57 protein-coding genes and 1 pseudogene (2 of these 58 cut by a window edge) are annotated in these 55,938 nt (G+C 65.3%); 35 read left to right on the plus strand and 23 right to left on the minus strand.

What is annotated here, in order from left to right:
• Window positions 1-717 carry the 3' portion of an NADP-dependent malic enzyme gene (locus tag AC24R4_RS19455; RefSeq protein ID WP_153947257.1) on the plus strand. 1,608 nt of this gene lie to the left of the window's left edge, so 717 of the gene's 2,325 nt are visible here — the last part of the coding sequence; its start codon lies off the left edge, out of view; it ends in the stop codon at window positions 715-717.
• A gap of 84 nt (window positions 718-801) precedes the next feature.
• Here AC24R4_RS19455 and AC24R4_RS19460 read toward each other — a convergent pair whose 3' ends face one another.
• On the minus strand, window positions 802-1,050 hold the full coding sequence (locus AC24R4_RS19460; protein ID WP_487523498.1) for a hypothetical protein: 249 nt from the start codon (window positions 1,048-1,050) through the stop codon (window positions 802-804).
• Window positions 1,051-1,163: 113 nt separating this feature from the next.
• Between AC24R4_RS19460 and AC24R4_RS19465 the strand changes: the two genes are divergently transcribed.
• Window positions 1,164-1,511, plus strand: a complete 348-nt coding sequence (locus tag AC24R4_RS19465; RefSeq protein ID WP_400391510.1) for a guanyl-specific ribonuclease — start codon at window positions 1,164-1,166, stop codon at window positions 1,509-1,511.
• Window positions 1,508-2,116, plus strand: coding sequence for a barstar family protein (locus AC24R4_RS19470; RefSeq protein WP_400391513.1), 609 nt, complete (start codon window positions 1,508-1,510; stop codon window positions 2,114-2,116). The genes AC24R4_RS19465 and AC24R4_RS19470 overlap by 4 nt, the downstream gene beginning before the upstream one ends.
• 88 nt (window positions 2,117-2,204) lie before the next feature.
• Here AC24R4_RS19470 and AC24R4_RS19475 read toward each other — a convergent pair whose 3' ends face one another.
• From AC24R4_RS19475 to AC24R4_RS19495, 5 genes are all read right to left on the minus strand, one after another.
• On the minus strand, window positions 2,205-2,810 hold the full coding sequence (locus tag AC24R4_RS19475; protein WP_400391515.1) for a YidB family protein: 606 nt from the start codon (window positions 2,808-2,810) through the stop codon (window positions 2,205-2,207).
• A gap of 15 nt (window positions 2,811-2,825) precedes the next feature.
• The gene (locus AC24R4_RS19480; protein WP_400391517.1) at window positions 2,826-3,569 is read right to left on the minus strand and encodes a 16S rRNA (uracil(1498)-N(3))-methyltransferase; all 744 of its coding nucleotides are present in this window, start codon (window positions 3,567-3,569) and stop codon (window positions 2,826-2,828) included.
• Entirely contained in the window at window positions 3,569-4,003 is a 435-nt protein-coding gene (locus tag AC24R4_RS19485) for a VOC family protein (RefSeq protein ID WP_400391520.1), read from the minus strand. Before AC24R4_RS19485 ends, AC24R4_RS19480 begins: the two co-directional genes overlap by 1 nt.
• 62 nt (window positions 4,004-4,065) lie before the next feature.
• Window positions 4,066-4,608, minus strand: coding sequence for a spermine/spermidine synthase domain-containing protein (locus AC24R4_RS19490; protein ID WP_400391522.1), 543 nt, complete (start codon window positions 4,606-4,608; stop codon window positions 4,066-4,068).
• Window positions 4,524-4,976 carry a spermine/spermidine synthase domain-containing protein gene (locus AC24R4_RS19495; protein WP_400391524.1) on the minus strand — a complete coding sequence of 151 codons (453 nt, stop codon included), beginning with the start codon at window positions 4,974-4,976 and terminating at the stop codon, window positions 4,524-4,526. Before AC24R4_RS19495 ends, AC24R4_RS19490 begins: the two co-directional genes overlap by 85 nt.
• Before the next feature lie 10 nt (window positions 4,977-4,986).
• Here AC24R4_RS19495 and tkt point away from each other — a divergent pair, with 10 nt between their 5' ends.
• Together tkt and gap are read left to right on the plus strand one after the other, a co-directional pair.
• Window positions 4,987-7,074 carry a transketolase gene (tkt, locus tag AC24R4_RS19500; protein ID WP_400391526.1) on the plus strand — a complete coding sequence of 696 codons (2,088 nt, stop codon included), beginning with the start codon at window positions 4,987-4,989 and terminating at the stop codon, window positions 7,072-7,074.
• An 85-nt stretch (window positions 7,075-7,159) separates the two neighbouring features.
• Window positions 7,160-8,158, plus strand: coding sequence for a type I glyceraldehyde-3-phosphate dehydrogenase (gap, locus tag AC24R4_RS19505; protein ID WP_400391529.1), 999 nt, complete (start codon window positions 7,160-7,162; stop codon window positions 8,156-8,158).
• 64 nt (window positions 8,159-8,222) lie between these two features.
• On the opposite strand, the gene AC24R4_RS19510 is transcribed toward gap, so the two are convergent.
• Entirely contained in the window at window positions 8,223-8,819 is a 597-nt protein-coding gene (locus tag AC24R4_RS19510; RefSeq protein WP_400391532.1) for a flavin reductase family protein, read from the minus strand.
• A 294-nt stretch (window positions 8,820-9,113) separates the two neighbouring features.
• Here AC24R4_RS19510 and AC24R4_RS19515 point away from each other — a divergent pair, with 294 nt between their 5' ends.
• Window positions 9,114-10,118, plus strand: a complete 1,005-nt coding sequence (locus tag AC24R4_RS19515; RefSeq protein WP_400391535.1) for a LysR family transcriptional regulator — start codon at window positions 9,114-9,116, stop codon at window positions 10,116-10,118.
• A 98-nt stretch (window positions 10,119-10,216) separates the two neighbouring features.
• On the opposite strand, the gene fur is transcribed toward AC24R4_RS19515, so the two are convergent.
• On the minus strand, window positions 10,217-10,648 hold the full coding sequence (gene fur / locus AC24R4_RS19520) for a ferric iron uptake transcriptional regulator (RefSeq protein WP_066732268.1): 432 nt from the start codon (window positions 10,646-10,648) through the stop codon (window positions 10,217-10,219).
• A 200-nt stretch (window positions 10,649-10,848) separates the two neighbouring features.
• Here fur and AC24R4_RS19525 point away from each other — a divergent pair, with 200 nt between their 5' ends.
• The 9 genes from AC24R4_RS19525 (at window position 10,849) to AC24R4_RS19565 (ending at window position 20,619) form a co-directional block, all read left to right on the plus strand.
• A complete protein-coding gene (locus AC24R4_RS19525) occupies window positions 10,849-11,463 on the plus strand; it encodes an outer membrane protein assembly factor BamE (RefSeq protein ID WP_400392016.1) in 615 nt (204 codons plus the stop codon).
• Window positions 11,464-11,567: 104 nt separating this feature from the next.
• Window positions 11,568-12,365, plus strand: coding sequence for a 4-hydroxy-tetrahydrodipicolinate reductase (gene dapB, locus AC24R4_RS19530; RefSeq protein WP_400392019.1), 798 nt, complete (start codon window positions 11,568-11,570; stop codon window positions 12,363-12,365).
• 174 nt (window positions 12,366-12,539) lie between these two features.
• The gene (gene leuS / locus AC24R4_RS19535) at window positions 12,540-15,161 is read left to right on the plus strand and encodes a leucine--tRNA ligase (protein ID WP_400392022.1); all 2,622 of its coding nucleotides are present in this window, start codon (window positions 12,540-12,542) and stop codon (window positions 15,159-15,161) included.
• Window positions 15,162-15,187: 26 nt separating this feature from the next.
• Window positions 15,188-15,703, plus strand: coding sequence for an LPS-assembly lipoprotein LptE (locus AC24R4_RS19540; protein WP_153947272.1), 516 nt, complete (start codon window positions 15,188-15,190; stop codon window positions 15,701-15,703).
• Between the two features lie 43 nt (window positions 15,704-15,746).
• Window positions 15,747-16,817, plus strand: a complete 1,071-nt coding sequence (holA, locus tag AC24R4_RS19545; protein WP_400392025.1) for a DNA polymerase III subunit delta — start codon at window positions 15,747-15,749, stop codon at window positions 16,815-16,817.
• Window positions 16,818-16,922: 105 nt separating this feature from the next.
• Complete coding sequence (locus AC24R4_RS19550) at window positions 16,923-18,203, plus strand: glutamate-5-semialdehyde dehydrogenase (RefSeq protein WP_400392028.1); 1,281 nt, start codon at window positions 16,923-16,925, stop codon at window positions 18,201-18,203.
• 18 nt (window positions 18,204-18,221) lie between these two features.
• Window positions 18,222-18,644 carry a CopD family protein gene (locus tag AC24R4_RS19555; RefSeq protein WP_343655553.1) on the plus strand — a complete coding sequence of 141 codons (423 nt, stop codon included), beginning with the start codon at window positions 18,222-18,224 and terminating at the stop codon, window positions 18,642-18,644.
• A gap of 35 nt (window positions 18,645-18,679) precedes the next feature.
• A complete protein-coding gene (locus AC24R4_RS19560) occupies window positions 18,680-19,285 on the plus strand; it encodes a 2-hydroxychromene-2-carboxylate isomerase (RefSeq protein ID WP_153947276.1) in 606 nt (201 codons plus the stop codon).
• 68 nt (window positions 19,286-19,353) lie between these two features.
• Window positions 19,354-20,619 (plus strand): THUMP domain-containing class I SAM-dependent RNA methyltransferase, encoded by a 1,266-nt coding sequence (locus AC24R4_RS19565; RefSeq protein WP_400392031.1) that lies wholly within the window; start codon window positions 19,354-19,356, stop codon window positions 20,617-20,619.
• A gap of 78 nt (window positions 20,620-20,697) precedes the next feature.
• Here AC24R4_RS19565 and AC24R4_RS19570 read toward each other — a convergent pair whose 3' ends face one another.
• The 4 genes from AC24R4_RS19570 to AC24R4_RS19585 all read right to left on the minus strand — a co-directional run bounded on the left by AC24R4_RS19570 (window position 20,698) and on the right by AC24R4_RS19585 (window position 25,041).
• A complete protein-coding gene (locus AC24R4_RS19570; RefSeq protein ID WP_153947278.1) occupies window positions 20,698-21,747 on the minus strand; it encodes a response regulator in 1,050 nt (349 codons plus the stop codon).
• Window positions 21,748-21,968: 221 nt separating this feature from the next.
• The gene (locus AC24R4_RS19575) at window positions 21,969-23,441 is read right to left on the minus strand and encodes an NAD(P)(+) transhydrogenase (Re/Si-specific) subunit beta (protein WP_400392034.1); all 1,473 of its coding nucleotides are present in this window, start codon (window positions 23,439-23,441) and stop codon (window positions 21,969-21,971) included.
• Entirely contained in the window at window positions 23,441-23,773 is a 333-nt protein-coding gene (locus AC24R4_RS19580) for an NAD(P) transhydrogenase subunit alpha part 2 (RefSeq protein WP_066732243.1), read from the minus strand. The genes AC24R4_RS19575 and AC24R4_RS19580 overlap by 1 nt, the downstream gene beginning before the upstream one ends.
• A gap of 143 nt (window positions 23,774-23,916) precedes the next feature.
• A complete protein-coding gene (locus tag AC24R4_RS19585) occupies window positions 23,917-25,041 on the minus strand; it encodes a Re/Si-specific NAD(P)(+) transhydrogenase subunit alpha (protein ID WP_153947281.1) in 1,125 nt (374 codons plus the stop codon).
• A 342-nt stretch (window positions 25,042-25,383) separates the two neighbouring features.
• On the opposite strand from AC24R4_RS19585, the gene AC24R4_RS19590 reads away from it, so the two are divergent.
• From AC24R4_RS19590 to mnmA, 5 genes are all read left to right on the plus strand, one after another.
• Window positions 25,384-26,178, plus strand: coding sequence for a TorF family putative porin (locus AC24R4_RS19590; protein WP_400392038.1), 795 nt, complete (start codon window positions 25,384-25,386; stop codon window positions 26,176-26,178).
• A gap of 140 nt (window positions 26,179-26,318) precedes the next feature.
• On the plus strand, window positions 26,319-26,639 hold the full coding sequence (locus AC24R4_RS19595) for a hypothetical protein (protein ID WP_487523499.1): 321 nt from the start codon (window positions 26,319-26,321) through the stop codon (window positions 26,637-26,639).
• Window positions 26,626-27,534: a 4-hydroxy-tetrahydrodipicolinate synthase gene (gene dapA, locus AC24R4_RS19600; RefSeq protein WP_400392044.1), complete on the plus strand. Its 909-nt coding sequence runs from the start codon at window positions 26,626-26,628 to the stop codon at window positions 27,532-27,534. Before AC24R4_RS19595 ends, dapA begins: the two co-directional genes overlap by 14 nt.
• A gap of 59 nt (window positions 27,535-27,593) precedes the next feature.
• Window positions 27,594-28,124, plus strand: coding sequence for an NUDIX hydrolase (locus AC24R4_RS19605; RefSeq protein WP_400392047.1), 531 nt, complete (start codon window positions 27,594-27,596; stop codon window positions 28,122-28,124).
• Window positions 28,121-29,200, plus strand: coding sequence for a tRNA 2-thiouridine(34) synthase MnmA (gene mnmA, locus AC24R4_RS19610; RefSeq protein ID WP_487523500.1), 1,080 nt, complete (start codon window positions 28,121-28,123; stop codon window positions 29,198-29,200). Before AC24R4_RS19605 ends, mnmA begins: the two co-directional genes overlap by 4 nt.
• A 35-nt stretch (window positions 29,201-29,235) precedes the next feature.
• Here the strand turns inward: mnmA and AC24R4_RS19615 are convergent, their stop codons facing one another.
• From AC24R4_RS19615 to AC24R4_RS19630, 4 genes and pseudogenes are all read right to left on the minus strand, one after another.
• Complete coding sequence (locus AC24R4_RS19615) at window positions 29,236-29,475, minus strand: hypothetical protein (RefSeq protein WP_487523501.1); 240 nt, start codon at window positions 29,473-29,475, stop codon at window positions 29,236-29,238.
• A gap of 35 nt (window positions 29,476-29,510) precedes the next feature.
• Window positions 29,511-29,990, minus strand: a complete 480-nt coding sequence (locus AC24R4_RS19620) for a hypothetical protein (protein WP_487523502.1) — start codon at window positions 29,988-29,990, stop codon at window positions 29,511-29,513.
• A 301-nt stretch (window positions 29,991-30,291) separates the two neighbouring features.
• A pseudogene (locus AC24R4_RS19625) lies at window positions 30,292-30,978 on the minus strand (POTRA domain-containing protein); the annotation flags it as partial.
• A gap of 375 nt (window positions 30,979-31,353) precedes the next feature.
• Entirely contained in the window at window positions 31,354-31,968 is a 615-nt protein-coding gene (locus tag AC24R4_RS19630) for a glutathione S-transferase C-terminal domain-containing protein (protein ID WP_400391921.1), read from the minus strand.
• Window positions 31,969-32,349: 381 nt separating this feature from the next.
• Here AC24R4_RS19630 and purB point away from each other — a divergent pair, with 381 nt between their 5' ends.
• From purB to AC24R4_RS19670, 8 genes are all read left to right on the plus strand, one after another.
• Window positions 32,350-33,726 (plus strand): adenylosuccinate lyase, encoded by a 1,377-nt coding sequence (gene purB, locus AC24R4_RS19635; RefSeq protein WP_400391924.1) that lies wholly within the window; start codon window positions 32,350-32,352, stop codon window positions 33,724-33,726.
• Window positions 33,727-34,083: 357 nt separating this feature from the next.
• Window positions 34,084-34,647, plus strand: coding sequence for a cytochrome b (locus AC24R4_RS19640; protein ID WP_400391927.1), 564 nt, complete (start codon window positions 34,084-34,086; stop codon window positions 34,645-34,647).
• A 70-nt stretch (window positions 34,648-34,717) separates the two neighbouring features.
• Window positions 34,718-35,293 (plus strand): YceI family protein, encoded by a 576-nt coding sequence (locus AC24R4_RS19645; RefSeq protein WP_400391930.1) that lies wholly within the window; start codon window positions 34,718-34,720, stop codon window positions 35,291-35,293.
• Window positions 35,294-35,371: 78 nt separating this feature from the next.
• Window positions 35,372-35,962: a YceI family protein gene (locus AC24R4_RS19650; protein ID WP_153947290.1), complete on the plus strand. Its 591-nt coding sequence runs from the start codon at window positions 35,372-35,374 to the stop codon at window positions 35,960-35,962.
• A 390-nt stretch (window positions 35,963-36,352) separates the two neighbouring features.
• Window positions 36,353-37,744: a class I SAM-dependent methyltransferase gene (locus AC24R4_RS19655; RefSeq protein WP_400391932.1), complete on the plus strand. Its 1,392-nt coding sequence runs from the start codon at window positions 36,353-36,355 to the stop codon at window positions 37,742-37,744.
• A 40-nt stretch (window positions 37,745-37,784) separates the two neighbouring features.
• A complete protein-coding gene (locus tag AC24R4_RS19660; protein WP_400391935.1) occupies window positions 37,785-39,116 on the plus strand; it encodes a sensor histidine kinase in 1,332 nt (443 codons plus the stop codon).
• 7 nt (window positions 39,117-39,123) lie between these two features.
• The gene (locus AC24R4_RS19665; protein WP_400391938.1) at window positions 39,124-40,257 is read left to right on the plus strand and encodes an ATP-binding protein; all 1,134 of its coding nucleotides are present in this window, start codon (window positions 39,124-39,126) and stop codon (window positions 40,255-40,257) included.
• The gene (locus AC24R4_RS19670) at window positions 40,254-41,246 is read left to right on the plus strand and encodes a response regulator (protein ID WP_400391941.1); all 993 of its coding nucleotides are present in this window, start codon (window positions 40,254-40,256) and stop codon (window positions 41,244-41,246) included. The genes AC24R4_RS19665 and AC24R4_RS19670 overlap by 4 nt, the downstream gene beginning before the upstream one ends.
• A 105-nt stretch (window positions 41,247-41,351) precedes the next feature.
• Here AC24R4_RS19670 and secF read toward each other — a convergent pair whose 3' ends face one another.
• From secF to queA, 5 genes are all read right to left on the minus strand, one after another.
• A complete protein-coding gene (gene secF, locus AC24R4_RS19675; RefSeq protein ID WP_153947294.1) occupies window positions 41,352-42,326 on the minus strand; it encodes a protein translocase subunit SecF in 975 nt (324 codons plus the stop codon).
• Between the two features lie 24 nt (window positions 42,327-42,350).
• Complete coding sequence (gene secD / locus AC24R4_RS19680) at window positions 42,351-44,213, minus strand: protein translocase subunit SecD (RefSeq protein ID WP_400391944.1); 1,863 nt, start codon at window positions 44,211-44,213, stop codon at window positions 42,351-42,353.
• Window positions 44,214-44,426: 213 nt separating this feature from the next.
• The gene (yajC, locus tag AC24R4_RS19685) at window positions 44,427-44,753 is read right to left on the minus strand and encodes a preprotein translocase subunit YajC (RefSeq protein WP_061955498.1); all 327 of its coding nucleotides are present in this window, start codon (window positions 44,751-44,753) and stop codon (window positions 44,427-44,429) included.
• Between the two features lie 221 nt (window positions 44,754-44,974).
• A complete protein-coding gene (gene tgt / locus AC24R4_RS19690; protein WP_400391948.1) occupies window positions 44,975-46,105 on the minus strand; it encodes a tRNA guanosine(34) transglycosylase Tgt in 1,131 nt (376 codons plus the stop codon).
• A gap of 33 nt (window positions 46,106-46,138) precedes the next feature.
• Window positions 46,139-47,191, minus strand: coding sequence for a tRNA preQ1(34) S-adenosylmethionine ribosyltransferase-isomerase QueA (queA, locus tag AC24R4_RS19695; RefSeq protein WP_400391951.1), 1,053 nt, complete (start codon window positions 47,189-47,191; stop codon window positions 46,139-46,141).
• 182 nt (window positions 47,192-47,373) lie between these two features.
• On the opposite strand from queA, the gene recG reads away from it, so the two are divergent.
• The 5 genes from recG to ubiA all read left to right on the plus strand — a co-directional run bounded on the left by recG (window position 47,374) and on the right by ubiA (window position 52,681).
• On the plus strand, window positions 47,374-49,602 hold the full coding sequence (gene recG, locus AC24R4_RS19700) for an ATP-dependent DNA helicase RecG (protein ID WP_400391954.1): 2,229 nt from the start codon (window positions 47,374-47,376) through the stop codon (window positions 49,600-49,602).
• A gap of 123 nt (window positions 49,603-49,725) precedes the next feature.
• Window positions 49,726-50,682, plus strand: coding sequence for a LysR substrate-binding domain-containing protein (locus tag AC24R4_RS19705; protein WP_400391956.1), 957 nt, complete (start codon window positions 49,726-49,728; stop codon window positions 50,680-50,682).
• A gap of 241 nt (window positions 50,683-50,923) precedes the next feature.
• The gene (locus tag AC24R4_RS19710; protein ID WP_153947299.1) at window positions 50,924-51,109 is read left to right on the plus strand and encodes a hypothetical protein; all 186 of its coding nucleotides are present in this window, start codon (window positions 50,924-50,926) and stop codon (window positions 51,107-51,109) included.
• 83 nt (window positions 51,110-51,192) lie between these two features.
• Window positions 51,193-51,678 carry a Dps family protein gene (locus AC24R4_RS19715; RefSeq protein WP_153947300.1) on the plus strand — a complete coding sequence of 162 codons (486 nt, stop codon included), beginning with the start codon at window positions 51,193-51,195 and terminating at the stop codon, window positions 51,676-51,678.
• A 118-nt stretch (window positions 51,679-51,796) separates the two neighbouring features.
• A complete protein-coding gene (gene ubiA / locus AC24R4_RS19720) occupies window positions 51,797-52,681 on the plus strand; it encodes a 4-hydroxybenzoate octaprenyltransferase (RefSeq protein ID WP_400391364.1) in 885 nt (294 codons plus the stop codon).
• Between the two features lie 51 nt (window positions 52,682-52,732).
• Here the strand turns inward: ubiA and proC are convergent, their stop codons facing one another.
• Both proC and AC24R4_RS19730 read right to left on the minus strand, forming a co-directional pair.
• Window positions 52,733-53,551, minus strand: coding sequence for a pyrroline-5-carboxylate reductase (proC, locus tag AC24R4_RS19725; RefSeq protein WP_400391367.1), 819 nt, complete (start codon window positions 53,549-53,551; stop codon window positions 52,733-52,735).
• A 94-nt stretch (window positions 53,552-53,645) separates the two neighbouring features.
• Window positions 53,646-54,335 (minus strand): YggS family pyridoxal phosphate-dependent enzyme, encoded by a 690-nt coding sequence (locus AC24R4_RS19730; RefSeq protein WP_400391370.1) that lies wholly within the window; start codon window positions 54,333-54,335, stop codon window positions 53,646-53,648.
• A 112-nt stretch (window positions 54,336-54,447) separates the two neighbouring features.
• On the opposite strand from AC24R4_RS19730, the gene AC24R4_RS19735 reads away from it, so the two are divergent.
• Together AC24R4_RS19735 and AC24R4_RS19740 are read left to right on the plus strand one after the other, a co-directional pair.
• Entirely contained in the window at window positions 54,448-55,491 is a 1,044-nt protein-coding gene (locus AC24R4_RS19735) for a type IV pilus twitching motility protein PilT (RefSeq protein ID WP_153947304.1), read from the plus strand.
• 9 nt (window positions 55,492-55,500) lie between these two features.
• On the plus strand, window positions 55,501-55,938 hold the beginning of the coding sequence (locus AC24R4_RS19740; protein WP_153947305.1) for a PilT/PilU family type 4a pilus ATPase. Its footprint extends 702 nt past the window's final position; only the first 438 of its 1,140 coding nucleotides appear in the window; the start codon lies at window positions 55,501-55,503; its stop codon lies off the right edge, out of view.

Genomic DNA, 55,938 nt, shown 5'->3' on the forward strand with positions numbered 1-55,938 from the left:
GCCCGTGAAGGCATCACGCAGCAGTACGCCAAGCTGGAAATGCGCCGCCGCACCACGCTGATCGGCGCGATGCTGGTCAAGCGGGGCGAGGCCGACGGCATGATCTGCGGCACGGTCAGCACGACTGCGGCGCACCTGCGCTACATCGACCAGGTGCTGGGCGGCACCAACTGCGTCTACGCCGCGATGAACGGCCTGGTGCTGCCGGGCCGCCAGATCTTCCTGGTGGACACGCACGTCAATATCGATCCGACCGCCGCCGAGCTGGCCGAGATCACGCTGATGGCCGCCGAGGAACTGAAACGCTTCGGCATCGAGCCCAAGGTTGGCCTGCTGTCCCACTCGAACTTCGGTACGTCGGAAGCCCCGTCGGCCCGCAAGATGCGCGAAACGCTGGCCATCCTGCGCGAGCGCGCCCCGGAACTGGAAGTCGACGGCGAAATGCACGGCGACAGCGCGCTGGATCAAAAGCTGCGCGATTCGCTGGTGCCGGACGGCTCGCTCAAGGGCGAAGCCAACCTGCTGGTCTGCCCGAACATCGACGCGGCCAACATTTCGTACAACCTGCTCAAGGTGGCGGCCGGCAACAACGTGGCCATCGGTCCGATCCTGCTGGGCGTGAAGGCGCCGGTTCACATCCTGACGCCGTCGGCCACCGTGCGCCGTATCGTCAACATGACGGCGCTGGTGGTGGTGGACGCCGCCGCCAAGGTCTGATCGGCCGTTTTATCGGCGGCCAGGTCCGGCCGCCGGAGCCATGTGGTGCAAGAGCCGGGTTCGCCCGGCTTTTTCATGCCCGCGTCAAATTGCCGGCTGCGCGGTTAGTATGCGCACACATATCAATAACATGTTGAAACAATTGAGGAAATTCGGGCCGCCGGGGCGCAGGGATTGATTAATGATGGACTTGCGCGTAACCTTACGCCTTTGAATGCGGACGCTCGCCTGGGCGTGCCGGTAGCGGCTTTGGGTCCGAAAAGAGACCGAGGCGATGCCGGAATGACAGGCGATGCCGGAACGACCCGCCATCAACTTTCGCCAACGATTCATTCACTATCGTGGGTTCCCGGATTTCTCAAAGCCAGTCGCAGCGGCAGTCACATTGGCAGTCCCTGAGTCTGGCGCGAAGCCTGGGCCACGTGTTGGCTGGCGCGGCGCTATCGATGGCGCTGACCCTGTCGCCGCAAGGCGCGATGGCAAGGCAGTCGCCCGACGTGTCCGGGGTGGGAACCATCCCGGCACAGCAGTTGCCCAACGAGGCGCGGCAAACGCTGGACCTGATAGAGGCCGGCGGCCCGTTTCCGTATGACAAGGATGGTTCGCGGTTCGGCAACTACGAACGCATCCTGCCGCAGCAGCCTCGCGGGTATTACCGCGAATACACCGTCAAGAACAGCAAAAGCCGGAATCGGGGAGCCAAGCGGATAGTTTGCGGTGGTGATCAACGCGCCGCCAACGACTGCTACTACACGGAAGACCACTACAACAGTTTCAAACGGATAACCAAATGATGACTGACATTTTCGGATTGGGCGACGCCCTTGCCGCCCGCGAGGAGCGCGGCGCCGGAGATGGCTGGCAACGGGCTCACCATCAGGCCCAGAACCTTTACGACAACGTGCTGATGATGCCGCGCCAGGATCTGACGCCCCGACTTCCGCCCGCCTGTGCCCCTGTCATGGCCACATGGGCTGACGACGGCACCAACGAGGGAGCCATGAATCTGTTCAAGACGGTGCGCCCTAACATCGTCCAGTCGATCCGCGCATTCCGCGTGCCCGAGCTGGCCCAGGCAGCCGCCGCGCTGAATCAGCATTTCCTGTACGCGAACTGTGCCGACTGCGCGAGCAAGGCCGAGATTCTTGAGCGCATCGCCACCGAGTTCACGTTTCCGAAGCATTTCGGCAAGAATTTCGATGCCTTGTCCGACTGCCTGACCGACATGATCTGCAAGGCGGGGCCGCAGCCGGGCTTCGTGATCGTGCTCGAAGGCCTGCCGATCGCCCAGAAGTTCGACAAGGAAGCCCGCGAAGTGCTGCTGGACGTGTTCCGCGACGCCGCCGAGTTCTGGAGCGAGCGCAAGGTGCAGTTCCGGGTGTTCTACTCGTTCGCCTGACGGTCCGAACGAATCGCCCACGAAAAAGCCCGCTGGTGTCAGCGGGCTTTTTGTTTGTGCGCCGGCGCGTCCCCGGCCGGGCGACGCGTCAGGCTGCGGGCGGCACCTGGCCGGTCGGCGTCAGGCGGTCGATCAGTTCGGGCAGGCCTTCGCTGAGACTGGCGGCCACATCGTCCGACGACATGCCGGTGGTTTCCGCCAGCGACTGCAGCGCGCCGGTGTGGCCCAGCGCCGCCGACAGGTCATTGGCGCTGACGGCCTGATTGGTGCCGGTGCCGATCCACGAGTCCACCTGCTGGCCCAGTCCAGCCTGCGCCAGGATGTCGCGCAGCGCGCCGATGCCGCCGCTGGCCGCGCCAATCGCCTGGGCCGATGCGCCGGCTTCGCCTTGTCCGCCGAGCAGCCCACCGAGCAGCGAACCCAGATCGAGCCCGCCCGGGGCCCGTGCGCTGCCACCGCCCAGCATGCCGCCGAGCATGCCGCCCAGCCCGCCGAGGCCACCCAGCGGATTGTCGCCGGCATCGGCCGGTGCCACGCTGCCGTCGGCACCCTGGCTCTTGTGCCGCATGGCCAGCATCGCCAGCAGGCCCAGGGCCATCATCAGCTTCGGATTCATGCCGCCGGACTGGCCTTCCTGATGCTGGCCGCCAAGCTGGCCGAGCACGCCCCCGAGTACGCTATCGAGTAGTCCCATCTCAGACTCCTTATCTCAAAATCCGCCAAGGATGGCGTTCAGCGTTGCCAGGCAAGCCAGCCCGGCGGTTTCCGTGCGCAGGATGCGCGGCCCGAGTGACACGCCGATAAAACCGGCACGCCGCGCGGCGTCTTCTTCGTCCGGGGAAAGGCCCCCCTCGGGGCCGATCAGCAGTGTCACCCCTTCGGCACGCCAGGCGTCGCGATGCGCCTGGGCAAGCTCGGGCAGCGACCCCGTGGCACGCGGCGACAGCAGCAGCCGGGCGCCCGTGGCGGGCGCTGCCGCCAGCCACGCTTCAAAAGTAGTGACCGGCGCCAGATGCGGCAAGCGATTGCGGCCACATTGTTCGCATGCGGCCTGCACCAGCGCCTGCCAGTGGGCCTGGCGCTTGAGCGCGCGATCGCCGGACAGGCGCACGACCGAGCGGGCGGCCTGCAGCGGCTGGATGGCGGCCACGCCCAGCTCCACGGCCTTTTCGATCAGCCAGTCCATCTTGTCGCCGCCGGCCAGGCCTTGCGCCAGCGTGACCGCAAACGGCGCTTCGGCATCGGCGGCGTCATGCGCGCCAATCTGCGCGGTGGCGTGACGCTTGCCGATCTCGGCGAGGGTGGCGGCATGGCTGCCGCCCTGGCCGTTGAACAGCGTGACGGCGTCGCCCGGGGCCAGGCGCAGCACCTGCACATGGCGCACCACGGCGTCGGGCAAATCCAATACGGCATCGGCGGCCAGCGCCGCATCGACAAAGAATCTGGGAGGCATCAGGGGGTGGGTTTGGCGTCCGGAGCCTTGGCCAGCGGCGTGGCAAAGCCCCATCGGTATCCATCGGGATCTTCGACCATGCAGTATCTGTCGCCCCAGAACTGGTCGGCGGGCGGCATGACGCTGGTCGCCCCGGCGCCAGTGGCCTGTGCGTACAGCGCGTCGACATCCTCGCAATACAGGTAGAACGTCTGCGGCGCTTCCACGCCCATGGAGCGCGGCGTGCGGGCCGTGCTGCCCCAGGCGCCCTCGGGCGCGAACATGATGACGATCTGGCCCTGGTAGTGCATTTCGGCGTGGGTCGGCACGCCGTTCTCATCGACGACATGCCCGGCTTTGAAGCCGAAGGCCCTTTGATAGAAATCAAGGGCGGCGCGTCCGCTGGCGACCGTGAGATAGGGCGTCAGCCAGGGCGTGTTGGGCGGTCTGGACATGCGGGTCTCCCGGATGGCACGAAAGCTCCGCGCGCAAGGCAGCGGCGGGGCGTTTGTGCATGTTACGCGGGACGGCCTGCGCTGTCGAAGATCGCCTGCAAATGGCGTGGATGGTGGAACAGCGCCGGGTGCAGCCCGGCGTGGTAGGCGCGCAGCGCGCCATCGAGCCCCCACTGTTGCAGGCGCGCCGCAATGCGCGCGGGCGGGTAGGCCGCGATGTCCAGCGTATCGCTGGCCAGCGCGATTCCCCACAGCGCCCCGTACGCCGGCACGAAGGTGGCCAGCGGCGCCACGTTCCGGAATACCTGGCGCAGGCGCGCCAGCAGCAGCCGCGTGGCCTCCGGCCGGTGCCAGGGCGGACCCAGGTGCAGCGACATCGCGCCGCCGGCGCTCAGGCAGCGCCGTGCCGTCTGCAGCCCGTGCGGCGCGAACAGGGCGGCTGCCGGGCTGCCGTCGTCGGCTTCGGTCAGGTCGTAGACGATCAGGTCGAACTGGCGGCCGGCCCGCGCAAACGCTTCCATCAGGCCCAGCCCGTCGCCAATGGCCAGGTGCAGGCGCGGATCGCCCGGCTCGTCCAGGCGCCACGGTGAATGCCGGGCAGCCATTCGCGCGCCAGGCGGACGACTTCGGCATCGAGTTCGGCCACTACCACTTCCCGCATGGTGGGAATTCGCAGCAGCTCGAACGCCGATCCGCCGTCGCCGCCGCCCACCACCAGCGCGCTACGTGGCGAACCGTGCACTGCGGCCATCGGCACGGTCATCAGTTCATGCTGGATATGGGCGTCGGCTTCGGTGCTCATCACGCGCCCATCCAGGCGAAAAATGCGGCCAAATTTCGCGTTCTCGCCGATTTCCACCTGCTGGTGGGCCGTGCGCGCCGCTGCCAGCACAGTGATATCGCACAGCGTGGTGCCGACACCGGGCGCCAGCCATTCGGTCCACGTCTGAGACCCCCGTCGCGGTGCGTCCACGCGTCCGGAAATGCCGCCTGCTTCTGCTAAAATTGCGGTTTTCCCGCCGTCAGGTTCTCGCATGTCTGCCCTCGCCCATCCCGCAACCAGTCCTTTTGCCAATCAACCCGTCAAGCTGATGGCCGATGCCATCCGCGTGCTTGCCATGGATGCCGTCCAGCAGGCCAACTCCGGTCACCCCGGCGCGCCGATGGGTATGGCGGACATCGCCGTGGCGCTGTGGGGGCGGCACCTGAAGCATAACCCGGTCAATCCGCACTGGGCCGACCGCGACCGCTTCGTGCTGTCCAACGGCCACGGATCGATGCTGATTTATGCCTTGCTGCACCTGACCGGCTACGACCTGCCGGTGGAAGAGCTGCGCAACTTCCGCCAGCTGCACAGCAAGACCGCCGGCCACCCGGAATACGGCATCACCCCGGGCGTGGAAACGACCACCGGCCCGCTGGGCCAGGGCATCACCAACGCGGTGGGCATGGCACTGGCCGAGCGCCTGCTGGCCGAGGAATTCAACCGCCCGGGCTTCGACATCGTCAACCATCACACCTACGTGTTCATGGGCGACGGCTGCCTGATGGAAGGCATCAGCCACGAAGCCTGCTCGCTGGCCGGCACGCTGAAGCTGAACAAGCTGATCGCGCTGTGGGATGACAACGGCATCTCGATCGACGGCGACGTGGTGCACTGGTTTGCCGACGACACGCCCAAGCGTTTCGAGGCCTACGGCTGGAACGTGATCCGCGGCGTGGACGGCCACGACGTGGTGGCGGTGGACAACGCCATCGCCCAGGCCAAGGCCAGCGACAAGCCGACGCTGATCTGCTGCCGCACGATCATCGGCAAGGGCGCACCGAACAAGGAAGGCGGCCACGACGTGCACGGCGCCCCGCTGGGCGGCGCCGAAGTGCTGGCCACGCGCGAGGCGCTGGGCTGGGCCCACGCCCCGTTCGAACTGCCGGAAGACGTGTACAACGCCTGGAACGCCAAGGCCACCGGCAGCGCGCTGGAAAAGGCCTGGGACGCGCTGTTCGACGCCTACGCCGAAGTGCATCCGTATGAGGCCGGCGAATTCAAGCGCCGCATGCGCGGTGAACTGCCGGGCGCGTTCGATGCCGCGGTCGATGCCTTTATCGCCAAGTGCGAGGAAAAGGCCGAGACGATCGCCACGCGCAAGGCCAGCCAGAACACCATCGAGGCGTTCGCGCCCGTGCTGCCGGAATTCCTGGGCGGCTCGGCCGACCTGACCGGCTCGAACCTGACCAACTGGTCGGGCACCCAGGCCGTGCGCGTGGATGCATGGGGCAACCACATCAACTATGGTGTGCGCGAATTCGGCATGAGCGCCATCATGAACGGCATCACGCTGCATGGCGGCTACGTGCCCTACGGCGCCACGTTCCTGACGTTCTCGGACTACAGCCGCAATGCCCTGCGCATGGCCGCGCTGATGAAGATCCGCACGCTGTTCGTGTTCACGCACGATTCGATCGGCCTGGGCGAAGACGGCCCGACGCACCAGTCGATCGAGCATGTGGCCAGCCTGCGCCTGATCCCGAACATGGACGTCTGGCGTACCGCCGACACGACCGAAACGGCCGTGGCCTGGGCCGAGTCGATCCGCCGCACGAACGGCCCGAGCTGCCTGATCTTCAGCCGCCAGAACCTGCCGTTCCAGAAGCGCGACGATGTCACGCGTGCCAATATCGCGCGCGGCGGCTACGTGCTGCGCGATGCGAAGAACCCGCGCACCAGGCGTCCGGACGCCGTGATCCTGGCCACGGGCTCGGAAGTGGGCCTGGCCGTGGGCGCCGCCGATGCGCTGGCCGCCGAGGGCGTGCATGTGCGCGTGGTATCGGTGCCCGCCACGACGGTGTTCGACAAGCAGGACGCCGCCTACAAGGCCAGCGTGCTGCCGGCCGGCGTGCCGCGCATCGCCGTGGAAGCCGGCGTGACCGATTTCTGGTGGAAGTACCAGGTCCAGGCGGTCGTCGGCATCGACACGTTCGGCGAATCGGCTCCGGCTGGCGTGCTGTTCAAGCACTTCGGCTTTACGGTGGACAATGTGGCCGACACGGTTCGCGCCACGCTCGCTCAGTAATTTCCGCCCGCGCGGTCAGCCGGTGCGATGCGCCGGCGACCGGCGCCGGCCACCGGCTTTATCGATTGCACTCTAGGAGATAGACATGACCATCAAGATCGGCATCAACGGCTTTGGCCGTATCGGACGCATGGTATTCCGCGCCGCCGCCGCGAACTTCAAGGACATTGAAGTCGTTGCCATCAACGACCTGCTGGAGCCGGACTACCTGGCCTACATGCTGAAGTACGACTCGGTCCATGGCCGCTTCGACGGCGAAGTGTCGGTGGAAGGCAATACGCTGGTCGTCAACGGCAAGAAGATCCGCCTGACCGCCGTCAAGGACCCGTCGGAACTGAAGTGGGGCGAGGTTGGCGCGGACGTGGTCATCGAGTCGACCGGCATCTTCCTGACCAAGGAAGGCGCGCAGAAGCACATCGACGCCGGCGCCAGGAAGGTGATCATGTCGGCCCCGTCGAAGGACGACACCCCGATGTTCGTGTACGGCGTGAACCACGAAACGTACAAGGGCGAAGCGATCATCTCGAACGCCAGCTGCACCACGAACTGCCTGGCCCCGGTGGCCAAGGTGCTGAACGACAAGTGGGGCATCAAGCGCGGCCTGATGACGACCGTGCACGCTGCCACGGCGACGCAGAAGACCGTTGACGGCCCGTCGAACAAGGACTGGCGCGGTGGCCGCGGCATCCTGGAAAACATCATCCCGTCGTCGACCGGCGCCGCCAAGGCCGTGGGCGTGGTGATTCCGCAACTGAACAAGAAGCTGACGGGCATGTCGTTCCGCGTGCCGACGTCGGACGTGTCGGTGGTCGATCTGACCGTCGAACTGGAAAATCCGGCCAAGTACGAGGAAATCTGCGCCGAGATGAAGGCCCAGAGCCAGGGCGCGCTGAAGGGCGTGCTGGGTTACACGGAAGACAAGGTGGTGGCCACGGACTTCCGCGGCGACGCCCGTACCTCGATTTTCGACGCCGAAGCCGGTATCGCGCTGGACGGCACGTTCATCAAGGTCGTGAGCTGGTACGACAACGAATGGGGCTATTCGAACAAGTGCCTGGAAATGGCACGCGTCGTCGCCAAGTAATTGGTGCTCGCCTCATGAAAAACGCGCCTTCGGGCGCGTTTTTCATTTCCGGCCGCAAGCGGGATCAGGGTGTCAGGGGGCTCGCATCCACGGCATCGCCGTCCACCAGGAAATGGCCGCCCGCCACATGGTGGATGGTGCGCAGGCCGTCATGGCCGGTAAAGTGCCAGCGGCCTTCGCTGAAGACGCGGCTGTCGGCATGAGCGGCCACCACCTCGCCCAGGAACAGGTCGTAGCCGGCCTGGATGGCGGGCTCGGGCAGCAGCCGGCATTCGAGCCAGGCCGCGCAGCCTTCCAGCAAGGGCGCACCGATCACGCTGCCGGCAAACGTCTGCAGCCCGTAGGCGGCGAACTTGTCGATGCCTTGCTGTTCCAGCATGGTCAGTCCGGAACTGGAGCCCAGCGCCTGGGTAATATCGACCTGGCTGACCGTGGGCACCTGCAACGCGAACTCGCCGCTGGCTTCCAGCAGGCGGCGCGTCCAGGTGGCCTTGTCCAGCACGACCGCCACCTTGGGCGGCGCAAAGTCGAGCGGCATCGCCCAGGCGGCGGCCATGATGTTGCGCTGGCCGCCGTGGGCCGCGCTGACCAGTACCGTGGGACCGTGATTGAGCAGCCGATAGGCTTTGGCAAGGTCAACGCCGAGACGAGGGGAAGTCATGATGCGCGTCCGAAAATTCCGAGGTAATGTGAGTGGGCGCAAGGCAGGATCGAGCCCTTTCAGGTCAATATAGCGGGCCTCGCGCGCGCCGGGATCATGGTTTTTGACATTATCTGTCCCAATGTTGTCAAAAATCCCCCGATTACCGATTCGCGTAGTGCGAGAAATGCCGAATTTGCTTTTCCCTGCCGTTTTTTTCTCTTACACTCGGAAGAATCTGTTGAAATCTGATGTGCAGCCAGTGAAAGTGGTGGGGCCATCCAGAAGCGCGAGACATAACAACCGGGCCTGATCATGGTGAACGTGGATACCAAGCTGCTGGTGATTTTTACCGAGCTGCTGAGCAAGCGGAACGCCACTTATGTGGCGGAGAAAATGCATATGACGGCGCCCGCCGTATCGCATTCGCTTGGGCGCTTGCGCGAAATCTTCGACGACCCTCTCTTTATCCGCGTGCCGCACGGGCTGACGCCAACGCCCCGTGCGCTGGAGCTGGGTCCGAAAATCCGGGACATGCTCGACCTGTGGTCGTCCATCAACGAGGGCGATGCGGACAATTTCGATCCCGCGGTGGCCACCGGCACGCTGAGCATCGGCTTTGCGGCCGAGCTGGGCGATACCGTCTTCAATCGATTCGTGCTGCGGATCAAGCAGCTGGCCCCGGACCTGCATATCCGGCTGGTGGAATCGCACTCGTGGGAAAGTGATGTGGCGTCCATGCGCGCCAATGAGCTGGACCTGGCATTTTCTCCATTCCCCACGCGCCATCCGGAAATCGTCGAGGAAATGGTGACCTCGCTGAACCTGTGGGTGTGCGCGCGCAAGAATCATCCACTGCTCAAGACCGATTGCACGCTGGAGCAATACCTGGAATGCAGCCATATCTTCATGGCGCATTCGGGCGGCACAGGCCGGCCGGCGCCGGCGCTGATTCCGCTGGACTACGCGCTGCAGCAGCGCGGGCTGAAGCGCAATGCCACGCTGACGGTGCATTCGTGGCGTGCTCAGGCCGAACTGGCGGCGCAGACCGACATGATCTTCACGGTCAACGCGCTGACCAAGGATATGGCCTGCGAGACCTACGGCCTCAAGGCGTTCCCGCTGCCGGCGGAGCTGAACACGACGCTGGGCCTGAACATGTTCTGGCACCGCAGCCGGAATACGCATCCGATGCTGGTCTGGGCCCGACACTTGTTTCGTCAGGTCGTTGGAGAATTCGTGGGCCTGCCTCAAGTCGCCGCAGCACGTACGCTGCGCGTGGTGACCGAGGCCGAACAGGACAACCTGCCTCACGAATAAGCGGCCGGCCGATTCGGCAAGCCCAATAAAAAACCGGCGCTCTCGTGCCGGTTTTTTATTGCCTGCATGGTGGGGACTGGACCGCGCCCCCCCGGGGCTTATCGTTTGGGTCTGTGGGGACAGTCGTTCTTGGTGCAGTTGCCGTACAGCGACAACGCATGTTCCTGCAAGGCAAAACCGCGCTCGCGCGCAATACTCTGCTGGCGCTGCTCGATATCGCCGTCGAAGAATTCCTCGACGCGACCGCAATCCAGGCACACCAGGTGATCGTGGTGCTTGCCTTCGTTGAGTTCGAAAATCGCCTTGCCCGATTCGAAGTTGTTGCGGGACAGCAGGCCCGCCTGTTCGAACTGCGTCAGGACGCGATAGACCGTGGCGAGGCCGATATCCATGTGCTCGTTGAGCAGGATCCGGTAAACGTCTTCCGCGCTCAAATGGCGCTGCTCGCTGGTCTGGAAGATTTCAAGAATCTTCAGGCGGGGGACAGTCGCCTTGAGGCCGATATTTTTGAGGTCCGCCGGACTCGGCATGGGCGTGACTCCCTAGAGTACAATGTCTGGATAGTTGAATCATAAGGGTTTTGGCGACAAAAGTCGCCCCGGTGCCATGGCGCCCGGCCGCCACCCGCAAGGTGGCGTACCCGCGATGCGCCTGGCCGTGCCGGCCGCCTCCGCTTGTCTGCGGAGCGTCGGGACCGGCACAGAACCATTCCCGTCTGGAAGCGAGATACATGCGTTCATTCCGTTCGTCCGCCATGCGCCCCGCGCTGGTGTCTTCCCTGCTGGCCGCCGCGCTGCTGGCCGGCGCCTGCTCGGCCTACGACAGCACGTCGCGCAAGGTGGCAGAGGCCATCACGCCATATCGCATCAACATCGTTCAGGGCAACTTCGTGTCCCGCGAGGCGGCTTCGCAACTGCGCGAAGGCATGACGCGCGACCAGGTGCGCTTCCTGCTGGGTACGCCGCTGTTGCAGGACGTGTTCCACGGCAATCGCTGGGACTACTATTTCTCGTTCCGCCGGGGCAGCACGCCGGTCGTGCAGTCGCGCCAGTTCACGGTGTTCTTCGAGGACGACAAGCTGGTGAAGTGGCAGGGTGGCGATTTGCCGTCGGAATATGAACTGATTGCCGAAATTGACGGCATGAAGGCGGCGCAGCGCAACCAGAAGATCGGCATTGCGACGTCCAGCGCCAGTGCCGCGCAGCCGGCCTCCGCGCCGGCCGCTGCTGGCGCTTCGGCTCCGGAAGCCGCGCCGGCGCCGGCCGTGGAATCGACGCCTCCCGCCTCCGAACCGGCCGCCCAGGGGCCGGCCACGAGCGCCACCCCGGACAAACCGGCCAGCTGACCGCCAGCCGGCGCCGGCCGGCTGCCGCCCATCGCCTCCGTGCGCCCGGCCTGTTTGGCCGGGCCACAGTCTTCCCAGTCTTTCCGACACCGCAACGCCACGCCATGAAAATCGCCATCGCAGGTGCCTCCGGCCGCATGGGCCGCATGCTGATCGAAACCGTTCTGAATACCGATGGCGTCACGCTGGCGGGTGCGCTGGAACATGCGTCGTCGCCCGCCCTGGGCCAGGACGCCGGCTTGTTCCTGGGCCAGGTGACGGGCGTCAAGATCACGGCCGATATCGAGGCCGTGCTCGGCGCCGCCGATTGCCTGATCGACTTCACGCGCCCCGAGGGCACGCTGGTCCACCTGGAAGCCGCAAAGCGCCTGGGCAAGAAGATCGTGGTCGGCACGACCGGCTTCGACGCCGCCGGCAAGCAGGCCCTGGCCGACGCCGCCAAGTCGATCGGCGTGGTGTTCGCGTCGAACTTCAGCGTGGGCGTCAACGCCACGTTCAAGCTGCTGGACGTGGCCGCCAGGCTGCTGTCGACTGGGTACGACATCGAAGTGATCGAGGCGCATCATCGTCACAAGGTCGATGCCCCGTCGGGCACCGCGCTGACGATGGGCGAAGTGATCGCCAATGCGCTTGGGCGCAATCTCGACGACTGTGCCGTGTATGCCCGCGAAGGCCATACGGGCCCGCGCGATCCGAACTCGATCGGTTTTGCCACGATCCGTGGCGGCGATATCGTGGGCGACCATACGGTGATGTTCGCCGGCATCGGCGAGCGCATCGAGATCAGCCACAAGTCGTCCAGCCGCCAGTCGTACGCCGATGGCGCGGTGCGCGCCGCCCGTTTCCTGGCCGACAAGCCGAACGGCATGTTCGACATGCAGGATGTGCTGGGCCTGAAGTAACCCGCTGTCTCGCGGCTCGCCATGGCGGGCCGTTCGCGCCTTTGGGCGCCGCCGTGGCAGGGCCGGAATCGCCGTCGGCCACGGTTATAATCGTCTCTTTCGTTTTTCCGATCCCCCCGGCCGCCGGCGCGCCAGTCGCCGCGCGTGACCGTTGCCCAGACCGTCGTCCCGACCATGCAAGACAAATATCTTCCGTCCGCCGTTGAACAAGCCGCCCAGCAGCACTGGCAAGCGATCGATGCCTACAAGGTATCGGAGCACGCGGTCGGGCCCGACGGCAAGGAAAAGCAGAAGTTCTACGCCTGCTCGATGCTGCCGTATCCGTCGGGCAAGCTGCACATGGGGCACGTGCGCAACTACACCATCAACGACGTGATGGCGCGCTACCTGCGCATGAACGGCCGCAACGTGCTGATGCCGATGGGCTGGGATGCGTTCGGCATGCCGGCGGAAAACGCCGCGCTGAACAACAAGGTGGCGCCGGCCGCCTGGACCTACGACAACATCGCTTACATGAAGAAGCAGATGCAGTCGATGGGCCTGGCGATCGACTGGTCGCGTGAAGTGGCCACCTGCAGCCCCGACTACTATCGCTGGAACCAGTGGCTGTTCCTGAAGATGCTGGAAAAGGGCATCGCCTACCGCAAGACCGGCACCGTGAACTGGGACCCCGTGGACCAGACCGTGCTGGCCAACGAGCAGGTGATCGACGGCCGCGGCTGGCGTTCGGGCGCGGTGGTCGAAAAGCGCGAGATCCCGATGTACTACCTGCGCATCACCGACTACGCGCAGGAACTGCTGGGCGACCTGGACGGCCTGGGCTGGCCGGAGCGCGTCAAGATCATGCAGCAGAACTGGATCGGCCGCAGCGAGGGCGTGCGCTTTGCCTTCCCGCACCAGATCCAGGGTGCCGACGGCAAACTGGTGGGCGACGGCAAGCTGTTCGTGTTCACCACCCGCCCCGACACCATCATGGGTGTCACGTTCTGCGCCGTGGCCGCCGAGCACCCGCTGGCCACCCACGCTGCCGCGAACAATCCGCAACTGGCCGCGTTCATCGACGAATGCAAGCACGGTTCGGTCATGGAAGCCGACATGGCGACCATGGAGAAGAAGGGCATGCCCACCGGGCTGAAGGTCACGCACCCGCTGACCGGCGAGCAGGTGGACGTGTGGGTCGGCAATTACGTGCTGATGACGTACGGCGACGGCGCCGTGATGGGCGTGCCGGCGCATGACGAGCGCGACTTCGCGTTCGCGAAGAAGTACAACCTGCCGATCAAGCAGGTCATCGACGTCAAGGGCCAGCCGTATTCGACCGACGCCTGGCAGGAATGGTACGGCGACAAGGAACACGGCACCTGCATCCACAGCGGCAAGTACGACGGCATGGCCTACCAGGCGGCCGTCGATGCCATTTCCGCCGACCTCGCCGCCAAGGGCCTGGGCGAGAAGAAGGTGACGTGGCGCCTGCGCGACTGGGGCATTTCGCGCCAGCGTTACTGGGGCACGCCGATTCCGCTGATCCACTGCGACAGCTGCGGCGTGGTGCCGGTGCCCGAGAAGGATCTGCCGGTGGTGCTGCCGGAAGACCTGGTGCCGGACGGCACCGGCAATCCGCTGAACAAGGATCCGCGTTTCCTGGCGTGCACGTGCCCGTCGTGCGGCAAGCCCGCGCGCCGCGAAACCGACACGATGGATACGTTCATCGACTCGTGCTGGTACTACATGCGCTATACGTGCCCCGATGCCAGCACGATGGTGGACGGCCGCAACGACTACTGGATGCCGATGGACCAGTACATCGGCGGCATCGAGCACGCGATCCTGCACCTGCTGTACGCGCGTTTCTGGACCAAGGTCATGCGCGACATGGGCCTGGTCAAGTTCGACGAGCCGTTCACGAACCTGCTCACGCAGGGCATGGTGCTGAACGAGACGTTCTACCGTGAAGACGCGTCGGGCAAGAAGACCTGGTACAACCCGGCCGACGTGGATGTGCAGACCGACGAGCGGGGCCGCCCGGTGGGCGCCACGGCCAAGGCCGACGGCCTGCCGGTGGTGATCGGCGGCATCGAGAAGATGTCGAAGTCGAAGAACAACGGTATCGACCCGCAGGCGCTGATCGACCAGCATGGCGCCGATACGGCCCGCCTGTTCGTGATGTTTGCCGCACCGCCCGAGCAGCAGCTCGAATGGAGCGGTTCGGGCGTGGACGGCGCGTCGCGCTTCCTGCGCCGCGTGTGGAACTACGGCTACGCCAACGCCCAGGCGATTCGCGATGGCGCGGGTAGCCAGTTCACGGCCGCCGACGCCGATGTGCGCCGCGAGCTGCACACGGTGCTCAAGCAGGCCAACTACGACTACGAGCGGATCCAGTACAACACCGTCGTGTCGGCGACGATGAAGATGCTGAACGCGCTGGAAGATGCCAAGGCGGCGTCGCCGGCCGCGCGCCGCGAAGGCTTCAGCATCCTGCTGCGCGTGCTGTATCCGGTCGTGCCGCATATCGCGCACGGGCTCTGGACCGAACTCGGCTACGCAGCCGAAGCCGGCGACATCCTCGACGCGGCCTGGCCGCAGGTGGACGAAAGCGCGCTGGTACGCACCGAAATCGAACTGGTGCTGCAGATCAACGGCAAGGTCCGTGGCAGCCTGACGGTGCCGGCCGATGCCGACCGCGCCGCCATCGAGGCCGTGGCCGCCGGCAGCGAGACCGTGGCGAAGTTTGCCAACGGCGCCGCGCCCAAGAAGATCGTGGTGGTGCCGGGCCGGCTTGTCAACGTGGTGCTCTGAGCCACACAGCCAGGAAGACACAAGCAATGGATCGACCGGACATGGGACGCCGCGGATTTCTCGCCATCGGGGCTGCAATGGCGGCGGCCGGCTTGCTGGCCGGCTGCGGCTTTCACATGCGCGGGAACGCCGATTTCGCTTTCAAGCGGCTGTACATCGGCTTGCCGCCCAATTCGCTGATGGGCGCCGACCTGCGCCGCAATATCCGCAACGGCTCCGACACGAAGGTCGTGGAGGAGCGCGAGGAAGCGGACGCGTTGCTGGACGTGCTGGCCGATACGCGCGGCAAGTCGATCCTGTCGATCACGGCCCAGGGCGTGGTGCGCGAATACCGGCTGACCCAGCGGTTCAGCTTCCGGCTGCGCGATGCTGCGGGCAAGGAGCTGATTCCGGCGTCGACGCTGATCCTGACGCGCGACCTGACGTACAACGAAGCCAATACGCTGGCCAAGGACTACGAAGAGCAGCAGCTCTACCGCGATATGCAGAAGGACATCGTGCAGCAGCTGATGCGCCGCCTGGCAGCGGTCAAGACGATCTGATCGCGGCCGCGCGCGGATCGCTTCGCAGGCACAGGGCAACACGATGCAGCTCAAGCTCGACGGACTCGATGCACACCTGAAGCAGGCCCAGGCCAGGGGCCTGGCGCCGCTCTACGTGGTGCATGGCGACGAGCACCTGCTGGTGCTGGAGGCGGTGGACCGCCTGCGCCGCGCCGCGCGGGACTCGGGCTTTACCGAGCGCGAAGTGCTGGTGGCCGAGCGCGGCTTCCAGTGGGGCCAGGTCACCGAGGCCCAGCAGTCGATGTCGCTGTTCGGCGACCGCAAAATCGTGGAACTGCGCGTGCCGTCGGGCAAGCCGGGCAAGGACGGCGGCGAGGCCTTGCGCGCGGTGGCGGCCCAGCCGTCGCCGGACGTGGTGATGCTGGTCACGTTGCCGAGGCTCGACTTTGCCACGTCGAAATCGGCCTGGTTCCAGGCGCTGGAGTCGGCGGGCGTATCGATCAAGGTGGATGCCGTGGACCGCACGCGCCTGCCCGCCTGGGTGGGCGAGCGGCTGGCCCTGCAGCAGCAGCGCGTGGAACCGGGCGAGCCCGGCCGGCGCTCGCTGCAGTTCATCGCCGACAAGGTGGAAGGCAATCTGCTGGCCGCGCACCAGGAAATCCAGAAACTGGGGCTGCTGTACCCGGCGGGCGTGCTGACGTTCGACCAGGTGCACGACGCCGTGCTGAACGTGGCCCGCTACGACGTGTTCAAGCTGTCCGAGGCGATGCTGGGCGGCGATGTACCGCGCCTGACGCGCATGCTCGAAGGGCTGCGCGGCGAGGGCGAGGCCACGGTGCTGGTGCTGTGGGCGCTGACCGAGGAAATTCGCGTATTATCCAAGGTCCGGCAAGGGCTGGCGGCTGGCAAGCCGGCGGGTGTGCTGATGCGCGAACTGCGCGTCTGGGGCCCGCGTGAGCGCCTGGTGCCACAGGCCGCGCAACGGTTGTCGATGCCGCAGCTGGAAGCCGCGCTGGCCATGGCCGCGCGGCTGGACCGCCAGGTCAAGGGCCTGGCCGACCTGCCAGGCGCCGGTGGCGCGGCGGGCAGCCTGCCAGCCGAGCCATGGGACGGCCTGCTGCAACTGGCGCTGCTGGTCGCGCGGCCAGCCTGACGTCCCGGACCCAGGCAGCGAACCAACCAGAATACTGCCGGCAGCCGCGCCGGCGCTTCGACATCGCGGCACCCACAGCAGACCGGGCTGGGCCCGGACACCATCATGACCGAGTTCGATCTCCACGCTTACATGAACCGCGTCGGCCAGCAGGCCCGCGCGGCATCGCGCGCCATGGCGCGGGCCTCCACGGCCGACAAGAACCGTGCGCTGCTGACGATTGCCGCGGCCATCCGGCGCGATGCCGGCAAGCTCAAGGCCATCAACGCCCGCGACGTGGAACGCGCCCGCGCCAACGGCCAGGACGCCGCCTTCGTGGACCGCCTGACGCTGTCCGACAAGGCCATCGACACCATGGCCGCCGGCCTGGAGCAGATTGCCGCGCTGCCGGACCCGATCGGCGAGATCAGCAACATGAAATTCCGCCCGACCGGTATCCAGGTGGGGCAGATGCGCGTGCCGCTGGGCGTGATCGGCATCATCTACGAATCGCGCCCGAACGTGACCATCGACGCCGCGGCGCTGTGCCTGAAGTCCGGCAACGCCACGATCCTGCGTGGCGGCTCCGAGGCGATCGAATCGAACACGGCGCTGGCCGCGCTGGTGGCCGAGGGCCTGGCCGCCGCCGGGCTGCCGGGCGAGGCGGTGCAGGTCATCGAGACCACGGACCGCGCCGCCGTGGGCCGTCTGATCACGATGAACGAATACGTCGACGTGATCGTGCCGCGCGGCGGCAAGAGCCTGATCGCGCGCCTGATCGAGGAAGGCCGCGTGCCGATGATCAAGCACCTGGACGGCATCTGCCATGTCTACATCGACGACGATGCCGACGTGGAAAAGGCCGTGCGCATCTGCGACAACGCCAAGACGCAGCGTTACGCGCCATGCAACACGATGGAAACGCTGCTGGTGTCGCGCCAGATCGCGGCCACCGTGCTGCCGCCGTTGTGCCGCATCTACCAGGAAAAGGGCGTGGAACTGCGCGTCTGCGCCGACACGCGCGCCACGCTGGAAGCCGCGGGCTTCAACGGCCTGGTTGACGCCACCGAGGAAGACTGGCGGCTGGAATATCTGGCGCCGGTGCTGGCCATCCGTACCGTGGACGGTCTGGACGCCGCGATCGCGCATATCAACACCTACGGCTCGGCCCACACCGATTCGATCGTGACGGAGAACTACAGCGCCGGCATGCGCTTTATCCGCGAAGTGGATTCGGCCAGCGTGATGATCAATGCCTCGACGCGTTTCGCCGATGGCTTCGAGTACGGCCTGGGCGCCGAAATCGGCATCTCGAACGACAAGCTGCACGCCCGTGGTCCGGTGGGGCTGGAGGGGCTGACGTCGCTCAAGTACGTCGTGTTTGGTCACGGCGAAGTGCGCACGTAAGGGGAGGCGGGAACGCAGATGCTCTGGGTCAAGGCCTTCCATATCCTGTTCGTCGTCTCGTGGTTCGCGGGGCTGTTCTACCTGCCGCGCATCTTCGTCAACCTGGCCATGGAAACCGATCCGGCCAGCGTGCGCCGCCTGCTGCTGATGGCGCGCAAGCTGTTCCGGTTCATGACCATGCTTGCTGTGCCGGCCGTGGTGTTCGGCCTGTGGCTGTTCCTGGGCTACGGCATCGGGCGCGGCGCGGGGCAGGGCTGGATGCATGCCAAGCTGGCGCTGGTGCTGGTGCTGATCGGCTATCACCACGGCTGCGGCGTGCTGCTGCGCAAGTTCGAACGCGGCGCCAACACGCGCTCGCACACGTTCTATCGCTGGTTCAACGAGCTGCCGGTGCTGGTGCTGTTGGCCATCGTGATTCTGGTTGTCGTAAAGCCGTTCTAAGCTGTCGGGTTCCCACTGTTTTCGATGAGGTCGTGATGAGCAAGCAGGTCGAGTACTTTCTGGCGCCGCAGTCGCCGTTCGTCTACCTGGGCCATGCCCGCTTTGTGGAAATCGCCAACCGCCACCAGGCGCAGGTGCTGCTGAAGCCGGCCGACCTGGGCAAGGTGTTTTCGGTCTCGGGCGGTGTGCCGCTGGCGCAGCGTCCGCCGCAGCGCCAGGCGTACCGGCTGGTCGAGCTCGAACGCTGGAGCCGCTTCCTGGGTATCCCGCTGAATCTGCATCCGACGTTCTTCCCGGTGTCGGGCGATGCCGCCGCCAAACTGATCATCGCGGCCCAGCTCGCGCATGGCACGGCCCGTGCGCTGGCGCTGACCGGCGCGATCACGCGCGCCGTCTGGGCCGAGCAGCGCAATATCGCCGATGGCGGCACGCTGTCGCAGATCGCCGACGAGAACGGCCTCGATGGCGCCAGCCTGCTCAAGGCCAGCGAAGGCCAGGCCGTGCAGGCCGCCTATGCGCAGAACACGCAGGATGCGATTTCCGCCAATGTGTTCGGCGCGCCATGGTTCGTCTACGACGGCCAACCGTATTGGGGCCAGGACCGGCTCGATTTCCTTGACCGCGCCCTGGCGGCAGGCTGATCGGCACACCGGACCCATGCCTTGCCCGTCCGCGATGCGGACGTTTTTGTTTTCTGGAAAGACTCGCCATGACCCAAGCCTTCTTTGCTCCTTGCCCGCGTGGCCTTGAACCGGCACTGGCCGAGGAGCTGCGCGAGATTGCGCAGTACCCGGCCGTGGTGGCGGCGGCACCGTTCGAGGTGCATCGCGAAATGCCGGGCGGCGTGACGTTTTCGGGCGAGATGGCCGCGGCCTATGCGGTCAACCTGCATTCGCGCATTGCCAGCCGCGTGCTGCTGCGCGTGGCGCAGCGCGGCTACCGCCACGAGGACGACATCTATGCGCTGACGCGCCAGCAACGCTGGGAGCAGTGGTTCTCGCCGGACGAGACGCTGCGCGTGGACATTACCGCCCACAAGTCGCAGCTGCGCAGCCTTAACTTCACGGCGCTGCGCGTCAAGGACGGGGTCTGCGACGCCATGCGCGAACGGCTGGGCGCACGCCCCAGCGTCGATACGGTCAGTCCGGACGTCCGCATCTACGCCCACCTGACCGAGACCGATTGCACGCTGTACCTGGACACCACGGGCGAGCCGCTGTTCAAGCGCGGCTGGCGCATGGAAAAGGGTGAGGCGCCGCTCAAGGAAAACCTTGCCGGCGGCATCCTGCGCCTGGCTGGCTGGGTGCCTGGCCAGACCGACCGGCCGTTCTTCGATCCGATGTGCGGCAGCGGCACGTTCCTGGTGGAAGCCGCCCAGGTGGCGCTGGGCATCGCGCCGGGCGTGGGCCGCACGTTCGCGTTCGAATGGCTGAAGGGCGCGGATACCAGGGCGTGGCAGGCATTGCGTGCCGATGCGCAACGCGCGCGGGAGTCGGCCGCCAGCCGCGCCGCGACGCTGCAGATCGCCGGGTCCGATATTTCGACGGACATGCTGTCGATGGCGCAGGCCAACTGGCAGCGCGCCGGCCTGCCCGGCGATATTTCGCTGAAGCAGGTCGATGCGCGCTTCGTGCAGCCGCCGTTTGCCGAGCCGGGCCTGATGATGATGAACCCGCCGTATGGCGAACGTATCGCGGTGCGCGGCAGCCGCCGCGATGCAATGCAGGACGCGCCGCCCGACGAAGTGGAAGAGGCCGCCGCCAACCAGTTCGCCAGCGCCTTTGCCACCACGCTCAAGCAGAACTTCGCGGACTGGCAGGCCTGGGTGTTCACGGGCGATCTGTCGATGCCCAAGCGGCTGCGCCTCAAGGAATCGCGCCGCACGCCGCTCTACAACGGCAATATCGAATGCCGGCTGTTCCGTTTCGACATGGTGCGCGGCGGCAATCGGGATCAGGCGAAGAAAGAAGGCTGACGCGCGAAGGCGATCCGGTGCGCGCTGGCTTGGCACCCCACTCCAACGGCGTGGAGAAAGGTGTAAATCGTAGAAGTACTACGCGAGCTTGTTCCGCCCGGTCATCGCCGCGCCGTTGCGCGAAAACTCCGACAGGAAGCTCTGCAGGCTGACCACCGGCTCCTGCAGCATGTGGCGCGGCAGGTCGAACAGCGCGTAGAAATATTCCTCGTTGCCCTCGCAGCGTTCCGCGGGGAGGCAGTATTGTTCCCAGTCCATGCAGGCTGGCGTGTACATGCCGTTGCCGGGCCAGAAGAACGGTACGATGCGGCCCTCGCGCAGCCCTTCGATCAATGCCGCCGGCGCCTCGTACGCTTCGGCCGACTCCACCTGGCTCATCAGCCCGGCGCGGGTTTCGATCACCATCAGCGTGGCATGGCCCTGTGCGGTCAGCAGCAGCATGCCCACGGGGTTCGGGAACAGGTAGTACTCGATAAAGCCATAGCGCGCCGCCGTCTGGCGTACGCGGTCGGCCATGATCGGGTCGGACAGGAACGAGTACGAATGGCGCGTGAGCAGGTCGCGCAGCGTGCGCGAGATCGACGCGAAGTACTGCTGCTGGAGCGCGTCGATTTCGTCGTTCAGCCGCGCCACCATGTTTGGATCGTGCTTCTTCACGTAGCGGTCGATCAGCCCGTGGTTGAAGCCCTGCACGGCGATGCTTTCATCGGCCGTGCCGGTCAGCAGGATGGTCTTGCACGGCAGGTCTTCCAGCGCCTGGCAGAATTCAAGCCCGTCCATCTGTGGCATGGAGTAATCCACCACCACCACGCCGGGCTGCAGGAAGCGATGCACATCGTGGATCTGGCGATGGATGCGGTCGACATCGAGCTGCACCGTGCGGCGTTCGGACAGGAAGGTCAGGTCGTCGTGCGTGACGCGTACCGGCAGGAAGGCGGGATGCCGCGTGGCATACGCTTCGCGAATCCACGTCAGCGCGTCGCGCGGATCGGTGAAGCTGACCACCGCGCGCGATGCATCCATCTGGAAAGCCAGGCTGTCGATAAACGACTTGCTGTCGTCCACCAGTACCGTCAGGACTGGGTGATGGAAAACCGACAGGTTCCGGTCGTGCGCGGGGAATGTCATGGTGCGATCAAATCTGGCCGCCGGCCGCAAGGGGGAAAAAGAACGGGGCAAGCCAGTATAGCGCCTGCGTCTGCATGCGCAACCAGACCACGCAAAAGGAAACGGCCAGCGTTGGTTGCTGGCCGCACTACTTCGATTTTATTGATTTCAGGTCTGCGCGTTACTTTATTCACTTGGCAGCACTGCGCGCCTGACGGCCACTGCCGAACATTAACGGCAGCTTATTCCACGGCCTTGAACATGTCCTCCACCACCTTCTTGGCGTCGCCGAACACCATCATGGTCTTGTCCATGTAGAACAGCTCGTTGTCCAGGCCCGCGTAGCCGGCGGCCATCGACCGCTTGTTCACGATGATGGTCTTGGCCTTGTAGGCTTCCAGGATCGGCATGCCGGCGATCGGCGATTTCGGATCGGTCTTGGCGGACGGATTGACCACGTCGTTGGCGCCCAGCACCAGCACCACGTCGGCCTGCCCGAACTCGCTGTTGATGTCCTCCATCTCGAACACCTGGTCGTACGGCACCTCGGCCTCGGCCAGCAGCACGTTCATGTGGCCCGGCATGCGGCCCGCCACGGGGTGGATGGCGTACTTCACCGTCACGCCGTGCTCGGTCAGCTTTTCGGTCAATTCCTTCAGTGCATGCTGCGCACGGGCCACCGCCAGGCCGTAGCCGGGCACGATGATCACGGTCTCGGCGTTGCTCATCACGAACGCGGCGTCGTCGGCGGAGCCGGACTTCACGTTGCGCTGGGCCTGCGCGCCGGCCGGGCCGGCAGCGGACGCCTCGGCGCCGAAACCGCCCAGGATCACGTTGAAGAACGAACGGTTCATCGCGCGGCACATGATGTACGACAGGATGGCACCCGAGGAGCCCACCAGCGAGCCCGCGATGATCAGCATCGGGTTGTTCAGCGAGAAGCCGATGCCCGCCGCCGCCCAGCCCGAGTACGAGTTCAGCATCGACACCACCACGGGCATGTCGGCGCCGCCGATCGGGATGATGATCAGCACACCCAGCACGAAGGCGATGGCCAGCATGATCAGGAACGGCAGCCACGACTGCGACAGGAAGAAGATCACGCCAAAGCCGACCATGGCGATGGCCAGCAGCAGGTTCAGCCAGTGCTGTCCCGGGAACACCACCGGCGCGCCCTGGAACAGGCGGAACTTGTAGCGGCCCGACAGCTTGCCGAACGCAATGACCGAGCCCGAGAACGTGATCGCCCCCACGAAGCAGCCGATGAACAGCTCGATACGGTTGCCCAGCGGAATCAGGTGCGTACCGGCCGGCGTGATGCCGAACGCGGCCGGCTCCGCCACGGCGGCCACGGCGATGAACACCGCGGCCAGACCGATCAGCGAGTGCATCGCCGCCACCAGTTCGGGCATCTTGGTCATTTCGACCTTGCGTGCCACGTAGGCGCCAATGCCGCCGCCCACCACCAGCGCGCCGAAGATCAGCGCCAGGCCGGTGCCCACCGACGACTGCGCGGCGCCCACGGCCAGGAACTCGTTCTTGAGCTTGACGATCAGCACCAGCGTGGTCACCACGGCAATCGCCATGCCGACCATGCCGAACGCGTTGCCCTTGCGGGCCGATGCCGGGTGCGACAACCCCTTCAGGGCCTGGATGAAGCAGACCGACGCCACCAGGTACAGCAGCGTCACAAGGTTCATGCTGATGCCTTCCATCACGCACCTCCCTTGGCGGCTTCAGCCCCGGCCTTGGCGCGTGGCTCCTTCTTCTTGAACATCTCCAGCATGCGCTGGGTCACCAGGAAGCCACCGAACACGTTCACCGCGGCCAGTGCCACGGCCAGCGTGCCCATCACGCGGCCCACGCCGCCTTCGGTCAGGCCGGCCGCCAGCATGGCACCGACGATGATGATGGCCGAGATCGCATTGGTCACGGCCATCAGCGGGGTGTGCAGCGCGGGCGTGACCGTCCACACCACGTGGTACCCCACGTAAATTGCCAGCACGAAGATGATCAGGTTGATCACCGTGTGGTTCACCATCTCCATCGACTTCTCCTCCGTTGCTTTTGAATACTGCCGGGCGTCGCGTCCGCGCAGGCGGGCTGAAACTGCAGGATCAAGCGTGCCGGGGACGCGGCGGGCCGTGGCGCAGGGCTCTTTTCAGCGCCGCGGCATCTTCAGACGGGATGTCAGGCGGCCTGCTGCCTGACGACCTGGCCGTCCTTGCACATCAGGCAGGCGGCGACGATGTCGTCTTCCAGGTTCAGCGTGTAGCGGCCATCCTTGTCGATGATCAACTTCAGGAAGTCCAGCACGTTGCGCGCGTACAGGGCCGACGCGTCGGCCGCCACCATGCTGGCCAGGTTGGTATGGCCGATCAGGATCACGCCGTGGCGCTCCACCACTTCGTCGGCCACGGTCAGCGGGCAGTTGCCGCCCTGCGCGGCGGCCAGATCGACCACGACCGAACCGGGCTTCATCTGCTTGACGGTGTCCTCGGCCAGCAGCACCGGGGCGCGACGGCCGGGGATCAGTGCGGTGGTGATGACGATGTCGGCCTGCGTGGCGCGCTGGTGCACCAGTTCGGCCTGGCGGCGCATCCAGTCGGCCGGCATCGGGCGCGCATAGCCGCCCACGCCCTGTGCGATCTCGCGCTCTTCGTCGGTGACGAACGGCACGTCCAGGAACTTGGCACCCAGCGATTCGATCTGCTCCTTCACGGCGGGGCGCACGTCGGAAGCCTCGATTACGGCGCCCAGGCGCTTGGCGGTGGCAATGGCCTGCAGGCCCGCCACGCCGGCACCGAGGATCAGCACGCGGGCGGCCTTGACGGTACCGGCCGCGGTCATCAGCATCGGCATGAATCGCTGGTAGTGGTGCGCGGCCACCAGCACGGCCTTGTAGCCGGCGATGTTGGCCTGCGACGACAGCACGTCCATGCTCTGGGCGCGCGTGGTGCGCGGCGCGGCCTCGAGCGCGAACGCCGTGACGGCGGCGCTGGCCATGCGGGCGTTGTTCTCGACGTCGAACGGGTTGAGCATGCCGACCAGTACGGACCCCGGCTTCATCTGCGCGCGCTCGGCATCGTCAGGTGCACGCACCTTGAGCACAAGCTCGGCGCCCAGCGCATCGGCACCGGAGCCCACCCGGGCCCCGGCCGCCTCGAACGCGGCATCGGGAATACTGGCACGCACACCGGCACCGGCTTGCACCGTTACCTGATGGCCCTGCGCTACGTACTTCTTGACGGTCTCCGGGGTGGCGGCGACACGCGTCTCACCTGCCCGCGTCTCAAGCGGGATACCGATATGCATCGTCAATTTCTCCTGTCTGGCGTCGTTCGTAATCTGGTCGGGTCAACGTCCTCGCCCGTTGATGCATTGCAAAAGAATGCCTCAATTTTTGCGCAGCTTACCCGAAACTTACGTTCGGTGGTGACTCGCCGGTCGGGTATATGTGCTTTCACCGAGACTCATCTTTTCCGCTCATGAAACGACTCGTTTGATGCACATCGGATTCCCTTGAATTCCGGTCATTGATGAAATGACATCGGCGTCACCTGGAATCTTGACGCCGATTTGATGCGGGGCTGCGTATCGTGGCGTTCACGTCTCTTTCGAGGCGTTTTTTCCCAATACGCCCACGGTTTTTCATTGATGATTGCAACCCGCCTGATGACCTCGGCGCCGGCCACGCTGGCCGCCGCCGTCCTGCTTGCCGCCCCGTTTTCCAACGCCGTCGCGCAGCAGGCAACCCCCGATACCGCGCAGCCGGCGTCGCCGCACACCTTCACGGCCAACGTGTCGGTGGTATCCGATTACCGCTACCGCGGGATCAGCCAGACCGACCGGCGCCCGGCCATCCAGGGCGGCTTCGACTATGCCCACGAGAGCGGCTTCTACGTCGGCAACTGGAACTCGAGTATCAGCTGGCTGGGCGATGCCGACGCGACGGTGTCCGCACCCGTCGAGATGGATTTCTATGGCGGTTTCCGGAATACGTTCACGCTGGCCGACCAGGCATTCAACTACGACGTGGGCGTGCTCGAGTACTACTATCCGGGCGGCTACACGGCCACGCGTCCGTACACCACCGAGTTGTATGCCGGCATCGGCTGGGGGCCCGTATTCCTGAAGTACTCGCATGCGGTGACCAACCTGTTCGGGTTTGCCGACAGCAAGAACAGTCACTACGTCGATCTGACGGCCAACGTGCCGCTGAACGTGTGGGGCCTGACGCTGAACGCGCATGTCGGCTACCAGGGCGTGCAGCATTTCAGCGATGCCTCGTACACGGACTGGAAGCTCGGGCTGACGAAGGACCTGGGCAGCGGGTTCTCGCTGGCCGTGGCCTATATCGACACGAATGCCAGCAAGGCGGCCTACACGAACACGCGCGGGCGCTACCTGGGCAAGGCGACGGCCTTCGCGTCGATCACGAAGACGTTCTGAGCGCCGGACACATGCTGGCGGCCTGCGCCTTTACGCGTTCTTGATGGCGGGCCGACCAAACGCTGCATCAAATTGAGGCCGGTCTCCCTAGCATGGAGCCATGTTCAACAGACGATCCGCCCCGCGCGGATCTTCGCTTCATGCGACAGTCATCGAGTCTCGCCGTGGCGTTTGCATCGGTTCCGCGACGCCGTGCCATTGCCCAGGACCCTTGGATTCGCCTGCGCCTGGCCGTCTCGTCGTCACAGGTCTTCGCGCTGCGCCAGACGCTGCATCGCGCGATCGGCAACATGGCCCGCATCTACGTGGTGCAAGTGGATCATCGCAACGGCGAGACGTCGCTGCACGTGGAGGTGGAGCGCGGCGACCGCGACGCGGCCATGCACGCGATCATGGCGGCCTTGCCCGCGGCGGAATTTGGCGTCGCGACGATGCTCGGAGACGACCATGGCACGCATTGATCCGCGGCGCGGCGCGATTGCCGATGGCCTGTGGCTGCCGATGGTCACGCCGTTGCGCGACGACCAGGTCGATCTCGACGCCGCCCAGCGCCTGGCGTCGCACTACGCGGCGGCCGGTGTCGATGGCCTGATCGTGCTGGGCACGACCGGCGAGGGCGGCCTGCTGACCGATGCCGAGCGGTTCATGCTGACGGCGGCGGTGCTCGAAGCCGTCGCGGGCACGCTGCCGGTGATGGCCGGCGTGGGCGGGGTGGCCACGCATGCCGTATGCGAGCAGGTGCGCAGGCTCGACCGCCTGCCGCTGGCCGGCTACCTGGTGCCGCCGCCGTACTACCTGCGGGTATCCGACGAAGGCATCGCCTGGCATATGCGCAGCGTGGCCGCCCAGACGGGCAAGCCGGTGATGCTCTACAACGTACCCAGGCGCACGGGTTGCACGATGGCCCCCGAACTGGCATGGCGCCTGGCCGCCCATCCGCAGATCGTGGCCGTCAAGGAATGCGACCCGGCCGGCATGCGTACGCTGGCCATGCAGGACCTGATCGGGGTGTATTGCGGCGACGATGCGTCGATGCTCGACCACCTGCTGCGCGGCGGCCAGGGCATCGTGCCGGCCGCGGCGCATGTGCGGCCCGACCTGTTCGTGCGGCTGCTGCATCTGGCGCGCACCGGGCGCGACGAGGCTGCGCGGGCGCTGTTCCGCCAACTGTCGCCGCTGATCGGGCTGATGTTCGCCGAGCCCAATCCGGCGCCGGTGAAAGCCGCGCTGGCGCTGGCCGGCATGACCACCGCCGAGGTGCGTCGCCCGCTGATACCGGCGTCAAAGTCACTTGTGGCCCGCATCGACGCGGCCATCGCCTTGCTGCCGCCCATGCTGACGGCCGAGGCGGCCTGAAACGCCGCGCGCCATGCACGTTCGAACGGCAACCGGTAAAATGCCGGATTGCTTAAAAAATGTGCATCATGTCACGTGAATGGATTGCCAGCGTCACGGTTGCCGCCGTCATTGAACGCGGCGGCCGCTTTCTGCTGGTGGAAGAGGAAACGGCCGATGGCCTGCGTCTGAACCAGCCGGCGGGCCACCTGGAACCGGGCGAGAGCCTGATCCGCGCCGTTGTCCGCGAAACGCTCGAAGAAACCGCCCACACGTTCGAGCCGCGCGCGCTGCTCGGCTGCTACATGAGCCGGGGCCGGTCGTCGCGCGACGGGGGCGATACCACCTATATCCGCTTTGGCTTCACGGGCGACCTGGGCTCGCTTGACGCCGGCCGCCAGCTCGATACCGGCATTGTCCGCACGGTCTGGATGACCGCCGAGGAATTGCGCGCCTGCGCCGACCGCCATCGCTCGCCGCTGGTCATGGCCTGCGTCGACGACTACCTGGCCGGCAAGCGTTTTGCGCTGGACCTGCTGCATACCCATCCCACCGCCATCGCCGGCGCCACCGATGCGGCCGCGACCGCAGCACCGGGAGCGGCATCGTGAGCGGCAAGAGAGTGGTAGTCGGCATGTCGGGCGGCGTGGATTCGTCGGTCACGGCATGGCTGCTCAAGCAGCAGGGCTACGAGGTCATCGGCCTGTTCATGAAGAACTGGGAGGACGATGACGACAGCGAGTATTGCTCCACGCGGCAGGACTGGCTTGACGTGGCGTCCGTGGCCGACGTGATCGGCGTGGACGTGGAAGCGGTGAACTTTGCCGCCGAGTACAAGGACCGCGTGTTCGCCGATTTCCTGCGCGAATACTCGGCTGGCCGCACGCCGAACCCGGACGTGCTCTGCAACGCCGAAATCAAGTTCAAGGCCTTCCTGGACCATGCCATGTCGCTGGGCGCCGAACTGATCGCCACCGGCCACTATGCGCGCGTGCGCCAGGCCGCCAGCGGCAGCTTTGAACTGCTCAAGGCGTTCGACCATACCAAGGACCAGAGCTACTTCCTGCACCGGCTGAACCAGGCGCAACTGTCGCGCACGATGTTCCCGCTTGGCGAAATGCCGAAGACCAAGGTGCGCGAGATCGCCGCCGAAATCGGCCTGCCGAACGCGAAGAAAAAGGATTCGACGGGCATCTGCTTTATCGGCGAACGCCCGTTCCGCGACTTCCTGAACCGCTACCTGCCGACCAAGCCCGGCCCGATGGTGACCGACGAGGGCAAGGTCGTCGGCGAACACATCGGCCTGGCGTTCTACACGCTGGGCCAGCGCAAGGGCATCGGCCTGGGCGGCAGCAAGGACGGCAGCGGCGACGCGTGGTACGTGGCCCGCAAGGACATGGCATCGAACACGCTCTACGTCGTGCAAGGCCACGACCACCCGTGGCTGCTGAAGCCCGAACTCGACGCGGCAGACCTGTCGTGGGTCGCCGGCGAACCGCCGGCAGCAGGTTCGACGATGGCAGCCAAGACGCGTTATCGGCAAAGCGACGCCCCGTGCACGGTCGTCAAGGCCGAAGGCGATGCACTGCGGCTGTCGTTTGCCGAGGCGCAGTGGGCCGTGACGCCTGGGCAGTCCGCCGTGCTCTATGACGGGGAGGTTTGTCTGGGTGGGGGGATTATCCGGTAGGGGGAAAGGGCCGTGAGGCCCTTTTTTCGTCGTGTCTAGAATTCCCCGACGGGTTTGACCGCGCTCTCGCCTGTCAGCAAATCGACACCCAAGGTCGTTCCCCCGGTAACTTTCACGGGCCCCGCGTTGGCTGCCAGCCACAACGTCCCTTCGAATAGGGTATTCAGCAGCGGCATTCTGCTGGAGTCGTAATAACTCACCTTGAGCTTGCAGGCATCCTCATACCGGGATTCCCGGGCAGAGATGGATTCGCGGCCCAGATACTGCACGGTCACTTATTTGCGTCGGCAGTTGACGATTCATCGAGCGATTACCGCTTCCCCTTTTCCATTTTGATGGGAATCAATATCTCCCCAAATTTCATCCCATGTCTTTCAAATGAACCTTCGACGCGCTCAATGAGGGGTTCGCAGGCGTTTGATGACAAGTCGATGTGAAAATTTTCTATCAAATTCCTCGTCTCTTCTGATGCGGTCAATTCAGGTTCGATCCAATATAGCGCACCATATTTTTCAAAGTCCTTGGCATCGAATGGGTTGTGATTTGCTAGGTGGCGTGCGAATCCATAATGGCCATCTATTTCGTGGGTGATAATCCATTTCTCGTCAATATGCAAAAAATTGCATCGAAGACATCGATATATCATTTCCACTGCGAATTGCCATATTTCGTGAGCGTTGATCGGGGCTGGCTGCCGCCCTCCAATGAATGCATCTGGACAATAGGCATCCAAGGTTGTCAGGTACAGATAATCCTGAAGCGTCGAGGCTTGGATTGATGACATCTTCATAGCCGGTCCTAGCGTGGAAATTTAAGCTTCAATATACTTGGCTTGCCTTTCGGCGATGAATTCAAAGCGTTGATACTTAGGTCGTTAATTTCAACCGTAGCGGTCGTCGGCAATGTATCCTTACTAGCCTGCCCAGCGGGCCTGAACGTTATCCAACCGCCTTCTGGTGTTTGGGCACGCCAGCAGCCCTCGCAATTATCGATTGGTACCGATTTGGTGGGCGGTTTCCCGCCGAAAAATTGCTGCGCAAAATCCTCTGCAGTAGCATTGGGGTTGGGGCTACTGGGCATCTCCCTCGGGGGCTGCCCGAGTCGTCGACCGTGGCGCTGATGCGAAACGGGATGCCCTGATGCCAGCGGATGACCAGGTCGCTTTCGCCGGGCCGTGCGCCGGGCCCGTCGGCGGGCACGATCTGGATATCGGCCTCGGCCGTGGGGACGCGCTTGAAGTTCTCCAGCCCCTGTTCGATGTCGCGCAGGTTCAGGATGTCGCCGGGCCGCGCCGGCAGCGCATTCCACTGGGTGGCGCGCGGATTGGAATCTTCGGTGAAGCGGATCGCGCGGATGCGGCCGGGCAGCACGGTCAGCGTCAGCGTGCCCGATTTCAGGTCCTGCGGCGCGGCCAGTACGCGTGTGGTGACATAGCCTTTCTGCACCAGCGCGTTCTGCACGCGGGCCATCACGATATTGATGCCGTGCGAGCCCAGGCAGCGGCCGGTTGCCCCATCCTCCGGCGGACTGGCTGCGGCAAGCGCCCATTGGAAGCGCTCGGCGGCGTCGCCGGCCAGCAACAGGTGATCGATCCGGAAGCAGGGCGATTCGTCGGCGGGAAGCGCCTCGGTGGCCGTGGCGGCAGGGCGTTGCAGCCGGACGTCGGTCTCCGGCTCCATGCGCTCGCGCAATGCGCGCTCGCGCTCCTGTTGCCGGATCAGTTCAGGCGTCTTTGAATCGCGTGGTGGTGCGCCGGGCGCCGGCTGCGCAAGGGCCATGCCGGCAAGGCCGGGCAGGGCAACGATACCGGCGGCCAGCCGCCATAGCCGCCATAGCCGCCATAGCCGCCATAGCCCGTAACGATGCGCGAATCCGCGCGCGTTACGATGACTTGTCCTGACCTGTTGATGTCCCACGTCGCCGCTCCGAAGCTGAATCGGCGCATTGGGGTGCAATGAGGCAGGCGGTGAACATTGCGTCCACCGATCGTCCGCGCGCCAGATCAGCGCGGGACGTTAGCGAGAGGCGCTAGAGGTGAAAATCGTAGAACGCTTGAAGTTTTCCGAACAACGGTGGAAAAATGCTGACCGTTGTATTGCGCCTACGATGTGTGTCAGATCTGCGGCCAATCTGGCTCGGACCTTTCCGAAGGTTCAACCCTTCGGCGGCTCCGTATCGATAAACGACTGGCGCTTTTCGATCTTGTCCTGGAAGGCAACCAGGTTCGCGTACTGGTCGCGCCAGGCGATGTCCGGGAAGCGGAAGTCCAGGTAGGCCAGCGCGCAGCCTACGGACACGTCGGCCAGGGTGTAGTGGATGCCGGTGCACCACGGCTTGTCGGCCAGGCCCTTCGACATGGCGGCCACTGCGGCGTCGATTTTGCCGCGCTGGCGTGCCACCCAGCTTTCGCTGCGTTCGGCGGGCTTGCGCTGGGTGCCCTCCAGGCGGACCAGCAGGGCGGCGTCCAGCAGGCCATCGGCCAGGGCTTCCCAGCAGCGCACTTCCAGGCGTTCGCGGCTGCCCTGCGGAATCAGGCGGCTGACGGGCGACAGCGTGTCGGCGTACTCGGCAATCACGCGCGAATCGAAGACCGCGCCCCCGTCTTCCATGATCAGGCACGGCACCTTGCCGAGCGGGTTGAACTGGCCAATGATGGTGTCGGGCGACCAGACGTTTTCCTCGATCATCTGGTAGTCGATCTTCTTCTCCGCCAGCACCACGCGCACCTTGCGCGCATACGGGCTGGTCTGTGACGCATACAGCTTCATGTTCTCCCCTTGAGCTTGTTATGAAGTGCATCGGCGCTCGGTGGCACGGGTGCGCTGGCAGGCGCGGCGGCGTGCCCGATGGACTTCATAACAGGCTAACGGATGGGCGAGCGCGAGTATACCTGCGGAGTCACGCGAATGCGGCATCAATGCGGCCTTGCGCACGCATGGAGGGGTGGCGCCCACAGCGACCCGCACAGCGCCATGGGGCGATGGTAAAATCCCGCGTTGCGCGTTTGGCGGGACGGTGTGCGCCGCCTGCCGAACCGGCCCTTGCATCGGCGGGGCGATGCGGCGGATTCGTCGCATCCGGCCCTTGTCGCGTGGTTCCTTGCGCCCCCGCACGAACCTCCACATTCCTCTTTTCTCCCGGTTGCCAGCATGTCCACGTCTTCCCTTTCGCCGCTCACCGCCCTGTCTCCCATCGATGGCCGCTATGCCGCAAAGGCCGATGCGCTGCGCGAATGGCTGTCCGAGGCGGCCTTCATGCGCAACCGCGTCAAGGTCGAGGTCAACTGGCTGATCGCGCTGGCCCAGGCCGGGCTGCCCGACGTGCCGAAGTTCTCGGCCGCCTCGGAAGCGAAGCTGCAGTCGCTGGTGGACAACTTCACCGAAGCCGACGCCGCCCGCATCAAGGACATCGAGGCCGTCACGAACCACGACGTGAAGGCCGTCGAATACTGGCTCAAGGAGCAGGTCAAGGGTAACGCCGAACTGGAAGCCGCCAGCGAGTTCATCCACTTCGCGTGCACGTCGGAAGACATCAACAACACGTCGCACGGCATGATGCTCAAGGGCGCCCGTGACGGTGTGATCGTGCCGGCGCTCAAGCGCGTGCTGGCCCGCCTGGTGGAACTGGCCAGGCTCAACGCCACGCAGCCGATGCTGTCGCGCACGCATGGCCAGCCGGCCAGCCCCACCACGCTGGGCAAGGAACTGGCCAACGTGGCTGCCCGCCTGGCCCGCGCCATCGAGCGCGTGGAGCGCGTGGAGCTGCTGGGCAAGATGAACGGTGCCGTCGGCAACTACAACGCGCACCTGTCGGCCTATCCGTCGTTCGACTGGGAATCGTTCTCGAAGCAGGTGATCGAGCAGCGCCTGGGCCTGACGTTCAACCCGTACACGATCCAGATCGAGCCGCACGACTACATGGCCGAGCTGTTCGATGCCGTGGCCCGCGCCAACACGATCCTGCTGGACCTCAACCGCGACGTGTGGGGCTACATCGCGCTGGGTTACTTCAAGCAGAAGACCAAGGCCGGTGAAATTGGCTCTTCGACGATGCCGCACAAGGTCAACCCGATCGACTTCGAAAACTCGGAAGGCAACGTTGGCCTGGCCAACGCCGTGCTGCGTCACCTGTCGGAAAAGCTGCCGGTTTCGCGCTGGCAGCGTGACCTGACCGATTCCACCGTGCTGCGCAACATGGGCGTGGCCTTTGGCTACAGCCTGCTGGCGTACGAGGCCTGCCTGCGCGGCCTGGGCAAGCTCGAAACCAACCCCGAGCGCCTGAACGAAGACCTGGACAACTGCTGGGAAGTGCTGGCCGAGCCGGTGCAGACCGTGATGCGCCGCTTTGGCGTGCCCAACCCGTACGAGCAGCTGAAGGAACTGACGCGCGGCAAGGGCATCTCGCGCGAGGCGCTGCAGACGTTCGTGCAGGGCCTGGCGATTCCCGACGACGCCAAGAAGCTGCTGCTGGACATGACGCCGGCCAGCTATATCGGCAAGGCCGTGGAACTGGCCAACCGCATCTGATCGCCGCCCGGCGCACCGCGACATGCCGGGGCGCCGCAAGGTAACAGAACAGGGCTGACCCGAAGGGGGCGGCCCTTTTTGTTTGCCGCGCAAGTTTCGAAAGTCATTACCTGGCGGATACCAGCGGCCAGTGTCATGCGGCCCGCCGCCGCGTTACGATCGGTTCCCGGGCGGCGGGTGCGACATCTCGACACATCAAATGATTTGAACAACTTCATGAAGTTCGGCGCTTCCAACGCACAGCCGGTCATCGAATAATGCGAGAATTGGCAGCGAAGGGCCGGACCGCTACTGCAACAGACTGTCTTGGCGCCGACATAGCAGAATAAGTAATAAGGATCGAAGGGATTGACTGACATGGGTTTCAAAGCATCCGGGCCGGGGGGCCAGGCGACGTACACCGCCACCGCCATCGGCCTGCACTGGCTGATCGCCTTCGGCATTTTTGCCGCGTTCGGGCTGGGCCTGTACATGACGGGCATTCCGGGGCTGACGCCGACCAAGCTCAAGCTGTTTTCGTGGCACAAGTGGCTGGGCGTGACGATTTTCGTGGTGGCCGTGCTGCGCGTGCTCTGGCGCGCCACGCATGCCGCCCCGCCCGTGGCACCCGGTACGCCGGCCTGGCAGGCCAGGGCCGCCGCCGCCGCGCACCATCTGCTCTATCTGCTGATCCTGATCGTGCCGGTCACCGGCTATCTCTACAGTTCCGCCGCCGGCGTGCCGGTGGTGTACCTGGGCCTGTGGAAGCTGCCGCCGCTGATCGACGCCAGCGACACGCTGAAGCCGATCCTGAAGTTCGCCCATGTCTGGCTGAACTACTTCATGGCCGCGATCGTGGTGGTCCATGCCGCCGCCGCCGTCAAGCACCAGGTGGTGGATCGCGACGGCACGCTGGGTCGCATGATCCCGTTCCTGCGCTGATTTGCCGACGTACCGCAACCGCTTTGCCTGACCAACCGGCCGTGATGGCCAGTCACCACTGGAGTCTCAGATGAAACGTATGTCCCGTCCCGGCACGATCTTCGTGGCGGCCGCCCTGGCAACGGCTGGCCTGGCCGCAAACCTGGCGTGGGCCCAGATCGATGCCGCCAGGAGCACGGTCACGGCCACCGCCAGGCAGATCGGCGTGCCGATGGAAGGCAAGTTCAGGAAGTTCGACGCCACCGTGGACTTCGATCCGGCCAAGCTGGCCACGTCGTCGGCCAAGGTCGAGATCGACGTGTCCAGCTTCGAGATCGGCGATGCCGAGACCACGAAGGAAGTGAAGGGCAAGGACTGGTTCGACGCCGGCAAGTATCCGAAGGCCGTGTTCCAGTCGACCAGCATCAAGGCCGGCGCCGCGGGCAAGTACGACGTGGCCGGCAAGCTGACCATCAAGGGCAAGACCATCGACGTGTCCGTGCCCGCCACGTACAAGCAGGAAAACGGCAGCCAGGTGTTCGATGGCGTGCTGCCGATCAAGCGCACCACGTTCAACATCGGTGACGGCGAGTGGAAGGACACTTCCGTCGTGGCCGATGATGTCCAGATCAAGTTCCACCTTGTGACCCCGGCGAAGAAGGGCTGAGGCGGGTTTGTCCCACTTACAGCTCCTTGGCCGTTTTTTTTCGACCTTCCTCTCCAACTTCTTGACGGGAGACTCAATATGAAAATCCGTACCCTGATCGCCGCCGTGGCCGCAGCCTCCGCCGCCCTGGCCGCCGGCACCGCCATGGCCAACGCCACGACGTACAACATCGACCCGACCCACACGTACCCGAGCTTCGAGGCCGACCACCTGGGCGGCCTGTCGAAGTGGCGCGGCAAGTTCGACAAGTCCAGCGGCGTGGTGACGCTGGACCGCGCGGCCAAGGCCGGCACCGTCGATATCAAGATCGACGCCGCGTCGATCGATTTCGGCAACAACAAGCTGAACGAGCACGCCAAGGGCCCGGAAATGTTCGACGTGCAGGCTTTCCCGGAAGCCACGTACAAGGGCAAGTTCTCGAAGTTCAAGGGCGACGTGCCGACCGAGGTGGATGGCGTGCTGACGCTGCGCGGCGTGTCGAAGCCGGTGAAGCTCGAGATCAAGGAATTCAAGTGCATCCAGCACCCGATGCTCAAGCGTGAGGCATGCGGCGCGGACGCCGTGGCCCAGTTCAACCGTGCCGACTTCGGCATCGACTACGGCGCCAAGTACGGCTTCAAGCAGGACGTGAACCTGGCCATCCAGGTGGAAGCCGTCAAGGCCGACTGATCACGGCGGGACACACTTCTGGCGGAAGTTGCGCCAGCGGGGAAATTGTCATTTCTCCAATACATGATGAAACATGAGCCAGCAGCGTTGCTGGCTCATTTTTTTTGCCGTTTGCATACCCCCCTTCGAGCAGCAGGTGGACTGTTGTACGGTTCAGAATTGCCACAGTACAATGGTTCGCCGCAGTCCCACCCTCAGGGGCGGCGTTCGCCCTGGTCTTCGCCGGCTGGCGCGCGCGTCCCGCAAACAGGTCCCGCGCATCGATATGAGCATTGGCTGCATTCCCTGATTGGTAGTTTCGCCGCAAGACCCTTGCCTTGAGCTGTACCCGGCCGACGCCCGCGGGCGCCGTGTCCCGCAGCGTTTCTCGGAATTCCCTGGCGCGATACCGTGTACTCCAAAACGCAAATCGATCCGGTAGTTAGTTTCCGCAACTCGCAGGGCGAGCAGGTGCGGGGCACGATCATCAATCTCCAGCGCAAGTCGCTGGTGATGGAAATCTACAATCCCTACTCGATTGTCCAGGTCAGCGAAGTATTGAGCGAGCTGAGCGTGCGCATGGGCGCGAAGAACGCGTACCTGGGCAAGGCCGTGGTCATGAGCCTGGTGAACACCGGCCTGACGGCGGTGGTATCGCTGACGCTGATCGACGAGTGGCGCGAACTGACCGACGTGAACGATGCACCGAAATCGGTCGCACGCGAAGCCGAGATGTTCGTGCAGGACTGGGATACGCGCTTCAATATCCGCCGCGACTACCAGATCGTGGTCAACGAGATGCGCGCCTATCTGTCCGAAGTGTCGCGCTGGGTCGAGCAGGTGGACCTGACCGAATCGCTGCCCAAGAAGGAAGGGCGGTTGCGCGAGGACGTGTTCTACGAACTGGCCACGCCCCTGATGGGGAAGGTGAAGACTTACCTCGACTGGCTCGAGGACGAGGCCCAGCGCGTGGACCAGGAACTGGCGCCGGTCCATCGCACCTATGCCCAGGCGGCGCTGCATCCGCTGCTGCTGCGCGCGCCGTTCGTATATCGCACATTCACGAAGCCGCTTGGCTATGCGGGCGACTACGAGATGGTGAACCAGATCCTGAGCGATCCGCAGCAGGGTCCCACCACTTACTTCCAGATCGTCAACACGGCCTTCCTGAAGGCGGCGGTGGCCACGGCGCACCGCAACCGGATCGACCTGCTGGTGGATTACCTGACGCGCCAGGCCGAAAGGGCGCGCGCCGAAGGCCGCCAGTTCCGCGTGCTCAACGTGGGTTGCGGGCCGGCGTTCGAGATCCAGCGGTTCGTGCGCGAGTACCCGAATCCGGAGTTGCTGTCGTTCCAGCTGGTCGATTTCAGCGAGGAAACGCTCGGCTACACGCGCGCGTCGGTGGAGCGTGCAGCCGCAGGGGCGGGCCACAAGGTATCGGTCGAAATGGTGCACCAGTCGGTGCACGACCTGCTCAAGCGCCGCATTGCGGCGGACGATCCGGGCGTGCGCGAGTTCGATGCCGTCTACTGCGCCGGGCTGTTCGACTACCTGTCCGACAAGGTCTGCGCGCGCCTGCTCCAGTATTTCGCGTCGCGCTCGAAGCCGGACGGTCAGCTACTGGTCACCAATGTCCACTCGGACAATCCCGAGAAATTCGGGATGGAGCACCTGCTCGAGTGGTATCTGATCTATCGCGACGAGGCCGGGATGTCCTCGCTCTTGCCGGAGAACTCGCATGCCCACCGACTCTATGTCGATGAAACCGGCGTCAATGTCTTCGCCGAAGCCACTGTCCGCTGAGGTCCCGGCCGCCGAAGACGCGGCACCCCCCGCCAAGGTCATGAGCGCCAATCAACTTTACGCCGGATACCAGTCCGAGCTGGCCGACTTTCGCCTGGCGTTCAGCCGGGGCGGCGCCTACACGGCCATCGCGCTGGTGCTGCTGGGCGTAGGGCTGGACTACGGCCAGTATCCGCACTTCCAGCTGCCGTTTGCGATTGCGCGCGTGGTGGTCTCGCTGATGATCGCCGGTGTCATCGTGGCGCTGTACAGCCAGGCCGGCCGGCGCTTCGCGCCATGGCTGACCATGACGTGGCTGCTGCTGCCGCAGATCATGATTGCCTGGATGATCTCGCGGACCGAAGGCGTTGAATCGCCGTACTACGTGGGCCTGAACCTGGCGATCTTCGCGTCGGGCATCGCGTTGCCGTTCGGGCTTTGGCAAAACCTGGTGTTCGGCATCCTGTCGTACGTGCTCTACGCGGCCGCCTGCCTGCTGCATCCGGGCGGCGTCGAACCGATGGGCACATTTATCGTCAATTCGCTATTTCTGCTGTTTGCCGCGGCGGCCAGCGGCGTGTACACATTCTTCAATGAACGTGCCCGCTTCATGCTGTTCCGCCTGAAGGCCGAGGTGGCCGACAAGAATACCGAGCTGGAAGTCATCAACCGCAAGCTGGTCGACATCAAGGGCCAGATGTTGCAGCAGGAAAAAATGGCGGCCATCGGTACGTTGGCGGCAGGCCTGTTGCACGAGGTCAACAATCCGGTGAACTTCTGCCTGATGGCCATCGAGGTGGCCATGGAAGAGCCGGCGGCCAAGTCGGAGCCGATGCTGCAGGAATGCCTGGTCGATGCCAAGCAGGGCATGCAGCGCATCCAGCATATCGTGTCCGATCTGAAGACATTCGCCTATCGCAAGCCGGGCGCCGAGGTGGAGGGCACGCCGTTCCTGTTCGAGAAGGCGCTCGATTCGTCGCAGCGGCTGACCGCGCACGAGCTGCGCGGCGTCAAGATGACGCGGGAAATGCCCGACGATACGCTCGTGATGGGCGACGAAGCGGCCATCATTGGCGTCCTGATCAATCTGTTCTCGAACGCCGCGCTGGCCATGCGCAAGGCGGGCACCAAGGACCCGGCCATCCATACGACCGTGCGCTGGCAGGACAAGCGCCTGCACGTGACCGTCAAGGATAACGGCCCGGGCATTGCCCCCGAACACCTGGCGCGCGTGTTCGAACCGTTTTTCACCACGCGCGAGGTGGGGCAGGGGCTGGGTCTGGGCCTGTCGATCAGCTATGCGGTGATCGAGCGCCACGAAGGCGTGCTGTTCGCCGAAAGCGAAGTCGGCCACTGGGCCGCTTTCAGTTTCGACCTGCCGCGTGCGGAGTAATGCTGTCATGACCGACACCACGCAGCCGCGCCCCACCATCCTCTACGTCGACGACGAGGAGATGGCGTGCAAGTACTTCGCGCGCGCAGTGGGCAGCGAATACGAAGTGCTGTCGGCCAACGGCGCCGACGAGGCGGTTGGCATCCTGCGCGCGCACCATGCCCGGATCTCGGTGCTGGTGACGGACTTCCGCATGCCCGGGCGCGACGGCGGCGACCTGCTGCGCCAGGTGGCCCAGGAGTATCCGCAGATCGTACGCATCCTGGTCACGGCCTATGCCGACAAGGACATGCTGCTGCAGACCGTCAATTCCGGCGAGGTGTTCCGCATCCTGGAAAAGCCGATCGGCGTGGCCGATGTCCGAGAAATCCTGCGGCTGGCGGGCGACCGCTTCCGCGAGCGGGCGGTGCGCCAGCAGCGGCTGATGGCCATCGACGAGACGCTGGCCTTCCTGGCGCACGAACTGAACACACCGCTGGCGGCCATCGCCAATTTTGCGCTCGGTATCGGGTCGCGGGTCGATGCCGAGTACAGCGGGCAGCGTCAGCTGGAAATTGGCCGGGCGGCCAGTGCCATGCACGACAACGCCCAGTATTGCCTGGCGGTGCTGTCGTCGTTTCTCCAGTCGGTGCGCAGCAGCGCGGGCGGTGCGCCGCCGAAGCCGGGCGCTGGACAGGAAGTCAGCGCCGGTGCGCTGGTGGCGTCGTTGCTGGATGCCTATCCTTTTGCCGATAACCAGCGTAGCTGGGTGCAGGTGGAGATGGAGGGCGATTTTCCGGTACACACGCTGCCCAACTGCGTGGCGTTGGTACTGTCGTCGGTCATGAGCAATGCGTTGCGCGCGTTGGCCGATGTTCGCGACCCCTCGCTGCGCTTCGTGGTGGTGGCGGGCGAGCGCCCCGAGATCCGCATTGCCGACAACGGCCCGGGCATCCCGCCCGAAATCATGGGACGCCTGCTGGTGGACCCGGTGACCACGCACGCATCGGCGGGCGGCAGCGGGATGGGCATGATCTTCTGCAACCGGGTGATGCAGTCGTTTGGCGGCGGCATCCGAATTGCGTCGGCGTCCGGCGCGGGCACCACCGTAACCCTCGATTTCCCAAATTCCAAGAATCGTATGCACAGGAGTGATCGATGACCGAACCGAATACCACGCAGGCACCCCCGGCGATTCTGTTCGTCGACGACGAAGCGACTGCGGTCAAGTATTTCCAGCGGGCCATCGGCCAGCTGGCGCCGGTGGTGACCGGCCAGTCCGTGGAAGAAGGCAAGGCCATGCTGGACGCCCATGCCGACAGCCTGGCCGTGCTGGTGTCAGACCAGCGCATGCCGGGCGAGTACGGCAACGAACTGCTGCGGTATGCGCGCGAGCGGTATCCGCATATCGTGCGGATTCTGACCACGGCCTATTCCGAACTCGACCAGACCGTCGAGGCCGTGAACCAGGGCCAGATCCATCGCTATATCAAGAAGCCATGGGACATTACCGCGCTGCGCATGGAACTGAAGCAGGCGCTGGAGCTGTCCGGGCTGCGCAAGGAGCGCGACCAGCTGGTGCGCGAAAAGCTGATGGTGCTGCAGAAGCAGACCGTGGCATCCCGCGTGGGCATGATCCACGCGCTGTGCGCCAGCCTGATCGGTCCGGGCCGCTTCCAGCCGGTGGAGACGTATCTGTCCGGCACCTATCTGGCCGGCGCGCAGAACGCCGAGCCCGACTGGCAGCGCCTGGACTATGCCGATCTGGTGGGCGCGGAAAGCCAGCGCAGCGGTTCGTTTGGCCATGCCGTGGCCACCTCGCTGTCGAAGCTGCGTGGCGCAGGCCGCGCCGCGGGTGATGCCGCGGCGGTGCTGGCGGAAACGCTGGGCGCCTCGGTCCGCCGCGACGGCGACGTGATTACCTGGACGACAACCGCCACGCTGAACGAATTCGTGTCCCGTCCCGTGGCCGAAGCGGTGTCGGCCGAACATGCCGGCTGGCTGGCCGTGCTGCTGTGGCTGGAAGAGGCCGGCGGCGCGCTGCAACTGGTGCGCGAAGGCGATGCCATTGCCGCCCGCGCCGGCACCCGGGCAGACGCGTTCGCCTCGGACCGCCTCGCGGTGTGGATCGAGCAGCTGACCGAGGCATAGCACGGGTTTGTGCCCGCTGCCGCCGGGCGGTGGAGGGCAGGCAAACGACAAACAAAAAGGCACCCGAAGGTGCCTTTTCCTTTTGCCGCGCGGGTTCTCGACCCGTCAGGCCTGCGCCCCGTAGTTCGGGTCGTTGCGGTCGGGGGCATCGCCGCCTTTCTTCTCGCCCTTGACCAGGTCTTCGCGCTTCACGCCCAGCCACATGGCCAGGGCTGCCGCCACGAACACCGACGAATAGATACCGAACAGAATACCCACCGTCAGGGCCAGTGCGAAGTAATGCAGCGTCGGGCCGCCGAAGAAGAACATCGACAGCACCATCATTTCGGTCGAGCCGTGGGTAATGATGGTCCGCGACATCGTGCTGGTAATCGCGTGGTCGATCACCTCGTGCGTGCTCATCTTGCGGTATTTACGGAAGGCTTCGCGAATCCGGTCGAAAATCACCACCGACTCGTTCACGGAGTACCCGAGCACCGCCAGGATGGCAGCCAGCACCGACAGCGAGAATTCCCACTGGAAGAACGCGAAGAAGCCCAGGATGATGACCACGTCGTGCAGGTTGGCGATAATGCCGGCCACCGCAAACTTCCACTCGAAGCGGAACGACAGGTAGATCACGATACCGGCCACCACGCACAGCAGCGCCAGCAGGCCGTCGGTGGCCAGTTCCTTGCCCACCTGCGGGCCGACGAACTCCACGCGCTGCAGCTTCACGTCAGGCGCGGCCGCCGTCAGGGCGCCCATCACCTGTTCGCTTTGCTGCGCCGACGTCACCTGCTTGCCGTCCGGACCCTTCTGCAGCGGCAGGCGGATCATCACGTCGCGCGAAGTGCCGAAGTTCTGCACCTGCACGTCGGTGTAGCCGAGCTTGCTGACCTGGCCTCGGATTTTCTCCAAATCGGCGGTCTGCTGGTAGTTGACCTCCATCACCGTGCCGCCCGTGAACTCGATCGACAGGTGCAGGCCCTTGTGCCAGAGGAAGAAAACAGCGGCGGCAAACGTCAGGAAGGACACCACGTTGAAGATCAACGCGTGCTTCATGAACGGAATGTCGCGCTTGATGCGGAAGAATTCCATGATGTGTTCCTGATATGTCCTGGCTTACTTGGCGACCGGTGCGTCGGCATCCGGCTTCCAGACCTGACCGATGGCCAGGCTCTGGAGCTTCTTCTTGCGGCCGTACCAAAGGTTGACCAGGCCACGGTTGAAGAAGACCGCCGAGAACATCGAGGTCAGAATCCCCAGGCAGTGCACCACCGCGAAGCCGCGCACCGGGCCCGAGCCAAAGGCCAGCAGCGCCAGACCGGCGATCAGCGTGGTCACGTTGGAATCCAGGATGGTGGCCCACGCGCGGTCGAAGCCGATGGCAATGGCCATCTGCGGCGACGCGCCGCCACGCAGTTCCTCGCGGATACGCTCGTTGATCAGCACGTTGGCGTCAATGGCCATGCCCAGCACCAGCGCGATAGCGGCGATACCCGGCAGTGTCAGCGTGGCCTGCAGCATCGACAGCACCGCGATCAGCAGCAGCAGGTTGACGCCGAGCGCGAACACCGAGAACACGCCAAACAGCATGTAGTACAGGATCATGAACGCCGCGATGGCCGCAAAGCCGTAGGCCACCGAATCGAAGCCCTTCTGGATGTTGTCGGCACCCAGCGACGGGCCGATCGTGCGTTCCTCGATGATTTCCATCGGCGCGGCCAGCGAGCCGGCGCGCAGCAGCAGGGCCAGGTCGTTGGCGGCTTCGGTCGAATACGAGCCGGTGATCTGGAAGCTGGAACCGAGTTCGGACTGGATCGTGGCCACGGTCAGCACTTCGCCCTTGCCCTTTTCGAACAGGACGATGCCCATCGGCTTGCCGATGTTCTCGCGCGACACGTCGCGCAGCACGCGGCCGCCCTGGGCGTCGAGCTTGATGTTCACCGACGGGCGCTGGTTCTGGTCGAAGCCGGCCGAAGCGCTTTCGATGCGGTCGCCGGTAAAGATCACCTGCTTGCGCAGCATGACCGGGGCGCCGTTGCCCTGCGTAAACAGTTCGTCGCCGAACGGGACCGGGTCGCCCGGACGCGGGTTGCGCACGGCCGGGTCGGCCAGGCGGGCTTCCAGCGTGGCGGTACGGCCGATGATGTCCTTGGCCTTGGCCGTGTCCTGCACGCCCGGCAGCTGCACGACGATACGGTCGGCGCCTTGCTGCTGGATCACGGGCTCGGCCACGCCGAGTTCGTTCACGCGGTTGTGCAGCGTGGTGATGTTCTGCTTGACCGCGGCGTCCTGCACCGCCTTGCGGGCGGCCTCGGTGAACACGCCCACCACGTTGGTGCCGTCGATCGAGAAGGCCAGCTCGCGCAGGTTGTCGGCCAGGATGCCGCGCGCGCGGTTGGCGTCGTCGGCGTTGCCGAAGCGCACGGTCAGGCGGTCGCCATCGCGCTCGATGCCGCTATGGCGCACGTTCTTGTCGCGCAGCAGCGTGCGCGCATCGCCGGACAGGCTGTCGAGCTTCTTGTCGACGGCGCCCTTCATGTCCACCTGCAGCAGGAAGTGCACGCCGCCGCGCAGGTCCAGGCCCAGGTACATCGGCAGCGCGTGCAGCGCGGTCAGCCAGTGCGGCGAGCCCGACAGCAGGTTCAGCGCCACCACGTAAGTGGCGTCGCTGGCGTCGGGGTTCAGCGCGCGCGACAGCACGTCCTTGGCCTTGAGCTGCTCGTCGGTGGTGCGGAAACGCGCCTTGACCGAGCCCGATTGCCCGGAGACGTCAAAAAAGACGCCGTCCGGCTGCAGCTGGTTCTGCGCCAGGATTTCCTCCACATGCTTCTGCATGGACAGGTCGACCTTGACCGTGGCCTTGGCCGACGATACCTGGACAGCGGGGGCCTCGCCGAAGAAGTTCGGCAGGGTGTAGGTGATGCCGATGGCGAGGGCCACCAGGATCACGATGTATTTCCAAAGCGGATAGCGATTCATCTTCGGCCAGTCATTGCAGTTGGCATGCCGACAAGTCGCGCACAAGGCGCGCCGGTTCGGCTGGACCGGTTGGCAAACAGCCGCCTGGCAGCCCGGTCACGCGTCCGGAAGGACCGTGGGGGCTGGTGCAGGCGGCTGCGCAGGGCAGGGTCGGCGGAGCGTCTGGCGCCACACGACACCTGCCGGGATCAGGCTGGGAAGACCGTCCGGGGATCAGAGCGACTTCAGCGAGCCCTTCGGCAGCACGGTGGTCACGGCGTTCTTCTGCACGGTGATTTCCGTGCCTTCGGCCACTTCCAGCGTCACGTAGTTCTCGTTGACCTTGGTCACACGGCCGAGGATACCGCCGGCGGTCACGACTTCGTCGTTCTTCGCCAGGGCTTCCAGCATGGCCTTCGATTCCTTCTGGCGCTTCATCTGCGGGCGGATCATGATGAACCACAGCACCGCGAACATCAGGATGATCGGCAGGAAGCTCATCAGGCCACCGGCCGCGCCGCCGGCACCGGCGGTCTGCGCAAAAGCGTTCGAAATCAGCACGTTACTTCTCCGTCACAAAGGTCAATCAGGGAATCGGGCATTCTATCACCCGGTTGTTGTCCCGCCCTGGCATTCTAGGGCGGATTACGGGTTTGTTCGGGGTGCTTTACAAGTACTTTGCGGACGTTGCAGAAAACACCCCGCAGGCTTCCGTTGCGGCCAGTCATTCGACCAGCAGGCCGCCAAAAGTTCGGCTGCCTGTCTGGTTTTCAGAACATTCTCTATTTGGTGCCGCGAGCCCGGTGTTCGGCAAACTGGCGGCGGAAAGCGTCGAAGCGGTGTTCCTCGATGGCTGCGCGCATCTCGCGCATCAGTTCCAGGTAGTAATAGAGGTTGTGGATCGTGTTCAGGCGCGCGCCCAGGATCTCGCCCACGCGGTGCAGGTGGTGCAGGTAGGCGCGCGAGAAGTTGCGGCAGGTGTAGCAGCCGCACTGCTCGTCGAGCGGACGTGGGTCGTTGCGATGCGCCGCGTTGCGGATCTTGACGTCGCCAAACCGGGTGAAGAGCCAGCCGTTGCGGGCATTGCGGGTGGGCATGACGCAGTCGAACATGTCCACGCCATGCGCCACGCCGGCCACCAGGTCTTCCGGCGTGCCCACGCCCATCAGGTAGTGCGGCTTGTGGGCCGGCAGGCGCGGGCCCACGTGTTCCAGCACGCGCATCATGTCCTCCTTGGGCTCGCCCACGGACAGGCCGCCGATGGCGTAGCCGTGGAAGTCCAGTTCGGACAGCCCCGCCAGCGATTCGTCGCGCAGGTCCTCGAACATGCCGCCCTGGACGATGCCGAACAGCGCGTTCGGGTTGGCCAGGCGGTCGAATTCGTCGCGCGAACGCTTGGCCCAGCGCAGGCTCATGCGCATCGAGCGCGCGGCCTCGTCATGCGTGGCCGGGCGGCCGTCGATCTCGTAGGGCGTGCATTCGTCGAACTGCATGACGATGTCCGAGTTCAGCGTGCGCTGGATCTGCATCGAGATCTCGGGCGACAGGAACAGCTTGTCGCCATTCACCGGCGACGCGAACGTGACGCCTTCTTCGGTGATCTTGCGTAGTTCTCCTAGCGAAAACACCTGAAAACCGCCCGAATCGGTCAGGATGGGCTTGTCCCAGCCGATGAACTTGTGCAGGCCCTCGTGGGTGTCCACCACGTCCAGGCCCGGGCGCAGCCACAAGTGGAACGTGTTGCCCAGGATGATCTGCGCGCCGATCTCGTTCAATTCCAGCGGCGACATCGCCTTGACCGACCCATAGGTGCCCACGGGCATGAAGATTGGCGTTTCTACTACGCCATGGTTCAGCGTGACGCGGCCACGGCGCGCGTTGCCATCGGTGGTCAGCAGTTCGAAGTTCAGCATGTTCGGTTCTCGAAATCGGTCGGTCGCGCGGTGTCAGTCGCGGCGGGTCAGCAGCATGGCGTCGCCGTAGCTGAAGAAGCGGTAGCGTTGCGCCACGGCATGGCGATAGGCGGCGCGGATGGCTTCCACGCCGGCCAGCGCGGACACCAGCATCAGCAGCGTCGACTTGGGCAGGTGGAAGTTCGTGATCAGCGCGTCCACCGCGCGGAAACGATAGCCGGGGGTGATGAAGATGTCGGTGTCGCCGGTGCCGGGGCGCAGCGTGCCGTCCTCGGCCGCGGCCGATTCCAGCGCGCGCAGCGACGTGGTGCCCACCGCGATCACGCGGCCGCCACGGGCGCGCGTGTCGCGCACGGCATCGGCCAGTGCCTGGCTCACGGCGTACCACTCCGAGTGCATCTTGTGCTCGGACAAGTCTTCGGTGCGCACCGGCTGGAAGGTGCCCGCGCCCACGTGCAGCGTCAGGAAGGCGCGGCGGATGCCGGCGGCGTCGAGCCGCGCAAACAGCGCATCGTCGAAATGCAGGCCGGCCGTCGGTGCGGCCACGGCGCCCGGGTTGCGCGCGTAGACGGTCTGATAGCGCGTTTCATCATAGGCGTCGGGATCGTGCGTGATGTACGGCGGCAGCGGCAGCCGGCCATACCGTTCGATCAGGTCGAGCGCGGGTTGCGGAAAACGCAGCGTGAAGAACTGGTCCACGCGCGGGCCCACGGTGACCGTGAAGGCGCCATCGGCCAGATGCAGCGGGCTGCCCTCTGCCGGGGTTTTCGACGCGCGCACCTGGGCGAGCACGGTGTGGCTGTCCACCACGCGCTCGACCAGCACCTCGATCCGGCCGCCACTGGGTTTCTGGCCGAAAAAGCGCGCCTTGATCACGCGCGTGTCGTTGAAGACCAGCAGGTCGTCGGGGCCCAGGTATTCGAGGATGTCGCTGAATGCGCGGTCCACCAGCCGCACCGCGTCGGCGGTGTCATCCGGTGCCGTCCGCTCTACCACCAGCAGGCGGCTGGCGCTGCGGTCGGGCAGGGCAGACTGCGCGATCAGTTCGGGCGGCAGCGGGAAATCGAAATCGGACAGGGTGAGCATTGCGGTTCAGCGAGGTATTCGGGGCAAAGCGCCAGGCAATACGCGAGCCGGGCAGCACTCCGGAACGAAGTGCCGCCGCAGGCATCGGTACGGCATGGGTACAATCGGCGAATCCGACATTGTAAGGCTTGGGCGCCCGGCTTCGCCCGATGCCTGCTTGTGACCCCTATATTCCCGCGCTGATGCCAGGCACCGCCACCGACCCGATCGACGATCCTGCCCCGACGGCCGCCCAGTCCACCCCGTCCGCCCCCGCCGGCGACAAGCCGGCGCGGCGCGGCGCGGCCAGGGCGGAGGCCAAAGGTGACGCCAAGGCCGGCGACAAGGCCGGCGACAAGGCCAAGCCGTCGTCGGCCGTGGCCCGGCTGGCCAAGCTGGGCCTGCGGCGGCCGGTCGATCTGGTGCTGCACCTGCCGCTGCGCTACGAGGACGAAACCACGCTGGAGCCGATCCGCGACGCCATCCGCCGCGCGGGCATGGGTCTGGCCGCCCAGGTGGAAGGCGAGGTGGTGTCGAACGAGGTGACGTTCCGCCCGCGCCGCCAGCTGGTGGTCAAGATTGCCGACGAAACCGGCGAACTGACGCTGCGCTTCATCAATTTCTACGGCAGCCAGACCAGGCAGATGGCCGAAGGCGTGCGCCTGCGCGTGCGCGGCGAGATTCGCGGGGGCTTCTTCGGCGCCGAAATGGTTCATCCCACGGTACGGCCGATCACACCCGACGAACCGCTGCCCGACCGCCTGACGCCGGTCTATCCGGCCACGGCCGGCATTTCGCAGGCCTATCTGCGCAAGGCCATCGGCGGGGCGATGTCGCGCACGCCGATGCCCGAGACCTTGCCCCAGGCCATCCTGCGCGGACCGCTGGCGCCGCTGAAGCTGACGCCGCTGATCGACTGCCTGCGCCTGCTGCACAACCCGCCGCCGCAGGAAAGCGAGGCCGCGCTGGCCGATCGCTCGCATCCGGCCTGGGTTCGCATCAAGTTCGACGAACTGCTGGCGCAGCAGATTTCGCTGCGCCGCTCGCAGGCCGCGCGCAAGGAAAAGAACGCACCGTCGATGCCGCGCCGTGCCGACGGCCTGCTGACGCGCTTTCTGGCGGCGCTGCCGTTCAGGCTGACCGGTGCGCAGCAGCGCGTGGTCGAGGAAATCGCCGCCGACATGGCGCTGCCGCACCCGATGCACCGGCTGCTGCAGGGCGACGTGGGCAGCGGCAAGACCATCGTGGCCGCGCTGGCCGCCTGCCAGGCCATCGACGCGGGCTACCAGGCCGCGCTGATGGCGCCGACCGAAATCCTGGCCGAGCAACACTACCGCAAGCTGTCGGCCTGGCTGGAGCCGCTGGGCGTGCCCGTGGCGTGGCTGGCCGGCAGCCTCAAGACGAAGGCCAAGCGCGAAGCCGTGGCGCGGGCCGAATCGGGCGAGGCCCGGCTGGTGATCGGCACGCACGCGCTGATCCAGGACGGCGTGAAGTTCGCCAACCTGGGCCTGGCCGTGGTGGACGAGCAGCATCGCTTTGGCGTGGCGCAGCGGCTGGCGCTGCGCGGCAAGGCGGCCGAGGGCGACGCGCCGGTGCCGGCCGACGAGAAGGTGCCGCACCAGCTGATGATGTCGGCCACGCCCATTCCGCGCACGCTGGCGATGACGTACTACGCCGACCTGGACGTGTCGGTGATCGACGAATTGCCGCCGGGCCGCACCCCGATCGTGACCCGGCTGGTCAACGATGCGCGCCGCGACGAGGTAATCGAGCGCGTGCATCATGCGGCCGCCGAAGGGCGCCAGGTCTACTGGGTGTGTCCATTGATCGAGGAAAGCGAGGCGCTGCAGCTGCAGACCGCCGTGGAAACCTTCGAGACGCTGGTGGCCGCGCTGCCCGACCTGCGCGTGGGGCTGGTGCACGGCCGCCTGCCGCCCGCCGAGAAAGCGGCCGTGATGGACGATTTCAGCGCCAATCGCCTCCAGGTGCTGGTGGCCACCACCGTGATCGAAGTTGGCGTGGACGTCCCCAATGCATCGCTGATGGTGATCGAGCATGCCGAGCGGTTCGGCCTGGCCCAGTTGCATCAGCTGCGCGGGCGTGTGGGCCGTGGCAGCGCGGAATCGGTCTGCCTGCTGATGTATCAGGCGCCGCTGTCCCCCACGGCGCGCGAACGCCTGGCGACCATGCGCGAGACGACCGACGGCTTTGAAATCGCCCGGCGCGACCTGCAGATCCGGGGTCCCGGGGAATTCCTGGGCGCGCGTCAGTCGGGCGAGGCCATGTTGCGCTTTGCCGACCTGGAAACCGATGCCTGGCTGGTCGACTACGCCCAGCAAGCCGCCGAACTGATGCTGGAGCGGTTTCCAGAGGCGGTCGAGGCACATCTACTGCGCTGGCTGGGCGGGCGCGAGCACTTTCTGAAGGCGTAGACAGCCTCCGGGCGCGTCCTCTGACGGGTCAGAAAAAGTGGTGGATGGCTGACATTGCTTCGGCGATCTGACAGACGACGCAATCGAAGCTAAAATCTATCGCCTAACCGGATTTGATTAATCATGACGCTCACCGAACTCAAGTACATCGTTGCCGTAGCGCGCGAGCGCCATTTCGGCCGGGCGGCCGAGGCGTGCTTCGTTTCGCAGCCGACGCTGTCGGTTGCCATCAAGAAGCTGGAAGACGAGCTCACCGTGCAGATTTTCGAGCGCGGCACGTCCGAGGTGTCGGTGACGGCCATCGGCGAACAGATCGTGGCGCAGGCCCAGCGCGTGCTGGAACAGACCATGGCGATTCGTGAAATTGCCAAGCAGGGCAAGGACCCGCTGGCCGGACCGCTGCGCGTGGGCGTGATCTACACGATCGGGCCGTACCTGCTGCCGGCACTGGTCAAGCAGATGATCGACACCGTGCCGCAGATGCCGCTGATGCTGCAGGAAAACTACACGAACAAGCTGATCGAGCTGCTCAAGCAGGGTGAAATCGACTGCGCGATCATGGCCGAGCCGTTCCCGGATTCAGGCCTGACGGTGCGCCCGCTCTATGACGAGCCGTTCGTGGTGGCTGTGCCGCGCGGGCACAAGCTTGCCGAGCAGACCAGGGTGGACCCGGACGAATTGAAGCAGCAGACCATGCTGCTGCTGGGCAGCGGCCATTGCTTCCGCGATCACGTGCTGGGCGTGTGTCCGGAACTGTCGCGCTTCTCGCAGGCAGCCGACGGCATCCAGAAGACGTTCGAGGGGTCGTCGCTCGAAACCATCCGCCATATGGTGGCCAGCGGCGTGGGCATCACGGTGCTGCCGCGCACGTCGGTGCCCGATCTCAAGCCGCGCAACGACATGCTGTCGTACGTGCCGTTTGCCGAGCCGGTGCCGGACCGCAGGGTGGTGCTGGCCTGGCGCAAGAGCTTCACGCGCCTGCCCGCCATGGAGGCGCTGGCCAACGCCGTGACCGCGTGCGAATTGCCCGGCGTGCGCAAGCTCGGCAGCACGCTGGCCGAGGAAGCCGTGGCGGCCTGATTTCGCCCGCTCTGGCGATGCCATCGAACGGCAGGGGAGACCCTGCCGTTTGTGTTTTTGTGCCTCAATCTCCATATTGGAGGCAATCCCCTGCGCGCGACAGGGATATAGTCATCCCCTATTCGATAGGTTGAAATTATTAAATAGCCACATCGATAGCGCGGAATTAGACTGTTTCCATCGGTCGTGGCGCACGTCAGGCGGACGTGCCGGACCCTCGAAAAACAGTTGGAGAATCGTCATGGCAATGCTGAATCTTTTCGTGAGCGAGTTCCGGCAGCTGAAGGCCGACGCGGTGCGCGACGGCGGTGCCGGGCGGCTGCACCGAAAGGTGGTGCGCAAGGAAATCGGCATGGCCGTCGTGGCGTTGGGCGCGATGGTCATGTTCCTGGACGCGGCCCGGGGGCTGTCCGTCCTTCTGACTTGAACCTGATACGATAATGGCCGCTGCTCGTCCGTGTAGCGCGGGCGGTCGATCCTCGTGGCCAGACCAGAATGGAGCTTAAAAAAATGGCAAAGAAGAATGAGATGAGCGTGAACATCGGTATTTCGGACAAGGACCGCAAGAAGATCGCGGAAGGCCTGAGCAAGCTGCTGGCTGACACCTACACCCTCTATCTCAAGACCCACAACTTCCACTGGAACGTGACGGGTCCGATGTTCAACACGCTGCATACCATGTTCGAGACGCAGTACACCGAACTGGCGCTGGCCGTTGACGCGATTGCCGAGCGGATTCGCGCGCTGGGCTACCCGGCACCGGGTACGTACAAGGAATACGCGAAGCTGTCGTCGATCGCCGAGGAAGAGGGTGTGCCCGAAGCCACCGAGATGATCCGCAAGCTCGTGGAAGGCCAGGAGGCCGTGGTGCGCACCGCGCGTTCGCTGTTCGGCGTGATCGACGCCGCCGGCGACGAGCCGTCGGCCGACCTGCTGACCCAGCGCATGCAGACGCACGAAAAGACCGCGTGGATGCTGCGCTCGCTGCTGGCCTGATTCCGGCCATGCTGCACACCGGTTGAACCGGTACGACGCGCCTTCGGTATGCCGAAGGCGCGTTTTTGCTTGGTATTGCCGGTAGTATTGCCGGAAGTTTCGTCAGAAGTCCGCCGCCATGTCTCATCCGTCCGCCGCCCCCCATCATCCCAGCCGAATTGCGCTGTATGCCCGACTTGTGCGCATCGACAAGCCAATCGGCACGCTGCTGCTGCTATGGCCCACGCTCTGGGCGATGTGGATGGCTGCCGGCGGGCCACCGTCCTGGCAGATTTTCTGGATCTTCTTCGCCGGCACGTTCCTGATGCGCTCGGCGGGCTGCGCCATCAACGACTGGGCCGACCGCGATTTCGACAAGCACGTGAAGCGCACCAGGGAGCGGCCGCTGACCGCCGGGCTGATCGCCGGCTGGGAAGCGCTGGCCGTGGCCGCCGTGCTGGCGCTGATCGCGTTCGCGCTGATCCTGCCGCTGAACGGGCTGACCAAATGGCTGGCCGTGGTGGCGGCGGTGCTGGCCGGGACCTACCCGTTCTTCAAGCGGTTCTTTGCGATTCCGCAGGCCTACCTGGGCATTGCCTTCGGGTTTGGCATTCCGATGTCGTTCGCCGCCATCCAGGGCGAGGTGCCGGTCGTGGCCTGGCTGATGCTGCTGGGCAACGTGTTCTGGGCGGTGGCGTACGACACCGCCTATGCGATGGTCGATCGTGACGACGACCTGCTGCTGGGCATGAAGACATCAGCCATCACGTTCGGGCGCTTCGACGTGGCCGCGATCATGATCTGCTATGCGGCCTTTCTGGGGCTGATGGCCTGGGCCGGCGCGCTGCTGGGCATGGGCTGGGCCTACTACGCCGGGCTGGTGGCGGCCGCCGTGCTGGCCGGTTACCACTACACGCTGATCCGCGAGCGGGACCGCATGAAGTGCTTTGCCGCGTTCCGGCACAACAACTGGCTGGGCGCCTGCGTGTTTGCGGGCACCTTCGCGGCTTACCTGCTGAAATAGACCGGTTGTTGGCGCCGCGCTTCCGTTTGATGGGAGCGCGGCGCCAACCCGTCAATCCTTGCCGAACTCCGCACCCATCTCGCGTCCGCGCGCGGCGGCGGCGTGCATGGCCTTGACGAAAGCGTCCTTCATGCCGCTGGCGTCCATCGCCGTCAAGGCGGCATACGTCGTGCCGCCCTTGGACGTGACGCGCTCGCGCAGCGTGGCTACCGGCTCGGGCGATTCGGCCGCCAGCGCCGCCGCGCCACGGAACGTTTCCACGGCCAGTTTCCGGCCCTGTTCGGCGGACAATCCCATTTCCACGGCCGCGCGCTCCATCGCCTCCACAAAATAGAAGACGTAGGCCGGCCCGCTGCCCGAAATCGCGGTGACGGCGTCGATCTGGTCGTCGTTGTCCACCCAGACGCACTGGCCCACGGCTTCGGCCACGGCCGTGGCGATATCCCGGTCGGCGCCGGACAGCCCCGGGGGCGCGGCCAGGCCGGTCATGCCCAAGCCGGCCAGCGCGGGCGTGTTCGGCATGGCGCGCACCAGACGGCTGCGGCCCAGCCAGCGGGCCATGTCCTGCAGCCGGATGCCGGCCGCGACGCTGATGATGAGGTTGTCGGTCAGCAGCGGCTCGAGCGCGGCGATGGCGTCACGGAACTGCTGCGGCTTGACGGCCAGCACGATCACGTTGCTGGCGCCAAAGGCGGCGTCGGGCGCCGCCAGCGCCTTGACGCCGCTCTGGGCCAGGCGCTGGCGGGCATCTTCCGAGGGATCGACCACGCGGATCGAGCCGGCCGGCACGCCACGGGCCACCAGGCCGCCGATCAGGGCAGACGCCATGTTGCCGCCGCCGAGAAAGCCAAAGGTGAGGGAATCGAGCATCAGGTTTCCTGGTGAGCCAGCGCGGTACGTGGCGGCCGGCGTTTTTTCATGTCATGGGGATGCGAAAGACCGGCGCGGAGCCTGCCGGGCGCCATCAGGGCCGCGCGCCGAAAATCGCGGTGCCGATACGCACCAGCGTGGCGCCCTCGGCAATGGCCGCGTCCATGTCGGCGGACATGCCCATCGAGAGCGTGTCCACGTCTAGCCCGGATTGCCGCAGTTGATCAAGCAACGCACGGAGGGCGGCAAACGGTTGACGCTGGGCGGCCGGGTCGGCCGCTGGCGCCGGAATGGCCATCAGGCCGCGCAGCCGCAGATTTGGCAGCGTCGCGATGGCCTGGGCCAGCGCCGGCACCTCGGCCGGCGCCACGCCGCTCTTGGTGTCCTCGTTGCTGATATTGACCTGGATGCAGACCTGCAGCGGCGGCAGCCCGGCCGGACGCTGGGCGGACAGCCGCTCGGCGATCTTCAGCCGGTCGATGGCGTGGACCCAGTCGAACTGCTCGGCCACCGGCCGCGTCTTGTTGCTTTGCAGGGGGCCGATGAAATGCCACTGGATCTGGCCGCGCAGCGCGTCCAGCGCGGCAATCTTCTCCACGCCTTCCTGGACATAGTTCTCGCCGAACGCCCGCTGGCCGGCGTCGAAGGCCTCGCGGACCCGATGCGCCGAAACCGTCTTGGAAACCGCCAGCAATGTGACATCGGCCGGCGCCCTGCCGGCTTGTTGTGCGGCCGCCGCGATGTCATTTTTCACGGCTTGCAAGTTGGCGGCGATTACAGACATAATCCAGCGGATATATTCGAAGAAGTACAACTAGAAGTACAACAATAAACCTTTGAAGGCCCGGCAAATCGATATTCCCGCCAGGGCCTCTTTCAGGGTGGGGTCATTATAGATGGACATCGCACAGCTTCTGGCCTTCGCGGTCAAGAACAAGGCATCCGATCTTCACCTCTCGGCCGACATGCCGCCGATGGTGCGTATTCACGGGGACATGCGCCGCATCAACGTCGCGGCGATGACGCACAAGGACGTCCACGCCATGGTGTACGACATCATGAGCGACGTTCAGCGCAAATCCTATGAAGAACGGCTGGAGGTCGATTTCTCGTTCGAGATCTCGGGCCTGTCCCGTTTCCGGGTCAACGCCTATACCACGCAGCGCGGCTCGGCCGCCGTATTCCGTACCATTCCGTCGAAGGTGCTGACGCTCGACGACCTGCACGCGCCGGCGGTGTTCGCCGACCTGTGCATGAAGCCGCGCGGACTGGTGCTGGTGACCGGGCCGACCGGTTCGGGCAAGTCCACCACGCTGGCGGCGATGGTCGACCATCGCAACGACAACGACATGGGCCACATCCTCACGGTGGAGGACCCGATCGAATTCGTCCACAACTCGAAAAAGAGCCTGATCAACCAGCGCGAGCTGGGGCCGCACACGCATTCGTTTGCCAACGCGCTGCGTTCGGCGCTGCGGGAAGACCCGGACGTGATCCTGGTGGGGGAATTGCGGGATCTGGAAACGATCCGGCTGGCGCTGACGGCGGCGGAAACCGGCCACCTGGTCTTTGCCACGCTGCACACCAGTTCGGCCGCCAAGACCATCGACCGGGTGGTGGACGTGTTCCCGCCCGAGGAAAAGGACATGGTCCGGACCATGCTGTCCGAATCGCTGGAGGCCGTGATCTCGCAGACGCTGCTCAAGACGCGCGACGGCAATGGCCGCACCGCGGCGCACGAGATCATGATCGCCACGCCCGCCATCCGCCACCTGATCCGCGAGAACAAGATTGCGCAGATGTACTCGATGATGCAGACGTCCAGCGGCATGGGCATGCAGACGCTGGACCAGTGCCTGGGCGACCTGATCAAGCGCGGCATGATCAACTACAACGATGCGCGGGCGATTGCGAAGAACCCGGACGCATTCATGGGCTAAGGGGCGATCATGCTCGACCGCGAATCCGCATCGAAGTACATCAACGACCTGCTCGAGCTGATGGTGAACAACCGCGGCTCGGATCTGTTCATCACCTCCGAATTCCCGCCGGCCATCAAGGTCGACGGCAAGATCACGCCGGTCTCGCAGCAGCCGCTGAACCCGACCCAGGCGCTGGGCCTGGTGCGCTCGATCATGAACGAGCGCCAGGTGAAGGAGTTCGACGACACGCGCGAATGCAACTTCGCGATCACGGCGCCCAACGCGGGCCGCTTCCGGGTGTCGGCCTTCATCCAGCAGGGCCGCGCCGGCATGGTGGTGCGAACCATCAACACGCGCATCCCGTCGGTGGAAGACCTGGACCTGCCGCAGTCGCTGCATGACATCGTGATGTCCAAGCGCGGGCTGGTGATCGTGACCGGCGCCACGGGCTCGGGCAAGTCGACC

It is taken from the genome of Cupriavidus sp. CER-90, assembly GCF_057652055.1.

Coding starts and splice junctions, on each gene's coding strand:
- AC24R4_RS19670 (WP_400391941.1), top strand. CDS start 40,254: ATGACCGAACCGAATACCACGCAGGCACCCCCGGCGATTCTGTTCGTC.
- leuS (WP_400392022.1), top strand. CDS start 12,540: ATGCAAGACAAATATCTTCCGTCCGCCGTTGAACAAGCCGCCCAGCAG.
- AC24R4_RS19710 (WP_153947299.1), top strand. CDS start 50,924: ATGGCAATGCTGAATCTTTTCGTGAGCGAGTTCCGGCAGCTGAAGGCC.
- proC (WP_400391367.1), bottom strand. CDS start 53,551: ATGCTCGATTCCCTCACCTTTGGCTTTCTCGGCGGCGGCAACATGGCG.
- AC24R4_RS19485 (WP_400391520.1), bottom strand. CDS start 4,003: ATGTCCAGACCGCCCAACACGCCCTGGCTGACGCCCTATCTCACGGTC.
- AC24R4_RS19510 (WP_400391532.1), bottom strand. CDS start 8,819: ATGACTTCCCCTCGTCTCGGCGTTGACCTTGCCAAAGCCTATCGGCTG.
- secD (WP_400391944.1), bottom strand. CDS start 44,213: ATGAATCGCTATCCGCTTTGGAAATACATCGTGATCCTGGTGGCCCTC.
- AC24R4_RS19465 (WP_400391510.1), top strand. CDS start 1,164: ATGGCGCTGACCCTGTCGCCGCAAGGCGCGATGGCAAGGCAGTCGCCC.
- AC24R4_RS19660 (WP_400391935.1), top strand. CDS start 37,785: ATGAGCGCCAATCAACTTTACGCCGGATACCAGTCCGAGCTGGCCGAC.
- AC24R4_RS19665 (WP_400391938.1), top strand. CDS start 39,124: ATGACCGACACCACGCAGCCGCGCCCCACCATCCTCTACGTCGACGAC.
- AC24R4_RS19730 (WP_400391370.1), bottom strand. CDS start 54,335: ATGTCTGTAATCGCCGCCAACTTGCAAGCCGTGAAAAATGACATCGCG.
- AC24R4_RS19515 (WP_400391535.1), top strand. CDS start 9,114: ATGGTGAACGTGGATACCAAGCTGCTGGTGATTTTTACCGAGCTGCTG.
- AC24R4_RS19540 (WP_153947272.1), top strand. CDS start 15,188: ATGGATCGACCGGACATGGGACGCCGCGGATTTCTCGCCATCGGGGCT.
- AC24R4_RS19585 (WP_153947281.1), bottom strand. CDS start 25,041: ATGCATATCGGTATCCCGCTTGAGACGCGGGCAGGTGAGACGCGTGTC.
- dapB (WP_400392019.1), top strand. CDS start 11,568: ATGAAAATCGCCATCGCAGGTGCCTCCGGCCGCATGGGCCGCATGCTG.
- holA (WP_400392025.1), top strand. CDS start 15,747: ATGCAGCTCAAGCTCGACGGACTCGATGCACACCTGAAGCAGGCCCAG.
- secF (WP_153947294.1), bottom strand. CDS start 42,326: ATGGAATTCTTCCGCATCAAGCGCGACATTCCGTTCATGAAGCACGCG.
- tkt (WP_400391526.1), top strand. CDS start 4,987: ATGCCGCCTGCTTCTGCTAAAATTGCGGTTTTCCCGCCGTCAGGTTCT.
- AC24R4_RS19475 (WP_400391515.1), bottom strand. CDS start 2,810: ATGGGACTACTCGATAGCGTACTCGGGGGCGTGCTCGGCCAGCTTGGC.
- AC24R4_RS19715 (WP_153947300.1), top strand. CDS start 51,193: ATGGCAAAGAAGAATGAGATGAGCGTGAACATCGGTATTTCGGACAAG.
- tgt (WP_400391948.1), bottom strand. CDS start 46,105: ATGCTGAACTTCGAACTGCTGACCACCGATGGCAACGCGCGCCGTGGC.
- AC24R4_RS19650 (WP_153947290.1), top strand. CDS start 35,372: ATGAAAATCCGTACCCTGATCGCCGCCGTGGCCGCAGCCTCCGCCGCC.
- AC24R4_RS19550 (WP_400392028.1), top strand. CDS start 16,923: ATGACCGAGTTCGATCTCCACGCTTACATGAACCGCGTCGGCCAGCAG.
- AC24R4_RS19640 (WP_400391927.1), top strand. CDS start 34,084: ATGGGTTTCAAAGCATCCGGGCCGGGGGGCCAGGCGACGTACACCGCC.
- AC24R4_RS19490 (WP_400391522.1), bottom strand. CDS start 4,608: ATGGCTGCCCGGCATTCACCGTGGCGCCTGGACGAGCCGGGCGATCCG.
- queA (WP_400391951.1), bottom strand. CDS start 47,191: ATGCTCACCCTGTCCGATTTCGATTTCCCGCTGCCGCCCGAACTGATC.
- AC24R4_RS19590 (WP_400392038.1), top strand. CDS start 25,384: ATGATTGCAACCCGCCTGATGACCTCGGCGCCGGCCACGCTGGCCGCC.
- AC24R4_RS19630 (WP_400391921.1), bottom strand. CDS start 31,968: ATGAAGCTGTATGCGTCACAGACCAGCCCGTATGCGCGCAAGGTGCGC.
- dapA (WP_400392044.1), top strand. CDS start 26,626: ATGGCACGCATTGATCCGCGGCGCGGCGCGATTGCCGATGGCCTGTGG.
- AC24R4_RS19595 (WP_487523499.1), top strand. CDS start 26,319: ATGCGACAGTCATCGAGTCTCGCCGTGGCGTTTGCATCGGTTCCGCGA.
- AC24R4_RS19460 (WP_487523498.1), bottom strand. CDS start 1,050: ATGAATCGTTGGCGAAAGTTGATGGCGGGTCGTTCCGGCATCGCCTGT.
- AC24R4_RS19605 (WP_400392047.1), top strand. CDS start 27,594: ATGTGCATCATGTCACGTGAATGGATTGCCAGCGTCACGGTTGCCGCC.
- AC24R4_RS19555 (WP_343655553.1), top strand. CDS start 18,222: ATGCTCTGGGTCAAGGCCTTCCATATCCTGTTCGTCGTCTCGTGGTTC.
- AC24R4_RS19620 (WP_487523502.1), bottom strand. CDS start 29,990: ATGAAGATGTCATCAATCCAAGCCTCGACGCTTCAGGATTATCTGTAC.
- AC24R4_RS19560 (WP_153947276.1), top strand. CDS start 18,680: ATGAGCAAGCAGGTCGAGTACTTTCTGGCGCCGCAGTCGCCGTTCGTC.
- AC24R4_RS19470 (WP_400391513.1), top strand. CDS start 1,508: ATGATGACTGACATTTTCGGATTGGGCGACGCCCTTGCCGCCCGCGAG.
- AC24R4_RS19525 (WP_400392016.1), top strand. CDS start 10,849: ATGCGTTCATTCCGTTCGTCCGCCATGCGCCCCGCGCTGGTGTCTTCC.
- gap (WP_400391529.1), top strand. CDS start 7,160: ATGACCATCAAGATCGGCATCAACGGCTTTGGCCGTATCGGACGCATG.
- AC24R4_RS19735 (WP_153947304.1), top strand. CDS start 54,448: ATGGACATCGCACAGCTTCTGGCCTTCGCGGTCAAGAACAAGGCATCC.
- ubiA (WP_400391364.1), top strand. CDS start 51,797: ATGTCTCATCCGTCCGCCGCCCCCCATCATCCCAGCCGAATTGCGCTG.
- AC24R4_RS19480 (WP_400391517.1), bottom strand. CDS start 3,569: ATGCCTCCCAGATTCTTTGTCGATGCGGCGCTGGCCGCCGATGCCGTA.
- purB (WP_400391924.1), top strand. CDS start 32,350: ATGTCCACGTCTTCCCTTTCGCCGCTCACCGCCCTGTCTCCCATCGAT.
- AC24R4_RS19580 (WP_066732243.1), bottom strand. CDS start 23,773: ATGGAGATGGTGAACCACACGGTGATCAACCTGATCATCTTCGTGCTG.
- AC24R4_RS19570 (WP_153947278.1), bottom strand. CDS start 21,747: ATGACATTCCCCGCGCACGACCGGAACCTGTCGGTTTTCCATCACCCA.
- AC24R4_RS19645 (WP_400391930.1), top strand. CDS start 34,718: ATGAAACGTATGTCCCGTCCCGGCACGATCTTCGTGGCGGCCGCCCTG.
- recG (WP_400391954.1), top strand. CDS start 47,374: ATGCCAGGCACCGCCACCGACCCGATCGACGATCCTGCCCCGACGGCC.
- AC24R4_RS19705 (WP_400391956.1), top strand. CDS start 49,726: ATGACGCTCACCGAACTCAAGTACATCGTTGCCGTAGCGCGCGAGCGC.
- fur (WP_066732268.1), bottom strand. CDS start 10,648: ATGCCGAGTCCGGCGGACCTCAAAAATATCGGCCTCAAGGCGACTGTC.
- AC24R4_RS19575 (WP_400392034.1), bottom strand. CDS start 23,441: ATGGAAGGCATCAGCATGAACCTTGTGACGCTGCTGTACCTGGTGGCG.
- AC24R4_RS19565 (WP_400392031.1), top strand. CDS start 19,354: ATGACCCAAGCCTTCTTTGCTCCTTGCCCGCGTGGCCTTGAACCGGCA.